Origin of the sequence: Peribacillus sp. NPDC097295 (genome assembly GCF_044761665.1) — a bacterium.
Lineage (GTDB): Bacteria > Bacillota > Bacilli > Bacillales > DSM-1321 > Peribacillus.
Window position 1 is genome coordinate 1 of sequence record NZ_JBIWCW010000009.1, and the last position, 57,671, is coordinate 57,671.

Below are 57,671 nucleotides of genomic sequence, written 5' to 3' on the forward strand. Positions count from 1 at the left end.
ATTCATTTTTTTGATAGTCAATGCGAGTAAAGTACTTTTCTAATAGTGGGTATAATGGAGCAACGTCAAGAAATACTAAGCAATATATTTTAGCGAATTTTTTTAATCAATAAAATTGGTGTTTTATTAATTTAAATACTTAATATTAACCTTAATGCCAAACAGTTGAGACTCAAGCAGCAACTGGTTTAAAAGGGAATAATACTTAGTTATAATATTATTATTTATGGAAAGCGGCTTATAATGATAGTTAAGAAAAAGATATTAGCTTTAAATTATATGTATTTGCTATTCTAAAATAAAGAAATCAAAGTGTTAACCCGTGATTTTTATCATTTTGCTTAAAATTAGATATATTAATATAATAATCAGCGTTAATTCTTCAAATCTAGTCCATTTCTATATATTTGATTGATATGGAGCTAGTTAAATAACTGAAGTATCCTGAAAATGATAACAAGGATAGGAGGGAGGAAGGAGAATCGTGTAATGATTAATGGATTAAGAACCGTTATTAAATGTTGAGCAAGTAAGATAAAGGATAAAAATATAATGTAAAGGAAAATATACTCGGATAAAAAGTGATAATGAGATTGAAAATCGATCTTAATAGAATTCTACGAATGCTACGATTGGTTAGAGTAATTACTGTAAAGAGTCCAATTGCTAAACTGAGATATCAATCATCTTCAATTATTTGGAACCAAATTGTGAAGCTGAGTTAATATAATATAGGTAGTTTAAGCAGTATGATTAATGCATTTTTGTTTTGGAAATTAAATAACAGTAAATTTTCAATTATACTGTGCATGCATATTAATATTAAGTAAAAAACACTGGTAAGTTATATTGATTATTAATTATATAATCTTAAACTTTATATAAATTATTTATTTTAACTTGATTAAGAACTTAGTCTAGATATAAACAACATGGTTATAGTTAAACCTTTGATGAAAAACGAAAAAATTCAATCTCGTCTCACTTAGTTAAGTATTCTTAAGATATGAGATGAAATTAGATAACATTTTATAACTTCCTATAATATATATTATGTAAACTAGGATTATTTCACGCCATTATTGGTGTTATCCCCTTTAGTTCCTATAATATCTATACTAGTGAAGTTTTCTTTTTCCAGTTCCTTATAATGGCTTCTCTTTTTCATTGTCCGATAATCTCTCCTTTTTTCCGGTTAATTGTCTTTTTTGTACGGATAATGTTGTATCGTTTAAACACTATACGTGGAGGTTTTTACATGGAATTAAAAGCTGTAATTGATGAATTCATTTTGTACATTCGAATCGAAAAAACTATTCGGATCATACGATCACCAGCTATGAATACGATTTGGTACAGTTTCTATCCTTTTTACGTAAATCCAATGGTTCTACGGATGTGGCATGCATTACCAAGACCCATGTCCGCCGCTTTATCCAGCATCAAATGGGAATGTGTAAACAAAAGCCACGTTCCATGCATCGTAAGATATCCTGTTTAATGAGTGACTTTATGGCTTCCATAGAATCACCTAAAACGGATAAAAAACTACCAGTTTATATGACGCTTACCGATCTTCAACAGTTATTTCAGATGCTGAGCGAGGAACATTCGTCCTTATCGCTTCGAAATGAAGCCATGTTTAAACTTCTTGCCACTTCGGGAATGAGAAGGAGCGAACTTGTGACGTTAACATGGGAACAAGTAGATTTCTCAAGTTAGACCATCAGGATTTATGGTAAAGGGAATAAGGAACGGTTATTGCCCCTCCACCCGGTTGTCCTGCCTCTGCTTAACCCGTAAGAAACATCAATGCCACCCGTCACAACCCGTGTTTTTAAATAAATTGGGGAAACCATTGGACCCACGTGGATTACATGCAATCTTTAAAAATGCTTTGCGAAAATCAGTTCTTCCCCCCTCCCGCTTTTCGTTGCATCATTTGCGCCATACATTTGCAACCCTTATGCTGCAAGGAAATAAAGAAAATGTGGATTTACGAACCCTTTAGGAACTATTGGGACATGAAAGCATCACGTCGACAGAGGTGTACACCCACGTAGAATTTGAACAAAAAAAGAAAGCCATTGATTCGTTTTTGATATATTCTAAAAAGATAACTACCCAGTCTGGGTAGTTATCTTTTTGGTTGAACAAGCAACTCTGAGGCGATATGAGCAGGAGATATTCCCGTTATATCCTGTTGGTTTCCATAAAAATTCATCTGCATAGGTACTGGTGCGTTTGACTGAAAGTTCATTTGATTTTGAGTTGGAACGAGTTGATTAGATGGTTGGATATAAGTGTTCGGTACAAATTGGTTAGATTGGGTAGTGTGTGGATTAAACTCCTGAAACATGACTTGTTGATTGGGAATCATCATAGGTTGAGAAAGCTTTTGTTCCACTTCTGCCATGGTAAAACGGATCATTTGTTGTTTAAAAGTATGAACAGAATAAATATTGTTCATTTGGGCCTGGAAAGCTGCCTGCAGCACGGTCTCTAGGATGGTTTGAGCCATTCGTAACTCTTTTACTTCTTTCGTATCTCGACGCAGATATCGTTCGAGGGCCCCTTGGGAAGCTTTCTTAGAATGTAGTAATAAAAGCCGGATGGCGTTATCTGATACACCCATTTCATGAAACATGGTAGCAACACTATACCGTAAGCCGTGTGGCGTGAAATATTTACTTGTTTTGTGTTGCATCGTATGTTTACCGGAAGCAGTACCCTTATTCCCATCCTCCACTTCTGAAGGTGTTACGGCTGTTACCCAACCAAGATGTTTACATATTTTATGGACGATATAGTTCATTTGCTTGTTCGCAAATGCCTTTCCCCGTAATCCATATAAGAGAGGATCTTCTGGATTCATATCTTTTGTATATTCCACAAAATAAGCCAATACTCTAGGAGGTAAAGGAATAAAACTTTCTCTATTTTTCGAGTTAGTGGTCTTTTCTCCCTTCTTTCTTTCAACCTCACCATGATTTAAATTAGATAATATAATCCTTATGCCACCCGCTTCTTTATCTACAGACTGAGCCTGTAAGCTAATCAAATTGGTTGAACGAAAACCGGCGAAAATGTCTAATAGAGTTGGAGCTAAGACATTAATTCCTTGAGCTTGTAATTCATGTGCTGCCTTATATACTTGGTAAAGTTCAATAAGGTCCAACTCTTTTGATAAATATTGTTGCTCGGTATAATCCGTAATCTTTACCGTAAGGAAAGGATTTCCTTCTATGATCTTTGCATGATTCAAATGTCTAAACAAGGAAGATAGCGTACTTTTTTGTTGTCTTAATGTACTTGGTTTTACCTTTTCGGCTTGGGCGTTTTTCCATACCTGGCAATATTCATATGTAACGTTGTCAAGAGTAGGCTGCAAACCTACGCTGATCATATGATTCGTAACATCTTTAATATTTTTTTTATAAGCCTTTTTTGAGTTCAAAGACCAATTACTTATTTGTTCTTGGTTTAAATAGGCTTCCTCTAAAGTACTTTGTGGTGTAATCGTATTTTTTGCATAATTATATACTCCCTCTTTTATTACAACAAAAAAACCCCAAGCTTAATACAAATCATCGTCGTATCCCAAATACGCTATGATTGTATGCTTGGGGTTTTCCCTTGTTTAATATTAATTTATTAATATATTAGCATGAATACATTAATGTCAAGAATATTTAAGTTTTTAGTAGTATATTGAAACTTCCTGAGTTATCCATACCTTAGAGATAACTAATTTGCACTATTTGATAAGACCTCAGTGTTCAAATCAGCTAGAAATAATCGAGTTAACCCTCTTTGGCCATCAATCCTTCATTTTTAGGCAGGACTAGCTATTTAATCCATAACTCATCTTTAGGATCCATAGTATTTATTTGGAGTAATAGAGTAATGATAGATCTATATAACACTGTCTATAAATCCTCTTCGTTGAGTGGCTTTTAGCGTATAAAACATATTTTCACGTCCAGCACCATTATCCTTGTGTTGCAAATTTTTTTCAACTTGTATACAACGTCAAAAGAGTGCGGATTTAGACTGATAGAATATTCTATTGATTGTACTCAATTAGTTGAACAAAAAATTTATAAAAATGATGAAATCAGAAAAAGATGTGCAGCCGATCCGGAAGCAACAGCAGTTAGACGATATGAAATAGGGGCTGAAGCACGGAACGGGATAACATCCTCTTCATCCTGAGCTGTAAAACCGGCCTGCGTTCCGCTATATTTATATCGCGAATTGTTTCAAAGAGGTCTAGCAATATGCTAAAAACGTCCATAGTGATTGTTTATTCCTATCTCGTAATTACCCCTACCCAAGGCTTACAGGCAGTTAAATAAGGCTGCAGAGTTTGCTGGCGTGGAACATGTTGGCAATCATACCTTACGAAAGACAATACTAAATCTATAGTGGCATACTAGTTTTTAAGGGAATGACATTAACAAACACGTTTTAATCTTACTGCCAATAATTATAGTAAAATCAATACTTTATTATTTTATAATTGATTTCAACGTTTTAGTGATTCCTTGTGAATACTGCTCTTTTGTTTGCCTGCCATAGGCATTCTTTGCTTCTTGGGTAGCATTCTCTAAAAGATAACCCTGTCCTACTGTTCTCAACATACTTAAATCATTTCCACTATCTCCAAATGCGATAGCATATTTGGAAGTTAAATTGTATTTATCTAGCATAAATCGAACAATTTCATCTTTCCCTGTACCGTTAGGAATAAAATCCACATCATAACTATCCTCAGGATCCCCAGCAAGAGGATTACATCGATTAATATTTACAGATACTCCATACTGTTCACCAATCGTCTTAATTGCTAAAAGATTTTCTTTATCTGCGATATCATTTTGTACTTTATAATAATAATTTCGTTTATACTGTGAGCCACCTAGCTGTGTTTGAGGATTTAAAAAAATATTTATGTTCCATAAATAGTCAACTATTTCTTCAATCTTCTCTTTTGAGAATTCACTATTTTTCAAACGAGAATTCCATTCCAAATCAGGTTCTCCAAGATTACATTCTGAAAAATAGTTAATTTCAGTTCCTAAATCGCTAGCTATAAAATGAGGGAAATATCTTAAGTTGCCCTTTTTCATTTTATTTAAAACCATTTCCATACTACTTCCAGTAACCCACCCAAAAAGAAGTTCACCATCTATGCTTTTTTCTTTCAAATATTCTTCAAGTTCATATAATTCTTTTTGTCTCATATCATTCATATTATGAGGGTAATAAGTTTCATCGAAATCAGAAAATATAATATATTTCGGTCTATCAACCGGTGAAAGTGAAATGAATTCTTCTAATTTATTTAACAACACTTAACAACTCCTCTACTACTTATCCTGTTCATCAAACGTTAAACCAGGTTATACTGGAAAGAACACTAACTGACTATGCACCATTTCTGTGATTGGTAGGACTAGTGTTATGATATTTAGACTTTACCAAATCTATTTCAGCTGTTCAGCCAATGATAATAAATATCAGTATTTAAAATAAATTCCCCTTTAATTCCTAAATGACTATAATCTTATTCTTCACGTTTACTTCAATTCTTGCTTAGCCATAAACTCCAAAATTTTCATATGGATTAAAACTTAATGTAACTTTTTTCAGTTATATACTTTTCAATGCAGTCAGGATAAATACCATATTTAATCGGATTAACCTCAACACATAATGGTATCCCTTTGTATCTCCAACTACAGTGTGACGTGTATTGAATAACCATCCATATGTATCTGAAGAAAAAAGGAAGTACATTTTAAATGTAATTAAAGAACACAATTATGCTCCGTTTCCTCTGGCATATAAGATGCCTTTCATAAGCACACTCCTATTTACGGAATGAAAAATACCCATATTTTAAGATAATAAGTCTCATATATGTATAGAGTAAGTGAATTTAACTTTTTTCGTTTTCAAAATAATATAAAACACTTTTGAAACTAATCGGCTACACGGCTACTTACTGTAAGAGGTGCCATCCTCAATTTCTAATAAGTAATTAATAATAATTAGTGAAAGACACTAAATGTTTTCAAGACGTTATTCCATCTTCTTCCGTAATAGCTATGCACCCCCGCAAACTCTGCTACCCTATTTAGAGCTACCTGTAGATCTGCTCAGGGGTAGTCCGCCCTTAAAATCGTTTATTAATTGTTCAGTTGTTAGTATTGTGGCAAACTCATCGTGCAGTGTAGCTAGAGAAATATTATGTATAGTTGCTGCATCATAGTATGTATCATTTTGATCCGTCATACCAAAGGCTGCTGTTGCATCTGAAATCAGATATGTAACAAAACCTAAATTACTACTCATTCTTGTAGTTGTTGATACACAATGAGGTGTAGTTAAACCAGTTATTACAACTGTTTCTATTTCATTTATTTTTAAAAAGTCTTCTAAATTTGTATCTATAAAACTACTATTTACTTTTTTTGTTATAATAACTTCTTCATTAATAGGTTTAACTATTTCTTTTATATAAACCCCTTCATTCTTCTGATAAAATAAAGAATTCGGATTATCGGATGTGTGTTGTATGTGAATTACTAACCAACCTTTTTCTCTCCATAATTGTAGTATCTTACTAATGTTTTCTTCCGCATTTAAGTTATTTCTTTCTCCCCACTGTTTATCATCAAAAGCTTTCTGGACATCAACTATTATTAAAGCTTTTTTCTTCATCAATACAACCCTCATTTTTTGATTTGAATTTTATGTTAATTTATAATTCAACTGATATTTTACTTTGTTCAAATGTTATTGTTGCTTTACCACACCCAGTTTTTTACAATATTGAGTTCGACGAATGTAAGTGTAACTTATTTATTAGCAGCTTCCAAGTTCAACACTGCACCAAAATATTGAGGTATCCCCATCAATAAAAAAAGATATAATGGGTGTAATAAGTTTATAAAAAAACAGCCTATTAAAAACCTATTAATTCAGAGATTACCCTTTTTTACTGAAGGGCTTGGCCTACATGGAAGGCTATCATCGGTAAGGTAGGAGTAAACTATTTGCTTTAGAGCATTATACTGAATTCCATTTGTGTCCAAAAAGGCTTCTTCACGACTTGAAGGCATATTTAAATATATTATTTTGCTTGTAAATTGAGATTCAGTAAGATCAAAATATTTGTTATTAATCCTATTATAAAAATGCCAGCCTTCCGGAGTCGGAGTTTTGAAAATTTCTCCTCCATAAATATCATTAACCACTAAGGCAGTTACCCCACATTGTCCCTTAGCAGGGTTATTCATTGTCCACTTAGAACTAGAATTTAATGACCAAGATTTTTTGAGAACCTTAAGAAGGTATTCTATTTTTAAAGTTAGATTGTCCAAAAAAAATACCTCCATTATAACTAATGCAAGATTCTTGTAACCTCTGAAAATTTAAACTAATTCAAATAATATTAAATAATATAACATAAATGTAAAAAAATTAAATTAAAATGATGGTATTGACACTAGAATTTATAGATAAAATGACATCCTAGTATTGTTGTATGTAGAAATGATTATGAGGATATTTACTATTCTTAGTTGCAACGATAGAGTTATCATTCATTGCTAGATTGGTATCATGTTTTTGTGAATCATCCAATTGGAGTTGAATTTTTCTATTCAGGTCGGTAAGTTATATCGTTATTGATTATGAGAATATATTCGCTTCTGGAGGATATAAGGTGACCATAGAAACTTGGTTAAGCAAGTTTACATTCAACTTCATAAAATAGTTATTTAATGAAGTGAGATTTCTTATTGAATAACAACACGGCAACTCATCAAAAAAATAAATTTAGTATTTTCTTTTGAAATATAGCCTACTTATCTTATTCCTACTACTTCCCGTTTTTGCTCAATAAGACTTGTGGAACAATATATCCCATCTCATGAATGAAGCTACACCTTCTTATGAAACAGCATAAATAATAAATAATTCAAAAAACGTGGAAGTAATTGTAAATAAAAAGAATATTATGCTACAGTTATTAAAAACAAATTTTATAAAAAACAAGGGAAGGATATTCAAGAAAACGATAATATATGACTATTTAAGGATTAAGTATTCTTTATAAATTTAAGTATCAATTTTATAAAGATCAATGTAAGTAATACTAAAAGAAAGGAGTAACATTAAAATGGCAATCGCAGTTGCGTTATTAATTTCTATTTTGGGTTCAATAGTGGCTCATCACTTATGTAAAGGAAAGTCGAAAAAAAGAAAATTAATTATTTGGGGTATTACAACTATGGTAGCGATAGCACCATTCTCGTCTTTCGCAATTGGTTTAACTTATGCACTTATAGTTAGAAGTGGTTGGGGAATTATAATAATGTGGTACCTATTTCCTATAATCTTCATTACAGGGCTTGTTATGTTAATTCTAGGTATCTTTAAGGTAAAACGAGGAGAAGCCGGAGAAGCTATATAGTTACTTTAATTTAATCTTAAACTGAATCCTCTTCTTATAGGTGTCTTCTATTTTATTAATAATAATAAAGAATACTCCAGCTATAATAAAATTCCAAATAAAAAGAGAGTGCGATAATGGCTATTTTCGCACTCTAATACTAAACAAATAATCGCATATGAATATTGGGGTTGAGGGGATAATGTCTTATTATTGCTATATTGCCTCTTCTTTAACCAATTCTGAAAAATATACTTTTACTATTTCTTCCTCTACTAAACTTCTAAACTCCGAATTACTATCTAATAACTTAATAAATCTTTCTTCAAATTTATTGATTATATATTTATGCGCTAACTCACGAGTTAATACTTTCTTGATGTTTACGTGTTTAATTAAACTTCCATAATTCTTACTACTTAAATCTACATCAATTCTATTTTTCATTTCTTTATAAAATTCTTCGATTTTATTGGTTGAAACAACTCCCTGTACTTCCTTTTTCAATTCTTCAATACTTTTACTTTCTTTAAATAAATTATGCTTTAAAAAGTTATTAATTCTGTTATTAGCATACCAGCTAGCAATATTATCTCTTCCGTTATTAATTTTCTTAAAAAATGCTTCTTTAAACTTCATGAGTATTACTTCCTGATTATGTACTTCAAATTATATTTAGTTAATACTCTTTAATCATTTTATATTATGGTAATTTTAACGCCTAATTGTAATTTCACCATCGCTTTAAAGACTGTTATAGACTATTCTATTCCCTAAACCTTTTAAGTCATATGGTACATATTAACCTCGCACTCTACGAAAGATTTCAAATGCAGTGCCATTCCATTTTCCTCCGCCATCCAGGAAAGTATTTTTCAATCTAAATGATCTCTCCTTAATGTAATAATTTTTTTGTTCAAAAATGACAAAGTATAATTTGGGAAATGTTTTATTCAAACTATTAGAGTATCTCCTTATATTTTCTTTTAGCTCTTATCCGGGTACTCTTAGAAATGCCGGTCATATTTTCTACTTGCTTATAGGAATTAGTTTTTAATAGTTCTAGAGCATGTTCAATCTGTTTCTTGATAAATTTCTTTGGCCTACCTTCTCTAAAATCTTCGCGCAGTTTTGCAATGGCTTTCCCTTCTTGAGTTCTCTCTACTATCATGTCTCTTTCAAATTCGGCAAAAGCACTCATCACACTAAATATCAATTTTCCCGTAGGTGTATTCTCTACCAATCCCATATTCAGAATATGTACCTTCATTTTATGGTCTTAAGAGCATCTACCGTGGATCTTGCAAAACGATCTAGCTTTGTAACGACCAGTGTGTCCCCCACTTGACCCTATATTGTGACACCGTTTAATACCTTGATACTACTACACTCTAAAAATGGGGTCATATCTTTAAGTTATGACACATTATTTTTATTAATCTCCTATAACAAGACTTTATACAATCACTAAGTTACCTTGATTATATTGCAAAAAATAGTATTTATTGTAATATTTATCATGTGGTATAAATATTAAAAGAAGTATTGTACATTGAAGAACGACCAAGTGCACGTGAAGTCATTACTCTTTTTAAAGCTGCTGAGTTAAACAGACCATTGGATGATGAAGAAAGAATAGAACGTATGATTAAAGAAGCTCAATATATATTAACTGCAAGAGTGGATAATCAACTAGTAGGTTTAATAAGAGTTCTTACAGATTTTTCGTATAATGCCTTTATTGCAGACCTAGCAGTATTACCCGAATTCCAAAATAAACGGATTGGTAGTCAATTACTAAATAAGGCTACAGAACCTTTTGAAAAAGTTGAATTTATTATTCATCCTGATCATGACTCTGGAGAATTCTATAAAAAGAATGGGTTTGAGCCAGCACCTATCTGCATGGAACTCCCACGTAAGTATTAATTTTATATTTGAATTACGAATTGAGGAGGAAAATACAAATATGAAACAGATTTTATTTGTTATTGGTAAAGGTGGGCCAGCATTGGAATATGCATTACCTAAGCTTGCTGCTCAAGGAAATATTCATGCGTTAATCATTGCACCAATTTCTGATTTTAACCAAAAAGAAGTTATTAAATATTGCGATTCAATTAAACAAACAACGTTAGAAACCACATTAAGAGGAAATGAGATGGTTGAGCAAATTGTATCGGCAGCAAAAGAAATAAATGCAGATGCAATAATTACTTTTTCAGAGTTTGCAATCTGGGCAGTAGCTGAAAGCTGTAAGCAGTTAGGTCTTCGTGGTCCTGGTTTGAATGTTGCCAATGCAAGGGATAAATTGAAAATGCGAATGCGTTGGTTAGAGACGGGAGTACCAGGACCAAACTTTAGAGGTGTCACTTCTGATGTTGATCTACATAAGGCATTTTTAGAGTTAGAAAAGCCTTTTCTTCTTAAACCAACTCTTAGTGCAGGCTCAGTAGGTCAATATATTATAGATTATGATACAAATCTAGAAGAAGTGTGGGATACATTAGTTAAAGAAGTCAATAACACCGCTTCAACTGGAGCTGTTGAGTATATGGATGATGAGGATATAAATAGATTTATAGCTGAGGAAATAATAAAGTCAAGTACTGAATCTTGGTATGAAGAACCTGGATACGGAGATTATTTAAGTGTTGAAGGAATTGTAGTTGATGGGCAGTACTATCCAATCTGTATTACTTCTAGACTACCGACTATACCACCTTTTATTGAGGTAAGTAATCAAGCACCTTGCGTTTTAGCTGAAGATAAACAAAGAAAAATTGAAGAAATTGCAAGAATAGCTGTAGATACATTAGGACTTGAAACAGCTGGAACGCATACAGAAATTAAACTTATGCCAGATGGAGAACTATGTCTAATTGAAACAGCTGCTAGATTACCTGGCGCAATGGTGATTCGTGAAGTTGAAGAAGCATTTGGTATAGATTTAATTGGTCTTCTTGCACAAGCACTTATGGGAGAAAAAGTTGAACTACCATCACGTATGCACGTTACCGGAGCGAAAAAAGCGGCAGCAACTGTTGCTTTTATAGCTGCAAATAGTCGTGGAGAATCATGGTCATCTTCGCCAGTATTTGATTCGGAAAAAATAGACTGGACAAAACTTGTGTCACCCGGTACAAAAGTCGAAGTGATAGAGGGAGTAACTATAGCTAGTGGTAGCTCAGTACCCAAATTTGATTTAGTAGCCGGTGCTCTAAATTTCTCTGGTTTGTTTTTTGTCACAGCAACCGATCCTTTGACACTTAAACGAGATACATATTCATTACTTGATAATCTCGAGTTAGTATTAGGAGAAAAAATAAAATGAACTCAGAAAAAGTATTAGAACCAGAGGTAAGAAAATCAAAAGCTTTCTTTACCATTGGAATGACTTTCATCTGGTGCATGTCGTGCCATGACACCAGTGGATGTAGTAAGCATAACTGCTAAACTTCCAAGCGGTAAAACCAAAATTGCCACCACATTCCTCCATTAGGACTTATATTATATGGAAATCTTCTTCAACCTCATTTCAGCTTTACAATGATATGCGCTGGTATTTTTGCAGGATTAGCTGGAATTAAATATTGGATTTTTGCAAATATGATAACAAAAAAACAACATGCTTAGTAAAAAAATGAAAATGTAATTAGCCTTATATTTTTTTATGCACATATATGTTCGATGTGAAAGCATATTTAATGAATTACTAAATATGAAAAGTCAGCAAGAAGGGATATCTAATTACGAACTATCTACTTACATATAATAGAGGTAGTTCGTGATTAAAATTCTAATTTTAATCACACTGTACCAGGAAAGGAATCATATTATGCTGAAGAAGTTAGAAAAATTAGGGGCATTAATTGGGAATACCCCTATGATTAAATTAGAGGACAAAAAGATTAATCTGTATGCGAAGTTAGAATATTATAATTTGATGAATAGTATATAGGCTTCTGCCATAGAAACATTTGGAGGATTCATTTGGAGGATTTGACTCGTCTATATAGAAAGGTAGTTAAAAATAAACCTTTTGGAGGTAATATAACTTGAAAAAAACTATTCTTTTGGCAGTTTTCTTAATATCCACTTCTGCAATTCTTTTTGCTTGTCAATCGAATGAAAACACTAATGAACTCTCTGCAAATCCAACTACTAAATCGGAGAATGATAATAAACTATCAATCACCACTGATTTTAAAAGCATTAGCATTTCAAAAACAAAAGGTTCTAATGAAATCACCTTTGATGACAAAGAAACCTTAAAAGCCTTTCAGGACATCTTTTCAAGTGCAGTAAGAGAACCTGGTATAGTTGATATGGCTGCCCCCGAATTTTATATGAATGTCGTTTATGATAAGGATAATCAAAAAAGTTTATATTTATGGATAGGCGAGAAAGGACAAAGAAGCACATTTATGAAAACAGAAGATACAAATACTATCTATTCCGTTACAAATGATATAACCGATAAGTTGATTGAGTTAGTAGAAACTCAATTTAATTAGGACTTCTCAAGAAGTCTTTTTTATGCACTTCTTAGCATTTCAACAGTAGTATTAATAAATTTTTGGCAGGCCGAAAAGAGCATTTGTTCTACTCGTTTTTTAAATTCCGATTTTTATCTATTTCAAGGAAACGAAACCAATAACGGTAGTTATCAAGATAATTAGTAGCCACCCCTTGGAACTTAACCATCCAATCCTCTAAGCATTTATGAAATTTATTGTCGTATTGAACTTGATAGATGCCCTTTTTGACATATTCTTCTTTACTAACATTACTGGTTCGCGTTTTAACCCCTTAATTAAAGCGAACTTCATATTAGACCAAGCTCTTCAGTAAAAGGATACTCTCCGAAGTAGTAAGTTTTAAATAGGCTAGATTTTTTATAATCATTCCACCTTCCTATTATATTCCAAATGAAAATATAGGTTTGTTTCCTTTCTTATAAATAGGGGTACCAATAAGTGACTGTGAGAAATTAATTTATCCAATTTATAAACAACCTCTTATAACTTTAATCGTCATTGGCATGAGGCAACCTCCATAGTGTCTTCCTACCAATATACCATTTATTTCTATAAAATCCCTCGAGATACTAAAGAATATTGTGAAAATGAAGTATACACAGGATCTCCCTTCACTAATTTCAATGTGTGCCAGTAATCATTATCTGAGTGCGTGTCAAAAATCCAATTTGATTACAGTCAATTATTTGCGTGAGGTGTAAAAACAGCCACTTCCAAAAGGAAGCAGCTTTATCGGGTATTAATCTAAAACTACCAGGTAGTTTAGAAATAATCTTCACAATCTTATTAGAGTCAAATATAACTTAATAATCTATCAAGAGAATCAATTTCAGCATATGGTTTTATATCGGTATCATTCTTATTCATATGAGGATTGAACCAAATGCCTTTTATATTAACATTTTGACAACCACCAATATCTCTCACTATGTCATCTCCAACAAATAATGCGGATTCGGGTTTTACATCTAGCTTATTTAGTGCTAATTCAAATATACCTTTGTCAGGTTTACTAAACCCTACTTCTTCAGAAATGATGATTATATCAAAATAATCATCTAAATTAGTATTAAGTATTTTTGCTTTTTGTCGCTGCGTTGAGCCGTTTGTTATAATCGCAACTTTCAATTGCTTTCTTATAGCATTTAAGAGATTTATTGTATTTTGACTTATGGAAAAACAATGTGGAAAATTATTATTCCAAAAATCTTGAATGTTATCACCTATCAATCTATATTTTGGTGGAAATTCTTCGAAAAATGACTCGAAGACTCTTGTTTTATCACTATAGCCATAGTCTCTTTTATCAAACTCTTTAAATTTTTGTAACATTTCGAGTTTAACTGAATGTTTAACATCTTCATAACACTCTTCTAAAATCATTAAAAACATTTTATCAACTGCATTATCTCTATTAAGTAAGGTATCATCTAAGTCAAATAGTATTGCTTCATAATCCTGCATAAAATCCACAGCCTTTCAAACATAAAATTTATACCACTTGAATCTCCACTATTAGCCGCCTCTAAGTTCCATTTAAACGCGTTTGTTAAATCTTTTTCTACACCTATTCCATTTCCATAAAGATAAGCTAAGTTGACCATAGCTGAGGTATTTTCATTTTTAGCACTCTTAAGGTACCATTTTAAACTTTCCTCATAATCAACCTCTACATTTATTCTTCTTGAAAATAGTAAGTAAAATCCCTTGTGCTTCTACATCTTCTTTTTGTGCCAGCTTATGTAACTCTACCATTGAAAGTTTGCTATAATCCTTTTCAATGTCTATGAAAAGATATAATCCGATTACGCTAAGTAATGGTATAAAAATAAAGATAAGTTTGCGATCTTTCATCAAAACGCTCCTTTTTTCCTCTTATTCACCCTAATTGTAAATAAAAATATCATAAATTGTAGCTTATATTACATATTATTAAAATTATTCTAATTTTTTAAAAAGGTTTTGAATATATGATAATGTTAATAACTGTATAGGCAGTTCGATATAATTTTACTCGAACGGAAGAAATCAGCATTTCAAATGCTTCCTGATTACCTTTTTGTGCTTTTCTTGCTAAATAGGCCGTCTCCACTCTTTCGCTCCCTTTACAATATAGTCGAATGGGAAAGTCATTTGGTTGCAAATATTTCTCTAATTTTGAATGTATGGTTATATTAAGAATCATACATTGAAAAGGCCATCAAAAGGCTGCCTTTTGATGGCGCTTATACACCTCTATTTATTATTAGAAGATTAGTGACAGAGCTTAAATCTCGCCAATTTACAACAACCAATCCAATTACAATAATATTTTTAACAATATTCACGAACAACCTGTTATATCTAATATTTATATCTTTATCTTCATTTATAAAAATGGGTAAATTAATATTTTCGTCAGACTTTTCGATGAATGTAAACGCCCCCCAAACTACAACTGCTATTAGAGGTAATGCTATAAAACTCTTTACGTCACCATTTTCCGAAATACTCCATTTATAAAACACTTGTATGAAACCTAAAGTAAGAGTTAATAGGGATAAAATATTCATAATAATTTCTAATGGCATTTTCTTTGAATGTGACATTTTTTTCTTTACCTCCTCTTTTTTCTTAATATTTAATCTGGTACTCCTACTTTTTTTTAAAGCATTTGATAATCCAGATTCAGCAGTACCAGAGAAATCTACTAAAATATCTAAGGCTTCCATTAAGACTTGATAGCTTAAATAATATTTCAAATTCTTTTTAGCGTTAGCAGTTAAAGGTAGTTTAATTTTCCTTCTCAATACTTTCGTTGATTTGCTCCAATTAGCAAACCTTCATTTTTATGAATTAATTGTTTTAACATGACATCTGTATCCGTATAATCAATTTGTTGTGATGTAGCTGTTACATTTTTAAAGAAATGTGGAGCATCGCTTTAACCATACTAATCTGCTCCGATAGTTAATTAACGGTATTTTCTAGGTGTTGTTCACTTGTTCTTGAATGTGTGAGTATACTGAAAACGATGGATTTGTCACTGACAAATCCATCGCCCTTATCATACTAACAATTGTAGATGTAATTCTTTAACGTCCGAATGTGTGTCCACCATTTAAGAAGACAGTCTGGCCAGTCATGAATCTTCCTTCTTCACTGGCTAAGAATACAACGCCTGGAGCTATATCGATGTCTGGGTCACCTAGACGGCCCATTGGAACTGGATCCATTGTTTTCTTATATCCTTCTGGATCAGATTCCATCCAAAGTTTTGCGGCTGGCGTCAGCGCGCCTGGAGAAACGACATTTACCGTAATGCCATGTTTACCAAATTCACGAGCTGCAACACGCGTTAAGCCACGAATGGCTTCTTTTGCAGAACCATAAGCAGAGAAGGTTTCTAGACCATCAATGCCAGTATCTGAACATACATTGATGATACGCCCGTAACCTGATTCTATCATATGCGGGACACATTGCTGCATAAAGAAGAATGTAGCGACTGTACCTGTTTTCCAAGCCAGTTCCATCGATTCATAAGTAGTTTCAAGTATAGGAGCTGTTGGCTTTGTAGCCTGTGCATTATTGACTAATATATTTACGCTTCCTAACGTTTCAACCGTTTCCTTAACAACATTTTTTACTTGTTCTTCGTTAGACACATCGCATTGAACAAATAATGCTTCCGCTCCCATTGCCTTTAGCTCTTCAACCGCTTTTTTTCCTGTTTCAACATTATACTCAGCGATCGTAATCTTTGCCCCTTCTTTTGCAAGCGCTTTCGCGAACGATAGTCCTAAACCTTGGCCTGCACCTGTAACAATTGCAACTTTTCCATCTAATCTGTTCATAATATAATTCCTTTCCGCTTGTTTCTTATATTATTCAGACCATTAGCATAACAATAAAAGATAGATCTTTTCAATAGTTTTTACTATAGTTGAATAAAAATAACCGCTTAGCTGAGAACTTTTATTTATAATATTGTTCTACTATCTTTCCATCCATATACAAGTTCATCGAGTTTCTTCCCAGCAATATTAATTTCAATGGTGTCTATTTTCTTTCCATCAAGAGCCTCGTAAAAAAGACGAGAAGGATTATCTTCAAGTACTAAGACAACCATGGAAAAAAGGTTCTTTTGATGTAGTTTTTTAATGATGGGCTTAACTAATAATTTCCCTAACCCATTCCCTTGATACTCTTTTAAAATATAAATAGCATATAATTCACCAGTGTAACCTGGGTAGTTATTCGATCTTTCTATACCACCAGAAGAAAAGCCAACAATTTTTCCTTCTGCGTTTTCTGCTACAAATACATCGCTATTAGTCATGTTCTTTTCCCATAACCGCTCTCTTTCTTCATAACTCAATTGATTTAAGTATTCTACTGGCATGATATTCGCATATGTAGTTTTCCAACTGTCAACGTGAACTTTTGCTATTCCTTTGGCATCGTTTAACGTTGCTTTTCTTATGATCATATTAGAACCCCTTTTATTTATCTTTTAAATCCACCTTCTGAGTGAATGATTTGGCCTGTTATCCATGCTGCCTCATCACCTACTAGGTATTTAATTGTTTTTGCAACATCACTTGGCTCACCTATCCTCCCAAAAGGAAACATCGGTTTTAATTCTTGTTTTATTTCCTCTGTCATCCATCCTGTATCTGTCGGGCCTGGATTTATTGCATTTACCGTTATTCCTTTCGTAGCTAGTTCAGCCGATAATGTTATGGTCAATGCATCCACAGCCCCCTTTGTCGTGGCATAGGCTATTTCACCAGGCATTGGTCCTTGAAACTGACCTGATGTAATATTGACTATTCTTCCTCCCGTTTTTTTATTAAAGCCTTGAGCAAATTGGCAACTTAATAATGTTGTTGCGCGAACATTTACCATGTAATGCTTATCTAACTCTTCGGCTGTTAAATTAGAGCGATCGTTGTTAGTAGAGTAGGCTGCATTATTGATTAAAATATCAGGATAACCAAGTTGTTTAGAGACTGTATCAAAGAGTTTTGATGGTGCCTCATGAGTAGTTAAATCTAACTCCATACAAGCTACTCTCACACCCTTTTTTATTAATTCATCCTTTAATATCATAGGCTCATCTAATTTTATACCCCAAGGCATTTTCTTGTCATATTCCGTCCAATAGGTAAAAAATATATCATAGCCCGAGTCAGCTAACTCTTTACAAATGGCAGCCCCGATTCCACTCAGGCGGCTAACCCCTGTAATAACTGCAATTTTTTTTTTTTAGTTGCTTCATAAAAGCACTCCCCCTAACAATACTGCGTGATCTTGATACGAAAAAAGGATTTTCTGTTAGAAAACCCTCTTGACTAGTACATTAGATGAGCATGAACGAAAAACTAATCTTGATATATTTTTTGAGCTTCGTATTTAAATCCTTGATACTGATAGCTTTGTTTTTTATACATTTCCCTTGGCGTATCTTCCCCATCGGCAACTAAGATAACGAACTTTTCAGGAAATCTATCCATAACAAATTTTTGTAATGCGCTACCGATTCCTTTATTTCGGTATTTCTGCTCAACAGTTAGGTTGTCTATTTCTACTGTGTCATTGGAGATGATGATATCGACGCATCCAGCTGGCTCCCCTTTATAAAATGCCAGAAGCTGAAGTATATCCTTATTTTTGTATTGGCGCTTGTTCAAATCGATTTTTTGATTGGCAAACTCACTTCCAAAAATTAAATCATATTGATAATTTAGCTGAAGATAGATTTCTAGGTTCGTATCTGTCACGACTTGAATGTATATATCCGGGTTCGTTCTCAACACAGGAAAGCATTCTGGTTGAATAACATATAATTCTATAAAACCTATTTCATATTCTCTATCAGTTAGGTAAGCAATAAGTTCAAGTGTTGGTTTTTCATTAGCGGGAAAATAAAATTTAACATGTTTTTGTCCTTTTTTCAGATGATATTCCCTTAAGTACGTTTCCGCTTCTTTAAATTCAGATAAATGCGGTACATATGTAAACTCAATAAAATTACTATCATACCTAGTCAACATCTGTGGGTAATGAACGTGTCTGTATTGTTCATTTTTAGCCACTACTTGTCCTAGCGTATAAATATCTTCAAATGTTATTTGCTTCATATATTTTTCTCCTAAATTAAAGTAACTTCCGCATTTTATCAGTTTACTATTATTTAAAAAATGTTTCTTACTATCATATTTAACAATATCATAAAATGTAACTAAAATTACATATTATTCTAATTATTTGTGTTTATCAAGAATAGTTAAATGTAATATATAGTTATTGTGTATTCATAAACGACCAAAGTCCTTTTTATTAGGGATTTACTTCCCGCTTACCCATTGACGCTTTACTAGGCACAGGCATGCATTTAAACAAGTAAATACATCGAGTTGACGATATACCTGATTAGACTCTATAATATCGAAATCCAAATAGAATATTACGTAAAGGACTGAAAATTAAATGATAAAATCTTTTTTAATGGTAGGGCAATCAAATATGGCGGGTCGTGGATTCTTGCATGAGGTAGAACCTATCTATAATGAAAAAATAAAAATGCTGCGCAACGGTCAGTGGCAAATGATGACAGAACCGATTAATTATGATCGACCAGTTGCTGGTGTAAGTCTAGCAGCATCTTTTGCAGAGGCATGGTCGAAAAGCCACCCAGATGAAGAAATTGGTTTGATTCCTTGTGCAGAAGGCGGCAGCTCCTTGAACGATTGGCATCCCCAGGGTACTCTTTTTCAACATGCGTTGTCTGAAGCAAGGTTTGCTCTGGAAACTAGTGAAATTTGTGGCATACTGTGGCATCAAGGTGAAAGTGATAGCAATAATTCACTACATGAAACGTATTATGAAAAATTATCTCTTATCATTGAAACTTTACGAAAAGAATTAAACCTTCAAAATATCCCATTAATCATCGGGGGGCTTGGTGATTTTCTTGGTAAAAATGGTTTCGGAAAGTACTCAACAGAATTCCAAGAAATAAACGAACATTTACGTCGATTCACTCATGAGCAGCCAAATTGTTATTTTGTATCAGCAGAAGGTTTAACTGCCAATCCAGATGGTATTCATTTTAACGCCATTTCCCAACGGAAATTCGGTTATCGTTACTACGAAGCATTTTCGAAAAAGTGTCATATTTTAGAGTCTCTCGCGGATGAAGATCAATCACTAAAAATAAAAAATAGCTACTCGAAAACTGAACTAATTTATATTTACAGTATGAATTTAGCTCTTGGTAAAATCACATACGCTGAATTTGAAGCACAAATGGCAAAGTTAATGCAGCCTTGATTCCTTTACTTCACCTTGGTTTACTTATTCAAAAAACTATATTAATTAGTAAGTAATATGTTACGGGAATTTTCAGGTCTCTTATGGAGATCCCTTTCCCGCTTTTCCTTTTCTTATTTGCTATTCATAAGCTAGCTATAGGAAAATAGGAATTTGAACAAAAATGGAAAGGTATTGAATTGATAGGAATAAAAAGGAGCTGTCCCAAAAGTCAGGAAAATGACTTTTAGGGCAGCCCCCTTCATTTATTATCAGGCAGTCGGCTTTGTCGACGGCAGTTTTTTTTATTTACCGTATACTGTATTAAAGGGTAACAATTATCGGGCCATCTTTGGTAAGGATGATCGTATGTTCTAATTGGGCTACATAGCTTTTTTCGGTAGCATAGGTCCATCCGTCATTTTTTTGGAAGACCTCTTCTTCTAAGGTCGAGATGAATGGTTCGAAAGCGATAACCATCCCTTCTTTTAATATATCATTATCCCATGGATCATAATAATTACAAATATGGGCAGGAGCTTCATGTATCTTTCGTCCAACACCGTGTCCGGTGAGATTTTCAATAACGGTGAATCCATGTTGTTTTGCTGTTTCAAATACTGCTTTTCCGAGTTTGCTTTTTTTGGATCCGGGTTTTGCTTTCTTAAGACCTGCTTCAAACGCCAGTTTGGCAACGTCGCATAGTTTGGTTAAGACTTCATTTCCTTCCCCCACTACAAATGAAATTCCAGTATCTGCGAAATATCCATTTTTTGAAGCAGATACATCTATATTGACTAGATCCCCTTCTTGAATAATGCGATCACCAGGGATGCCGTGTGCAACTTCCTCATTAATACTGATGCAAGTATAGCCCGGAAAATCATATTCCCCTTTAGGGGCGGAAACTGCTCCGGCCTCTTTTAAACGCTCTCCCGCGATATCATCAAGTTCTTTGGTCGTTATGCCGGGAATTGATCTTTGTACCAATTCATCTCTAATGGAAGCGATGATTTTACCAATTTCCTTTAGACCATTAAAATCTTCTTCTGTTTTTGCAATCACTTTTCCACACCTCATTTTTCTCTTTGTAGTCTCTTCGATTAATTCCTTCCAATAAGAAATAAGCTTAATTATACATCGAAGGGTATGAAAAGAAAATAAATGAGCAATATTGATTTAGATTCTTTATGTTATTCCCTAATATATTCCACTCTCTGAAAATGGTCATCATCTTTCAATTCCCCATGATTTTACCGAAAAATTTTCGAGGCTTTATGAGGATTTAAATACTATCTAATTATTTATGGTTCACTTGCAGACAGTAAAGAACCCCAAGTTAAAAACTAGGGATTCTTTAAAATCTTCATAATCAAAGTTTAGTCTCCACTGGATGGATTGGCATTTCCTCTATGCTTTCATCGTTAGTGGACTTTTTTGACCAGTAAGTCGCAAGTATGGGTCCGGAGATATTATGCCAAGCAGCTGCGAGGACGCTTGGGAGTGCTGCCATTGGCCCAAAATGGGCTGTGGCCAGAGTAACGCCTAGCCCTGAGTTCTGCATGCCCACTTCAATCGATATCGCTCTTCTATTCACTTCATCAAGTCCTGACATTTTTGCTGCAAAGTAACCTAAAAGAAGTCCGAATCCATTGTGAAGCATCACTGCAGTAAATATTAGGAATCCTGATGTAGCAATTGTAGTTGCGTTGCCTGAGACTACTGCGCTCACAATGGTGATAATGGCTGCAACCGATATAAGTGGTAGTACAGTTAAACTTTTCTCTACAGTAACCGGGAAAAACCGCTTAATGATTAGACCTAAAATAATCGGAAGAATGATGACTTGAATGATGGACATAAACATGGCTGTGAAATTAACTGGCATCCATTGACCAGCAAGCCAAAGCAGAAGCAATGGTGTCATGATTGGAGCCAGTAAGGTTGATACTGATGTCATAGCAATTGACAAGGGAACGTTCCCTTTTGCCAGATATACCATAACGTTAGAGGCTGTTCCGCCTGGCACACAGCCAAGTAAAACCAGACCTGCAGCTAATTCATTTGGCAAATTCATGAGTTTTGCAATAAGGAAAGCAACAAGTGGCATGATAATAAACTGTGCGCAAACGCCAATTATTACGGGCAGAGGTTTTGTTATGATAATTTTAAAATCAACAGCCTTCAAAGTGAGCCCCATTCCAAACATGACAACGCCAAGCAAAATCGTAATATATCCCCCAAGTCCCAAAAATGGTTCTGGAAACATAAAAGCAATGACGGAGATTAAGATTACCCAAACAGCAAAATACTTTCCGGCAATAGCACTGAATGCTTCTAGAACTTTCATATCATCACTCGCCTTCTTGCAAGAATATTTTACTTGGATTTAATAGATTTTCAGGATCAAGCGCTTTTTTTATTTTTTCCATTACCAATAGAGACTCTCCATGTTCCTGTTTCTGATATTTCCGTTTACCGAAACCTACCCCATGTTCTCCGGTGCAGGTCCCGTTACGATCTAGGGCATAAAGAACAATTTGTTCATTTAATTGTTTAGCTCTTTCAACCTCTTCTTGATTTTCGTTATCGATCATTAATAATATATGATAGTTGCCATCCCCTACATGGCCAACGATTCCTCCGGTCAGTCCCAAGGCATCCACAGTCTCCCTTGCATGTAGGATCGCACCTGAAAGCTCTGAAATCGGTAGGCAGACATCCGTGACCATTAGTTGTTTTCCAGGATGGCTATGGATGAAGGAATAGGCAAGATGATGGCGGGCTTCCCATAAACGGTTTCTCGCAGCATTATCCGTCTCAAATTCAATATCGAGGCAATTATGTTCGGCTACGATTTCTTGTGTAAACTCTACGTCCTGCTTCAAACCTGCTTCATTTCCATGAAACTCCAAAAATAACGTCGGTTTCTCGGTAAAGCTTGTTTCATTATGAAGATTAACCTGTTTGATGGATGGTTCATCTACAAGTTCGACCCTTGCGATTGGGACCCCAGCTTGCAATATGGATACAACAGCTTCCACTGCATCATTCAACGTCGGAAAGGAAGCCCTTGCCGCCATAACATGCTCAGGAATTCCATACACTCTTAAGGTCAATTCGGTAAAACATCCAAGTGTTCCTTCAGAACCAACAAAAAGACCGTTAAGATGGTAACCTGATGATGATTTAGCGGCTAAATTGCCAGTATGTATAATTGAACCATCTGCAAGAACCACTTCCAGATCACGGACTTGGTCACGCATTACACCATATTTGACAGATGTCGTTCCACTAGCATTGGTGGCAGCCATTCCACCTAGTGTGGCGTCTGCTCCTGGGTCGACGGAAAAGAATAAACCGAATTTTTTCAATTCTTTGTTCAGTTGCGAACGTGTCACACCTGGTTGAACCTTTACAAGAAAATCATTTTCACGTACTTCCAGGACTTTATTCATTAAGGAAAAATCTATGGTTATTCCATGTTGATAAGGAATGATATGTCCTTCGAGGCTTGAGCCCAAACCAAAAGGGATTATCGGAATTTTATACAAATTCGCCACTTTCACAACTTCACTCACTTGCTGTGTTGTTTCAGGGAATACGACAATATCGGGCAGGCTTACAGCATGATATGATTCATCTCTGCCATGCAATTCTCTTACGGTCTGGTTTTCCGTAACTTGGCTTTCCGAGAGAACTTCTTTTAATGCATTAAATAAATTTACACTAGTTGCTACCATCCAAATCTCCTACTTTCGCAATAAAATATGTTTTTAATATTAAAGCTGGGTTTAGAAATAACTTGTAACCGATTTCATAACAACGTTGGTTCGCTAGACGCCATTGATATTATTAGATAACTGGTCTAACCAATTACATTATACTAAATATTTTGATATTTTCAACAACTATTCTTTTTGCTTATTTTCCTCATGGATTAATCTTTTTTTAGCAACTTAGTATACTTTCCATGTTATTCAGGAGAAAAAACTTCTCTGAAATAGACTGGAATGATTTTCAATATTGGTCTAACCAATATAAATTCGTGACTTTTTTCAATAAAAAGTATATTTTGATTATAATAGCCCGCTTTCTATTCATAAAAGACTTATTAAAATGAGTCACCCTTAGTCGACCCGATGTTGGCTTTTGAGATATTATTGAAGGATGTGTAGGAAGTAATGGATTCTATACCAGTTAAGTCCCCCAAAGTGTACGAAATCATTTTCAATCAAATTAAGGAATCTTTCATTAACGGTGAATTGAAACCTGGAGATAAGTTACCTGCTGAGCGGGAGTTGTCCAATCGTTTCAAGGTGAGTCGAACTTCTATTAGAGAAGCACTTCGTGTATTGGAGAGTAACGGCGTCATTGAGGTTAGACCAGGAGACGGGACATTTATTAGGCAATCTGAAGTTCAGTCATTAATTGCACGCTTATCTAACACGATCATAAATGCTGAGAACCACTTGATTTATGAAATGTTGGAAGTTCGACGGGTAATAGAAACCGAGTGTGCTTTTCTTGCTGCACAGAGAGCAAGCTCTTTAGATTTAAAAAATATCATGAACGCTTTAGAAGATATGGCAAACTCGGAACAAGATGAAGAACTTGGCTTGCAGGCAGATCTGCTGTTTCACAATAGTATTGCACAAGCAGCAAATAACTCTATATTTTCTGGATTGGTTCAGACTCTTAGTGAACAAATGAAAGATACAATCCGTGCCACCCGACGACATCGTTTCGCAAAACCCGGTCATTTTCAAGAAACGCTTCAAGAACATAAAGATATCTACTTTTCTATTGCTTTAAAGGAAGCGGACAAAGCCAAACAACTAATGGATGCCCATATTATTCGCATTAGAAAACAAATGGCAACCGCTACACTTGAAAGCATTGGAGATCCTAGTGGAAAATAGGTTAAACTTGTGTTGTTTTGAAAAAGTCTAATTTGTTTCGTCTGTAATCTTGGCACCGGTTATATCAATTTCATCGTATTTACTTTTGTAATACATTTTGTCGTCTTTATAATATATATTCTTTTTATCAGTCGTCATCACGTTCCCATCTGGCAATTCAATCGTTATCATTTGATTACTATCATTTGAAGTCCCTCCAGCTGGAACGAAGGTATTCTTATTTTTGGCTATTTGATTCCATGTTCCGAGAAAAAGTATAAGAGCAAATATGGTTATGGCTATATATAAAGTCCATCGACGCTTTTTAAATCTATCACTTCTATTCAAAGTAGTTCTCCTTTAGTGAATTTTTCAGAGTCTCAAAATACTGTACCTCTTTAACCGAGCCTAATACAAGAGAAAGTATTTAAAACTTATTACCAATCTATCTTAATTACTAAGAAGCCATTATTCCTTCTAAACGTGATAGTATCAGTAATCAAACCATGTCTATCAAGAATTATCTTCTTTCATTTCCAAAGCTTCTGCCCTTTCTTATATGTATTTTATGACAGTCATTATAATTGCCCTACCATTTTCAGCTAATTCTACATACTTTAATATAGCTAATCCCTCTCAGGAAAGAAGGTAGTATGTTGAATAGAAATAATCGGTTAAATCGAGGTTTTTGTGTACCGGGATATAGGTGGTGCGGACCGGGTTGTTCGGGACCTGGTGCACCTACTAATGGCGTCGATTCGTGCTGTAAATCACATGATATATGTTATGAAAGATATGGACCTTCAGAGCACTGCGATCGAATCTTTCAGAATTGTCTGCGTCCATACATGAATACACGTAATAAAACGGGCAGAGATGCTACCCTTTTTTATGGGATTACGAGGTTGAATAATAGATTTAGGTAAACCTTCCTCTCTATATGTAAAGAAAATCAATGTTGCATGGCATTGATTTTTCTGCTTTTTTGGTAGCGCCTTTCTCTCTACCTGTTATAATTAAGAACGAATGAAAGAGGTGGGCACGCTTGTCATCTAGTAATAACGATCATCCAACTAGGAAAGATTGGTTAAAATTATGTTATATGGGATTATATTTAGTGGGTCTCTTTTGGATAATAGGGTCGGGTATCTATCAATTTATTGATCTATCCCTTGAAGGGTCCAATAAAAATGTTCAAGACGAAAGAATGGACGGAGATGAAACGCAAGTACAGAAGGTATCAAAGGAACCGACCTTGACTTCTCTAATTGTACAACCTCTAGCTGAATCCGAAAAAGCAAAAATCGTGTTTGAACACCTTGGCTATCTGCTTCTCTTGTTAATCTTCTTTTTATTAGCTCCCATCCCTTTAGAACGTATGAAACGGTTTAAATTAATGAACTTTGAGTTTGAGAAAGAATCAGCAGAGCAGGATGTTGCGGAGAGAATTACTATTCAACAGAATAAATTCGCTTTTCTCATTGATTGGTTACGGGAAGAAAACACCGATAAGTTTTTGAGGATTACGAGAGTACATACCAGCTATCGAGCTTTTCTAACAGAAATGCTGAATGAAATGATGGAGTATTATAGGAAGGATGACATTTTCTTTGAATTTGATATCAAGACAGAGACTCAATTCAGGAAGAATCATTCCGATTACCCGAGAATTGTTAGAAACTCTTTAAACGTTGCCGCATCACTGGGATTGGCCATTCCAATAAACAAAGAAAACGACAGGCATATCTATTTTAAAAACTATATGATCCATACAATCAAGGTCAAAGAAAACGTTTATACCGATGAAGAAACAGTCGTTACGTATGTTATTATCTTGCATAGTTATCGAACGACCTTCGATGAGTATGACGGCCAATTGCTAGCAGGAATCGCTTCCTTAACCTATGAATTGTTTCAAAAGTATCATACGCTAGCTGCAATTAACGATATAAATTGAATTCAAGCGGGAAATTCAGTAAAATATAAGTAAGAGGTGATAGCGATGGAAGCAAACACTAAAAAGACGGTGTATAATTTCGCTAAATTGAAAGAACAAGCAAAAAAGATTGGTACGACACCTGCGGATAAAGTTGAAAGGCCAACTTACCATTCAGTCAAACTAACAACAAAAAGTCCTTCAGTAAAAAAAATACTATATGGCATAAAATAACAAATAACCCTATGGATTTCCTAGGGTTATTTTCTTTGGAGATAAGAATCAAGATACCTCTCTAGTAAGGGGCTCCTCCCCATCCAATCACGTCCAGACCTTACATGGTATGGAGACCAACCAGGCATCTTGGGTAAAGGTGTGCCAGCTGGTAAAGAACCTATTTTCGCGGCTTCTTTTAATAGTAATTCCTTATTATACTTTACCGTGTATAGACCTCCTCCCAAAAAACTCATTATTCGCTTTATATGTATGTATCTTGCCCTTTTTTTATTCATTTATTAATAAGAGATTGGGAATGTTCGTATTGATAAGAGGATTCCCTTTAAAGCATATCTCAATATGATTATTCTCCATATAAATTATTTATCCGTTTGCTCGGTTGATTTGTATTGTTTCCTTAGATAGAGGATACTGTTTCCCATATCTTTTTCTTTTGTAGACTCCATTAAAACTTTCATATCGGGTTTTCTCTCTTTCACTAAAGAAAAAATCTTATTATAATCAAGCAACCCTTGACCTACAGGAACCGTTTTTAACTCTCCGTCTTTAATGGTAAAGTCTTTAGCATGAATTATTACGATGCGGTCGCCTAATAAATCAAATGCTTCCTGGATGATCTGTTCTTGATTTATGTACGTTTCAACTGTAAGGAGATTTACAGGATCAAGGATGACTTGTAAATTTTGTGATGAAATGGTATCCAACAGTCTTTTCATGGTTTTTGAGGAGTATATAGGGTGATTGACCCCTGGTTCTATCCCGACTATTACATCGAATTTTTCTGCTTCATTGACTAAATCCCTGACACTGTTGACTACTGCCTGAAATGGTTCTTCGCGAAAATTCTCCTCTGTATACTTGATATCAGCATACACATTTCCTGTTTCTGTTCCGACAATCGTACATCCAAAATTTTTGGCAAAATGGATATGTTCTTTAAAAAAATCCAATCCTTTATTACGTTCATTTAAATTAGGATGAATCATATTAATGTAGCAACCTAATACAGCGATTTCTACTTGATGCTGCTGAAAGGAGTTCCTTATAGAACGAGCCAAACCTGATGAAAGACTGCCAGGATTAATGTTCATGTCTTCAAATGATTTACGCAAGGCCAATTGTATACAGGTAAATCCCTTTGCAGCAATAGCTTCAGAGAGTTCTGCCAATGGTCGTTTTTCCATATCATGTGCACGGACTCCTAGATTTAAGTTCATATATACTTTTCCTCCTTTTAAAAATGACCGTACATATAAAATGTACGGCACAAATAAATGAACGCAATCTATAGCCTATCTTGCCAACCAGCCTCCATCAATTGCTAAAATATGGCCATTCATATAGTCTGAAGCGTTGCTTGAAAGAAAAACTATTGCTCCCATGAGGTCAGATGGATACGCCCATCTACCAGCTGGAATACGTGATAAAATTTCAGCATTTCTTTTTTCGTCCTCACGAATTGGCGCTGTATTGGCAGTAGCGATATAACCTGGAGCTATCGCGTTGATTTGTATATTATGATGAGCTAGTTCATTGGCGAATGCTTTGGTTAGCCCCGCAACGGCATGCTTACTTGCTGTATAAGGAGGAACGAATTTCCCACCTTGAAAAGACAGCATGGAGGCAATGTTAACGATTTTACCCCTTTTTTGTTCTACCATGATTTTAGCGGCTTCCTGGCTTAATAAATAAACTGCATTCAAATTGATATCCATGACAGCGTCCCAATCCTCTTCCTTGTATTCAAGTAATGGAGTCCGACGAATGGTTCCTGCATTGTTAACGAGGATATCTATCTTTCCATAAATAGAGACACATTTACTGATGACTTCTTTGATAGAATCACGGTCGGTCAGATCTGTTTGGAAGAATTCCACTTGTCGTCCAGTTTCTTCAATCAGATTCTTCGTTTCATCGAATCGATTATTGTGTGTAACGAGAAAAAGATCAGCTCCCGCCTTTGCCAAGGCAACCGCATATGCCTGACCTAAACCGGTATTTCCCCCCGTGACTATCGCAACCTTCCCATCTAGTCTAAAATAATCAGTCGAAAAGTTTCGTAAATCATTTAACATGTCAAATCCCCCTATATTTGATTGATTTTAGCGTAATTCTTCCATTTTCACATGGTCCATATCATCGTAAGTAATATTTTCCCCACACATTCCCCAAATGAATGTATAGTTGCTTGTAGCTGTTCCTGTATGAATGGACCAACTTGGTGAAATTACTGCATCCTCATTCTTCAAGATAAGATGTCTTGTTTCATCGGGCTTACCCATAAAGTGAAAGGCACGAGTGTCCTTGTCCATATCAAAATACAGATACACTTCCATCCGTCTTTCGTGAGTATGGCAAGGCATCGTATTCCATACGCTACCGGGAGCAAGCATAGTTAGCCCCATTTGTAGCTGGCAGCTCTCACAAGTATTTGGGTGGACATATTGGTATATTTTGCGTTCGTTTAATGTAGAAGGATCACCTGTAACAATGGGATCAATCTTCTCGATATCAATCTTCACTGTAGGATACGTGTGATGTGCTGGTGTTGAATTAATATAAAATTTTGCGGGATTAGATGGATCCTTGGAGTGAAACCACACTTCTTTTGTTCCTTTCCCTACATAAAGTCCATCTCTTTTGTCCATGAGGTACTCTTCTCCATCAAGCGTAATTGAACCAGCCCCGCCAATATTAATAATGCCTAATTCCCGGCGTTCGAGAAAGTAAGAGACTCCCAATTGTTTATCTAGTTGAATCGTTAATTCTTGCTCTATAGGTGTCACTCCACCAAAAATCATTCGATCCACATGGGTATAGGTCAGATTCACTTTCCCTGGTTCAAATAAACTTTCGACAAGAAATTCTTTTCTTAATTGATTGGTAGTATATGTCTTCATATCTTCGGGATGATGCGCATAACGAGTTTCCATGTATATCTCTCCTTAAAATTAGTGTTTTTTTAAATGGATAACAAAACCCGGCATAATCATTTTGACCCTACGTCTTGTGACCACTATGATAGTTTATTTTCATGTAAGCTTCCTATATTCAGCTGGTGTATGCCCAGTATATTTCTTAAAGCAACTGCTGAAATAGCGTGGATTCGAATACCCTATCTTTTCAGATATCTCATACGTTTTTAAATCTGTTTCTCTAAATAATTGCATCGCCGCTTTCATTCTTGTCTCCATTACACATTCACTAAAATTAAATCCTTTTTTTGCTTTAAAGAGACTGCTCAAATAAGCGGGGCTTACATGCACTTCAGCTGCAACCTTCTGAAGTGATAAATCCTCCAAAAAATATTTTTCTCTAATACAAACAATAGCTTTATCAACAATTGTTTCTTTTAGATTCATATTTTGAAAGCGTACATAATCGGCAAGATTTACTGCTAACTCCTCCATACATTCAAATAACTCTTCGATCGTTTGCAACGTGATTATCTTTTTTTGAGTATCGATGAATTTTTTTTTACCCCACTCGTGTTCCCACTTACTGAAATCTCGAAATAACAAACTATTAATCCGTAACATAAGTAATGATATTTCCTCTAGAGATAGTTTGTTTACTTGTAAAACGAAACTTCGCATTTTATCAAATTGATCTTTGACTTTTCCAGATAGACCTAAATGAATGGTTTGTACGAGCTCATCTTCAAAATGTCGATAATCAATTAATTCTTTAATGGAAGACAACTGAATATCATCAATAGAATAGGTTGTATTCTTCCCCATTCTGAACCGCTGATCCATGGCCAATTGTGCTTCTACTAATGAGTGATTAAGGTCATATATATGCTGAGTTCGCTTACCTATGGTAATGGTTACTGTAGTCTGTCCACTTGCATGAACAAGTGTCACTAACTCCTCCGAAAAAGTCTTAATTAATAGTTCCGCTTCCAAGGAAGAATTTGCTTCCAATCCTGTTAGAAGATAAACATCTTCTTTATCTCCATATAAAGCTTCATGTTTAATTGAAAGCGTGTCTAACAGTTGCCTAGAAAGGTTCATTAGTTCATTTTTTGCAAACATTCTCTTATTTTCCGTATCATATAGACTATCCAAACGAACTAAGAGAGCATAATAATACCCATTGGGCGAAGGTTGAATGAGGTGATTGAATTTTCTATTAATTCCTTCGTCAGATATTTTATTCAAGCACCACTTATCAAGAAATAATTGATGCTGATATGGAATTGTTTTTTCTATGAGCTTTTCTTTTTGATTTTCTTCTTCCCATTCCTTGCGTGCTGCATTCAACTTTTCAAGTAAATGATCCGTTTCCACGGGTTTTAATAGATAATCAAATGCCTTCACTTTAATAGCTTCATGGGCATATTTAAAATCCTCATAACCAGTTAGTAAGATAATCTTAGTATTCCAGTTTTTCTTTTTAACCATATTTGCCATTTCCAAACCATCCATAAATGGCATTTTAATGTCTGATACAACAATATGTGGCCGCTCTCTTTCAATTAAAGCGAGTCCTTCTTCTCCATCATTTGCTTCACCGACAAATAAAAAACCATATTCTTCCCAAGGAATGACACTTTTTAGACCACGTCGGATAATGCGATCATCGTCAACAATAGCTACCTTACACAAAGTTATCCCTCCTTCGTTTTTGGGAAAATAACTGTTATCCGTGTTCCGACATGTTCCGTACTTTCAATCTGAATTCCGTAGGGGTCCCCAAAGTGTAATCGGATTCTTTCGTGAACACTACGTAAGCCAATACCAATGGTTGAATCGTGGGTTCTATTTTTCAGTTCTCTCCGTATTTCCTGCAACCTTTCTTCACTCATGCCGACTCCATTATCTATCACTTCAAGGTAAATTAAATCTCCTTTTTCTTTGGACTTTACAATAATTCGCCCTTTGTCCCTCGTCTGTTTCACTCCGTGATAAATAGCATTTTCTATTAAAGGTTGTAGAGTCAATTTTATAATTTGATAGGAAGTGATTGATTCCTCTATTTGTATCAGATATTCAAAATTGTCTCCATAACGCATTTCTTGGATAAAGAGATAATTTCGAATATGGGTGAATTCCTCTTCTAAACTGATGATTTCTTTTCCTTTACTAATACTAATGCGGAAGAAATTCGAAAGCGCTGTAATCATATCACTAGCATCCTTATTTAAGCCCATGTCGCTTAATCCTTTAATAGAAAAGAGCGTGTTATATAAAAAGTGCGGGTTAATTTGAGAATGAAGGACAGCAAATTCAAGTTGTCTCCTATCTTCTTGTTCAAGTCTAATCTGTTCAAGGAGGGAGTGAATACGAATCATCATTTCTTCCATTGCTTTATTCAACATGGTAATCTCTTTTGGTCCACCTTGATTATATGTAAGAGATAGGTTATTTTCATTGATAAGTTTACTTTGTCTCACTAAATCCGAGACCGGGTTTGATATATATCTTGCTAAGAAGTTAGCAATGATAATAGAAAGGATGGCCAAGATCAAAATGACGGCAATGGTGACATATTTAATGTAAGTAGCTTTTTTAACAATTTCATCTGTTGCGACGATAGCAGCTATTCTCCATTTGTTGGTCCCAATCGTGTCGTATATAACCATCATTTTCTTTCCGTTCGGATTTACAAACTCATACATTCCCTTCGCTGGCTTTAAGTGTTGCAGGTGGGCCAATTGCTCTTCATTCAGTTTGTATCCATCTGGAGCATCCTTTGAATTGAGTTCTCCGTCAGGACTTACAAGGGCAATATAGCCATGCCCGCCTATCAGTGATGAATCAATTACCTTTTCGAAAAAATCATTCCGGAGGTTAAAAATCAGTACGCCATTAGCTTTAGAATCATCATGACCAATAACCTTCAACACACTGATAACCTGTGATTTACTTTTGAATATAGAATCTTCGTGGGAGTTAAGCCAATAGAAGCCTTCATTGCTTCGCATTGGTTGTTTCATGTAAGCCTGATAAGGGAATTCACCTGGTTTCAAAGAATATTCGCTTTGATACATCACAAAATTACCATCGTTAATATTTACGAATATAGAATCTATATTGGAATTATAATTCATATAGATTGCCTTTAATAATTGGCTTATATTAATATAATCCTCAGCGTCCGCTTCGTTCTCTTCCATTCTTACTATCGAAAGGAGCCGAGGATCATTGGATAAGGCAACCAATTGTTCGAAGGAGTTGGATAGGACGTTTTCAATATAGCCCTTTGTTTGAAATAGCGTATCATTAATATTATTATGTGCATTTTCTTCCAACTGACTAATAGCCAACCGATAGGATAGGAAACCGGTCAAAGCAATCATAATAATCATGACAGGTAGAAATAAAGATAGGATGGTCGCTTTTAAAGAAAATAGGAAATAGGTTTTAATAATAATATTTATACTTCTTTTAATTTTCTCCCACATATAAGTACCAGGATTTATTTAACTTTTTTATCCTTACCTTCCATAAAATGATGAATTTAATCATTTTAAAGATATCGAATTCATTACCTATAATATATAGTGCTATATGCTCATTTCCTCATTTCTTATTTCCTGAATTTATGAATACTTAAGATCCTACTTGCCGGCTCCAGCTTTTAATTGGACTTGGATCGGAACAGATAGTACTGGATGAATCTTTGTGTGATAGAGGGGTTTCCAATTGACGTCTTCATCTAATTGAACCGAATTGACCTTGTTGAAGGCTTTTACTAAATCAACTTTTTGAATCAAATGCTTTCTTTGTACAATGGAACCATTTTCATAAATGGAAGTACCCTTCCAGTCCTTGAGAATCTTTGCTGGATCAATCATGGCATCAAATTTGAAATAATTATTTTCAGCATAGATTTTCGACTCTTTTCCAAGACCAAGTGCATACTCGAATGGATATTCAGAAAGATTGTCAAATTCATAAAGGTTGTTATATACATGCACCTCTCCATATCGAACCCTAGGTAATCTTTGAGTCACGTTTTTATAATGGTTATGGTGAATTGTGACCTTCAATGCATCACGATCTGATGTTTTGCTATCACTAGAACCAATTAAGGACACCTTATCATGATCTTCAAATCGATTATAGGAGGCGGTAATATAATTCGCTCCATTAGTGACATCGAGTAACCCATCATGCTGTTGGAATGTTCTCCCGAAATACTTTCCTGAGTCCGTATCAAGATATCTTCCATCATGAAAAGTGTTTTGGTTTATCCAGATATGATGCGCGCCATTTGTTATTGCAATATTGTCATATTCCGAATTCCATTCCCCATATTCTCCGTCAGTTGGATCCCATTGTGGAAAAAAATCGATAGGTGCTTCGAACGTAATATTTTGAATGATAATATTTTTTACAGAATCCAATAATAAGCTACCGCCCCTGATTTCAGCTTTTTTCCCCATTCCGATAATAGAGGTGTTAGAGCCAATATTAATGACGATTTCTTTCTGTTGATTTTTTTGAGAACGTGCTCTTGCTTCTTCAACAGGGCCGCTGACTTCATTTTCATATCCCCAACGGTCTGGATTATAAGTATCTAAATAGGTTTCAAAATCATAATGTGGTTCAGCATAATATTCAGCTTCAACAGGTTGATTATTATCATCTACATTTAAGTCAATGAGACCTTTTACGTATATGATTTTTGGTCTATCATTTGTTCCGTTTTGTACATTATCACCACCAAGAGCGCCAATTAGTTCTTTTTTGCTCTTCACAACATAGATATCGTCAGGTGTAGCCAAAGACCCGCCATTTGTACCTTCACCCTGGGAAGCCCATCCATCATTAGTGGGAAGTACTTTCTTTCCTGTAGTGGCTTCTGCGTCAATAGTGGACCAACTGAATATAAGTAAAAACATTATGAAACTAGCGAAATCCCTTCTTTTCACGACAACACCTCTTGTCTAAAAAATGGATACTACCTTCCTAACATGTCCGATAAAGCTACACTAGCTAGAATAAACGCTCCCACTCCATGAAGGTCATTTTCTGAAACGGGTCGAGATACATAATAATCATAAACACCTGCGGAGGTTCCGATACAGATTCCTTTCATAATCAGTGAATCGTCAGGGAGTTCAATCATATGTTTGAGCAAACCTTGATAGCCTTTTTTTGCAATATCTTGATAGTTAGAATCCACATAGTTTTTTTCCACTGCTCGAGCAATTGTATAAATGAAAAGGCTTGAACAGGAGGATTCCAGCCAGTTGTCTTCCCGATCACCTTTATCTACAATTTGATACCACAGGCCCGTTTCTTTATCTTGAAAGTCCGTATATGCTTGGATGACACTCTGTAGTGAAGTGAGCAACTCATCTCTGGATGAATGGTTTTTCGGAAGAATATCTAGTAAATCAATAAGTGCAGTCCCATACCACCCGACAGACCGGCCCCATATCTCTGGTGAACAACCCGTTTCTTTATTTGCCCATAACATGGTACGAGTTTCATCCCAGGCATGATAAAGGAGTCCAGTGACTTCATCCTTCATATATTCCCTCATCAACTTTTCTTGGTACACGACCATATCCACCAGATCCGGCTGGTTGAATGCTTGGTCATACATTAAAGCGAAAGGGCCGCCCATAAATAAACCATCCAACCACATTTGATAAGGATACTTATCCTTGTGCCAAAAGCCTCCTTGCTTCGTCTTATTCAATGTGGAATACAAATTCTTCAGTTTCATAGCGGCCGTTTTATACCGCTCATCCCCAGTTTCTTTATATAACGGAAATAGTAATATCCCTGCCTGAATGGAGTCTAATTCATCTCTTGCAAATAGAAAATTCCCTTGTTCATCTACTAAAAGGTCAACATACGCTTTCATATAATCATAATATTCTTGTTTCCCCGACCACTCCCAGACACGCAGAACACCGTATAGAAAAACCCCTTGATGGTAATGCCATTCATTTGCTGGCGGTAATTGATCTGGTGTATATGTTTTCATAAGCGTTTTACAAGCTTTTTCCGCGATCTCAAGAATTGCTTGGGAAGATAAAGATTCTATTTGATTCATAATGTTCTCCTCTTCTAATTATTTAGAAAATCTTCACGTTGTGGTGTGAAAATATCTAGAATGATTGATTGATCTTCTAGTGCAACGACTCCATGAGGAATATCAGGAGGAATATACACGCTATCACCTATATGGATCACTTGTTTTATGCCATTCAGATTAAATTCAAAACTGCCTGAAACGATATAGCTTACCTGTTCATGCGGATGGGAATGGACTTCCCCAACAGCCCCTTTTTGAAAACAAACTTCCGTCATCATCAGGGAACCCCCAGCTGCAAGTAATTTTCTATTTATTCCATTTCCAGCTTGAACCGGTAGAACAAATTGGTTCTTCACAAACATTTACGGCTTCCTCCCATCTTCTTTGTCCAATTTCACCAAATATAAGTTACAAGGACCATTACGATCGGATGTAAACAATATTTGTGTACCATCCCAGCTAAAGGTCGGGTGACAGTGTGTCTGTTGAGTATTCCAGCTAGTTTTATGAGTGCAAAGGGTTTCAACGGATACTTTGTCTTCCTGTAAATGAATCAGTACGAGATCTTCCACTTCATCGCCCACTAATAGGGTGTTGTTTGGGTTACTATGATAATGATTGCAATAAGAAGGCAAATCATACTGCTTTAAGATTGTCCCTTTTGGGTTTGATAACCCCACGAAAGGAATATCTTTTGTAGACTTCTCTAAAATGGTAGCTTGAGTTTTGTGAACCGTAATGGTTCCGTCATGACCTTTACGTCGATTATCAAAAAATATTAATCCATTGAATGTCCAAAATTCATGCCCGATGCAATCGTGTTCACCTTGCCGATAAATCGGCGTTACGCTTTGCTTTTCGATATCAAGCACCCATATACGTTGTTGCACCAGATTCCAAGGTCCTTCATGACAAAACATCGCCAAATTACTATCTGTCGGAGAAAATTGGAAATGACCAAGCCAATGCGTATCTTCGAATATATTCTTTACATCCGTTCCATCTAAACGGATGAGTGTTATCCAACTTTTTTTGGTAGCGAACATCGTTTCTTTAAAACCTGTATAATTCGCACCTCGAGCAATTGAAACATTTTCTGTCCGGATCAGCCCTATATTTTTCCTATCAGGTGAGATATGGGGATGTCCTAATAAAACATCGTTTTTTTCTTCATAAAGTACGGTAATCTTACATGTTTGGTTATCCAACTTTTTTACTTGGTTTCCGGTAATATAAACGATGATATCGCTTTCTGGGGTTTTTGTATGATAGCTTGGTTCAATTCCGTTTGGTTCATCTGTTAATTGAATGATTCTTCCGGATTCAAGATTCATTTTAAAGAGATTATAAATGTAATTTTTTTTTGAGGAACGATCGGATAAAAAATAAATATACTCATCTTGTAAGGAAAAAGAATTATCCGTAAAATAGAAATGAAAATTATTGGATCCATCTCCAGTTAACTGAGAAACTTCCCTTCCAGTCTTTTCATCAGTGTATTGTTTAATTTCAGAGGGGAATTCACTTCCAATCACCGGGGCATTACCTCCTTTGAATTGTAAGGTAAAGCCGTCAAAACGTATTATTTCTTGACGGCTTCAATATTGTATTATTTCTTGAAATGTTCATCATACTTCGCTTGAGCATCTTCAATCGCCTTAGCCCATTCATTCAAAAAATCTTCTATGGATATCTTATTGCTCATAACGGATTGCGTACCAGAATCGACTACGGAATCCAAAATAGAGCGATATTCCGGGAGATAAAACGGCGGTTTATACAAAATGGTATCAGGATCATCATATACTTTGAATGCTGTTTGTATATGAGTTGAATTCTTAACCCATTCTTCATTTAAAACATCAGAATTTGTTGGGATTTGTCCGACTTTCTGGTTCCAATAGCTTTGACTTTCTTTTGTATTCAGGAAACTGGCAAACTTCCAGGCAGCGTCAGGATGTTTTGTATCTTTAAAAATACTAACAGCTATTGTATTGCCACCTTCAGCAACATATTTACCATCTGCAGTTTTCGGTAAAGGAATTGCTTGAAATTGATCAGGCTTTAAAGCTTCACTATGCTCACCGTAAGAGCCGATATTGTGCTGAACCATGGCGACTGCTCCTGTATCAAATCCTGCAATCATTTCTTTGTAGCTATTTGTGATATCACTCTTAGGTGTAAATTCCTTGTAGACAGCAAAATATTTTTTCAAGAACTCAACATGCTCTTTGCTATTTATCGTACTCTTTCCATCCTTAATGTATTGTTCTTCTCCTGAATAGGCATACATTAAACGCTGTAATTGTAACGATCCTCCTGCGCCACCTCGGATTGTATACCCATAGCGGCCATTTTTCTTATCCGTTTGGTCTTTTATCGCTGTAAAGAATTCATCCCATGTTTCAGGGATTTTCGTTTTCTTTTCTGCAAACCAATCTGGTCGAACCCATAGAATATCTAAATTTTGTGTGTAAGGGATTCCATATAATTTGTGATCGTTGACCATTTCCTTATTAAAATCAATGGCACTTTTATTGATTTTGTCTTTTTGGTCCCATTTGCTGAAATCCTCGTCTAATGGTAACAATGCTTCCCGCAATGCAAATTCAGGGAGCCAACTGGTTTGAACACTTCCGACATCTGGAGTGTCATTCGCTGCGATAGCTGCATCGTATTTTGTTTTCGCTGAATCTTTTGGGAGACCGACATATTCTACGGTAATATTAGGATTTTCTTTTTGAAAACGCTTAATCAATTCTTCCCAAATAGGCGTCCGTTGAGGGCCAGCGTTCTCGTCCCAAAAACTTATGGTCACTTTCTCATTTGTATCATTTTTAGTATCATTAGAAGTTTTCTCACTTGTATCACCGCTACAGCCAGCCAGTAATAAGGTTGCCGCGATTGAAGAAGCTAGCGCCAATTTCCCAAACTTTCTTTTCATAGAATTTCCCCCTATCTCTTTTTTGTAAATTCATCCTTTAACGGCTCCGCCCATTCCATTCACTAAGTATTTTTGAGCTATAGAGAAAAGAATGACGGCTGGAATTAACGCAATAACACTACCCGCTGCCAATGCACCATAATTTATATTGAATTCACCCATCATATAACTTAAACCTACAGGAAGAGTAAAGCGGTCCTGCTGGTTGGTTAACATGAGCGCCAATAAGAACTCATTCCACGTATAAATGAAGGTGAAGACACTCGTTGCAACAATGCCCGGAATTAAAAGTGGAAAGACGACATGCCTAATCGTCTGTAATCTGTTACAGCCATCAATCATGGCTGCTTCTTCCAATTCTTTTGGAACATTAGAAATGAATCCTGTCATCAGAACCGTTGTAAAGGGTATTTCAACCGCTGCATAGGTAATGATTAACGAGAGTGGATTACTTATTAGACCCATATGCTTAAAGATGATAAATAAAGGAATGATCAACATGGACCTCGGAATGAATTGTGTACATAATAACATTAGAAGGAAACCGCGCTTTCCTTTAAAACGATACCTACTTAAGGCATATCCGGAGATCGTCGAAATCAATAAAACGACGACTACGGTACTTATGCCAACTATCAAGCTATTTTTAAAATAAGTAGCAAAACCCACGTTCGTCCATGCTGATACAAAATTTTCTATCGTTGGAGAAGCCGGTATATAGTGCAGCGGGCGTTTTATTATATCTCCTTCCTTTTTAAAAGCCGTATTGATGGTCCAATAGAGAGGAAAGAGCGTAAAAACAAGTAGAGTAATGACTGGTAAATAAAATGTTAATAAACGATCAACCTTTTTTTGCTTCATCTTAACTATCCTCTCTTTCAAATCTTGTGATTCGCAGATATATCGCTGCAAAGACAAGTAAGATGACGAAGGAAACAACAGTCAACGCAGAGCCATAACCGAAATTACTTCCGTGTACAGCCTGTTCTGCTATGTACATAGTTAGTGTGGTCGTTGAATGGGCTGGTCCTCCACCTGTTAGGTTGAATATCAAATCAACATTATTAAATTCCCAAATGACCCGAAGAAGAGTAGTTAATATGATTGCTGTTTTTAACTGTGGAAGTGTTACATGCAAGAATGACTTCCAACGCCCAGCACCATCGACCTTCACGGCTTCATATAGCTCATCCGGTATGCTTTGCAAAGCAGCTAATAGGGTTATCGCAAAAAACGGAATACCTCTCCATAGTTCCGCAATAATAACTGATATGAAGGCTGTGCTCTTATCAGAAAGCCATGCCCTGTTTTCGTTGATCAATCCTATTCGCATCAATATATCATTGAATACCCCCATATGCTCATTGTACATAAGGGACCACATAACGGAGGCCAACACCCCTGAAATAGCCCAAGGGATAAATGCGGCTGCTCGTACCGCTCCTCTAAAACGGAACTTTTGATTTAGGAGCAATGCTATACCAAGTCCAAATATTAATTGCAAGATAACTTGACTACCAACCCATTTCAACGAATTCCATAAACTTGGGATGAAGAGGGGATCTGCAGTAAAGATTTTTTTAAAGTTGTCAAACCCTGCAAAACTATTATAAAACGGTGCGGAAATATCATAGTTTTGCAGACTGTAATAAAACACAGTGGCAATTGGATAAAAGAGAAAAATACTAATCATCAAGGTGGCAGGAAGTAAAAATAAATACGGTAGCCATTTATCTAGTTTGAATTTTTGAGTTCGCTTTTTACTCTTTGTTACTGTCTTAAGATTAACCTCTTGTGAAACACTCATAAAACATCCTCCTTTCTTGAATATAATTATAAAAGAAAACGCTTACATATATAATTCAAAATATTTAGGTAAATGTTTAATATTTTACTCTCTTATATAAAAACTAAAATGAACGTATGATATCAAGAGATCTTTCCTTTACTGTCAAGGGTACTACAATTTAATCTAGTTCAATCTTATAACCAGGAGTATAGGAACCTATCTCCCGAAACTAAAAGATAGAAGAACGTTAAGAGAACTTATAAGTGTTTTCGTCCAGTTAGAAAGAAAAAAGTGACCTGGAACTTAATCCTGCACTATGACCTTTTCGTTTTTTGTAGAAATCACCTGACACTTTAGTCCATGAAGTTTATAAAATACGAAAGGTAAAGCCAGTTGAATATGCTTTACCTCTGAATTTCTATAAAATGATGATAAACCCTTTATGCGCTTTAATGATCCGTGGTTTTTTGTTGAGTGAAGAAAAATATGAAAAAAATTATAGGCAGGGCTATTATAAATGCATTGTACCTCGAACTTTTTACGGTAGGTATATCTGTTAAAGACATTTTACTCATTCCCTCTTAAAGTAGTTACCATTTCTGGTGGAACGATGTAATACTTACTTACGACTTTATTGAAAAACTCATAATCTTCAATGGGCAATGCGGGTACAACTTCAGGGTAACCAAAAATGGGGCCTGAAACATTAATGGAAAATTCACCAGATGTAATAAATGTGCCCGTAACATGTATGACGTTGTTAATCAGTAATATAGCCAAAATGATATCAAGTATATCGATAAAAAGATTTCCCGCCTCCACAGGATCCTTCCCTTCTAAACGATGTCCCCCAAAAAGGGGACCACCTAATGAAAGGCTAAATCTGGCTGGTCTAACAAATATACCAATAATTGTGATTTGTCCGGTCAATAATAGGATGGCTGTTGTAATTTCAATACTACGCTGAAAGGAGTGAATAACTGTTAAATTGGTATCCCTCTCACAGGAATTATTCAAAATCATCACTCCCCATGTAGGCATTTTATTCAGGTAAACAGAAATATGTCACTTCATTTATTGATTTTTATAGTGTCTATGGCGGAACGTATCGCTTCTTCAATTTCCTTATAACCAGTGCAACGACAAATATTCGAAGAAAGCCATGTTTTGATTTTCTCAGGACTGGGGTCGTTGTCATTAAGGAGTAAAGCCGTCCCATTCATTATAAATCCAGGTGTACAGTACCCGCATTGAAAAGCAAAATGTTCAACAAAAGCCCTTTGAATCGGGGTATTGTTAAGACCTTCAATTGTAATAATTTCAGTATCAATCGCTTCAATAGCTAACAGTAGACATGATTTCATTGGTTGTTTGTTCATAATTACCGTACAAGCCCCACAATCGCCGTTTAAACATCCTGGCTTGGCTCCAGTAAAGCCGATTTTTCGTAGTACATCTAATAATAGATCTGAAGTCAGTATATCCCGCTCATACCTTTCTTGATTTATTTCTAAGGTAATTGTCTTTTTTTGATTCATAAGCTTCCTATTCATGTTCTTCACCCCCTAAACGTGACAAAATAGCGGAGATTGTATTTTCTAATACAAATAGTCGATAGTCATTAGATCCTTCAATGTCGTTTAAAATTGGATTAGGCAAGTGCTCAAAAGAAGCTAAAACTCGATCTTTATAAGATAATTTCTGGTCATTAAGAATCTCTTCCATTGAAATTGAGCGGAAGGGATATGGACATACTCCACTGAAGGCAAACCGTAAATATCCGTCTTTTTTTAAGGAGGTCACAGTTAAAAGTGGATATCCTGTATCCCATTGTTTCCGTTTCTTTATACTAAGGTGTGGTGCATGGAGATACTCTTTTTCAATAATAATTTGAACTAGAAATTCCCCTTCTTCCAGTTGTAATTCTTTATGAAAGGTTTCACTGAGTAATAATTTTCTTATCCCTTTAGGTCCTGCGGTAATTATAGTACTATCTGCTAATAAAAATGGAAGTACGGCCTCCCTATAAAAAATTCTTCCACAGATGTTTCCGCCGATTGTAATTTTATTTCTTGAAGTACAGTCTGCAACCTCATTAGTAGTATCCGTTAATAAGGGAAAAAGCTTCTTTGCTTCAAAAACACTCAAGCCCACAGTTGAACCAATAATGAGCTCATCGTTTCGAACTTCGAATATCTTACATTCATTAATTCCTTTTAAATCAATGATCGCGTCGGCATATATTAGATTCAGTCGACCCAATGTTATGATCTCTGTTCCTCCACCATAATACAAAGGAGTCTTCCCTTGTACTTTTAATGTTTGATATAGCTCTAATGCTTCTTGTATCGATTCTGGTTTATAATAAGCAAAGTTAAAGGGTAGCATCCGCCTTGCCCCCCTTTTTCCCTTTCCAAATGAGTTCAGGAAGTAAGGGCAATTGATTCAAAGGTATGCCCGCAGCAAGAGATAGACAGTTACCTAAAGCAGCTGGCATCCCTAACAGGCCATGTTCACCAAGGCCTCTTGCTCCGTATGGGGCCTCTAGATGAGGGGTTTCTAAAAATTCACATATATATTCAGGGTTTTCACCATATCTTAAAGGTCGATACGTCCTGAATTGCGGGTTAAGGACTCTGCCAACGTGATTAAAATAAAAAGTTTCACGACCAGCAAAGGCTAGCCCCATACTCATAGCACCCATTATTTGACCTTCTGCCGTTTTCTGGTTCAGTACTTTTCCTGCATCGATGACAGAAATTGCTCTTACTATTTTGTAGGTATATTCATGGGTATCATATTCAACTTCAATCCCTTGTACGCCTACGGTCCATTCAGGTCCTGGGTTACCTGCACCGGTTTCGGGATCTAATTTGGATATATGAGGAGTTATATAATGTCCTCTACCGATGATTTGTCCTCCAATGGCATTTCCATTAGGATAGGTGTATCCATAAACTAGCTGTTTGTAAGGAATCCGAATTGTTGGATCACCCCTGAGATATACCATTTCTTTACCTATTTCAATGTCTTCTATGGGAACTCCTAATACAATCGCAGCAAGTTTCTTTATTTGAAAGATTGCATCTTCGGCAGCTTGGATCGCTGCTCTTCCAGCCATAAACGTTCCACGACTAGCGACCGTCTTCCAATGTTCAGGCGTACTTTGTGTATGGACTTCCATCTGAACTTTCACACGATCGACTTCAATCTTCAATTTCTCAGATACAATCTGTGCCAACACCGTTTTCGTTCCAGTACCGATTTCTACTACTCCCGATATAAGGTTAACGCTCCCATCAGGATTAAATGTTAAAATCACACCCGATCCTGCGTTTGTATCAATCGTGGAATTTTTCCATACGCAAGCAATTCCCTTCGCCGTTATTATTCTGTCATTTTTTCTAATGAACTGTCCTTCTCCCCAATTCATTTTTTCCTTCAGCACATTTATACATTCAGGAAGATTTCCTACCGTACTTGAATTCAACGTAACTTGAGTTGGAGTAGAATGTCCAGGGAGTATCGCATTCTTTTCACGGAGTTCAAGTGGATCCATGCCAAGTTTTTTAGAGAGAGAATCCATGGTCCGTTCAAAAGCAAACAAAACTTCTGCATGGGCAAAGCCTCGATAGGGAGAGGCATATGGGTGATTTGTATACATACAGAGAGAATCACACCAAACATTTTCAATATGGTAGGGACCTGTGCAATCCACTGCTCCAGCACGACTAAGGTCTGTAGCTTTGTCAGCATACGCTCCACCATCCCAGAGATAAGTCAATTCCGCGACTTTAAGCAAACCGGATTGTGTGCATCCTAATTTCACTGTCGCGTCTAACCCTATATGACAAGGTGATGTCATCATGTCCTCTTCACGACTGTTTTCCACCTTTACCAACTTTCCACCGACGGATTTAGAAGCGATATAAGCTAATAGCTCAAGTTGTACCGAGGCTTTACCACCGAATGCTCCACCAACCAAAGGAGTATGTACGACGACGTTTCCGACTTCAACCCCAAAGTAATCACTTATCAACCGCTTGATCATGAATGGAGCTTGTGAAGAAGAAGTGATGGTGACTTTCTGATTTGCATGAATTTCTGCCAATGAACATCTTGTTTCCATAGCAGCGTGATCAGAAGGGGAAAAAGAGAACTTCTCTTCTATAATAATATCGCTCTCACGCCACCCACTCTCTTTATCTCCTTTTCTAATTTTTGTACGATTGGCTATATTAGTTCCTGGTTCAGGATATACTTCGGATATTTTGGTATATGTACCTAAATGTGTGTGGAGGAGAGGAGATGAAGGATTTAAACTTTCTGTTGGAGAATTGACAACAGGTAATGGTTCATAAACCACTTTTATTTGATCAGCGGCCATCCTTGCTTGCTTAGGTGTGTTTGCAACTACAAGTGCGACAACTTCCCCGTGATAGCGAACCTTATCTTGAGCTATGGGATAACGATCTCTAATCTCTTCTCCTGTTAGCGGTAGATTTCCGCCGGTAATGATTGCACGTACGCCTACACACTTTTCAGCCTTCGTAATGTCAATCTTTCTAATAAGTGCATGAGCATAAGGACTAATTACCTTTTTAACGGAAAGGATGTTTGCCTCATGATGATCTCCTGTATACATGGCTTTACCGGTCACCTTATCCCAAGCATCTTTACGAATCACACCATTGCCTATGATATCCATGAAAATCCCCTCATTATCTTTTTGATTCTAAGTGCTTTTTCCAAAATAAATACTCTTCCATATAATCAATGTCAATAAACAGTTGCTCGTCGCAAAAAGGTACAAGTATTCCCTGCTCCATTTGCTCTTTTAAGACCTGCTTTGCACCTTGGTCTCCTTTTAAGTGAAGGATATTAGGGAAAAGATGGTTAGCTATAAGAACAGGTGGCTGTACAATTTCATGAAAAGTAGAGGCAACAAAGGAGGTAGTAGGGTTATTTTTATATATTTGAATGAGTTGATTTATCATATCTGTTGTAATAAAGGGCTGATCAGCAAGGAAAATCACGACTGCATCAGAGTTTAAAGAGTATGCTTGTTTTATACCAGCCTTGATTGAGTGTGATTGCCCTTTCCTACATTCTGTTATTTCAATTGTGGTTACGTGTTTAGTGGATAATCCAGATAAATCCCATGCACTTTGGTTTTGAGCTACGATGATAATCTCATCCAGGTTAGAATATACGGCCTTTTCCAAACCCCATTTCCCCATTTCTTTATTTCCCAATTTCAACGTTAATTTATTCGTTCCCATACGTACACTATTTCCTGCAGCCAAGTAGATTCCGGTAATTTTCATGAGACTCTCTTTTGTCTTTTTGCTTGAATTAATTCAGCTACAATACTGACTGCAATTTCAAATGGTCCTTCCGCTCCAATAGTTAACCCGATGGGAGCGTGGATATTTTTAGGGATTTCCGTTTCAAAAAGTCTGACTGTACGTGTTCTAGAACCTAAAATGCCTAAATAGTATACGGATTGGTTCTTAATCAACGAAAGAATCTCCTTATCTCTCTGAAAGTTATGAGTCATGATAATGACGTAATCATCTTCCTTGAAGGTGATTTGATTGAAGATTTCGTTCGGAAAACCAATGATATAGGTATCGGCTTCAGGTATGTTACTGTCGTTACAAAGTGTTTCTCTCCAATCACAAACCGTCACGAAAAACCCTGCTGAGGCAGCCATGGTTACTACCGGATGTGTATCTAAACCTGCACCGAAAATAATCAAGCGTGGTTTGGGTGTGAATGATTGATTATAAATATAAATAGCATGTGAATTTTCGGTAAGTAGGAAATTCTCAGGTAATTGATCTGTATCTGAAGGAGGTGAAGCAAAATGAGATGATAATAATAACCAATCCTTACTGAGTATTCTTTGATAATTAATTTCCTTCCCCTGTTTCAGGATATCTCTTATCAAGCTAACGTTCTTCTTTAAATTTTGGTCAACATATTCAAGTAAAATATATAAGATTCCCTTACACCCTGTAGATACCCCCCAATCTAAGCCTTCATTACTTTCCAAGTTATAGACGATGGTTTCCGGTTTTTTACTTTCAAATACTCTTTGAGAATGGTGCACTATATCTTTTTCTACACAACCAGCACTAATTATACCCGTGTAAGTCCCATCTTTTTTTATGAGTATCGAGGTACCTTCACGTAAATATGCCGAACCGTTTACATGAACAATTGTAGCTAGTACACAATCCATCGAAGTGTTGTGTACTTCTTCCAGAATTTTATATATTTGATTCATTTTCTTTTTCCCCCGGTCATGTTTGAATACAAATATGGTATTACTATTATTATGTTGAGGGATAAAGAAAATGAGTCTTAGGGAAACATTACAGTAACTACTTTTATGATTCGATGTACAAAATGGATCTTTTCAATAGTTTATGACTGTTTTGTGCTGATAAGGAAGAGAGTGTTACTCGTCCCGGCAAAATAGTTAAGCATAAGAAAAAGGAGCAAAATGATTGCTCCTTTTTCTTATGCTATGAAATTAGATCTTATTTCTTTTTCGATAACCCTTCCCAGGTAGATTGAAGCCACTTATCAAAATCTGCTCCCTTTTCGCCTTCGTAGGCATCATAAATATCGATTCTCATCTTTTTAAATTTCTCTTTGAACTCACTATAAGTATGGCCTTCAGGCAAGCTTTTTTTAATTCTTACCAAAATCTTTGTTACACCTTTAAATAACTCACCTTTTTTCTTTGCAGGTAACTGGACATCTTCACCTAAGCCTTTTAATTGACGGTAAGCGGCCTCTTGTACTTTATATACCGCATCTTTATTCATAATATGTGTAAGAATATCAATGACTTGTTGGTTTTTCAGGTGCCCTAACTCTTCAATAGCATCTAAACGCTCTCTCCAGTTTGCTGTACGGTGGGCTGATTTTTTTAATTCCTCATAATTTGCTGGTAACTCGATTGCTTTTGCTTCTTTGTTATTCAAGCGTATCAATTCTCCTTCTGTCTGTATGTAAGATTCGGGTCAAGACTAAATCACCCCGATATTACATGTGTTCCTAAGAATATATTCTTATCTATCTAGTATACCCTTTTCTTTATGTTAATATAGGAAAACTTTTGTAGCCTTTTTAAAGATAACCCCATTTATTCAACCATCATACTCACTTACAGCATGACAATACGGCATTTGTTTTATTAAAGTCGCTCGATAAAAAAACAGTACGCTTGAGTACTGTTTTAGAGAAGTTCATGATTTTAATTTTTTTTAAGTTCTCACTAATATGTTTTGAAATTCTACTTCTTCTTCGTCCGTAAACCCTTCAAAAATGACTTCTGCTATATTGGCATGGTTAAAAACATATGTATATTCAGGAGAAATATAACCTTCTGGATACGGTACAGCTAAGTAGTCATACATTTTTCCATTATCATCATCTTCCGTAACTAAAATTTGTTTTCTTCCATAGATCATTAACTTGATGTTCCCACCTTCTAACAAAATAATGGAACCATTCGGTAGTAATTTGTTATCCATTTATCGACACATCCTTAAATTTTTTTTGAATATAAACCACATCTTATGATTTTTTTCTTTTTTTTGCTTTAAGTCCTCTTGCTTCACGCAGCACATCATTATTTTCAAAATTCGCCACATGCATGTTTTTCTTAATAAAAAGGTACTTATGAAATGATCTAGAAAATAGATAAATAAAAAAGTAAGCTAGAAACAAAAACATGGCCATCATAAACGATAAAACAATCGTATCGGATAATCCCATTACTAGATTTGCTACGATATAACCAGCTGGAACCACTATTGCAACTATAGTAGTTTGCCAGTCAGCCGTTTTTTTCTCAGGTTTATTAACTAAACTGATATATTTCCTCGCCTGATTTCTCCAAGAAATAAATAATAGAAAAATATAGGCAAGGACCATGGAGATATAATATAAAGGCGATTCTATCTCCAATAAGATGGCATATTTAATAGTGAGCATAAAGTAACAAAATGAACCAACTAAACCGAGGCATCCCAAGAATAAGATTGATTCCAATTCCGTATATATTTTATTTCTAATAAGCAGCCAAATCGCCCATAGATTAATCAATCCTATTAACGGTAAAGTTACATACGATATGGGTTTGATAATTGGAAATAATAAGGGGATTATTATCAAGAAATCAAGCATCAAAAAAGTAAAAACTGAAATAAACATTTTAATATGAAAGCTCGAGAATGTTTCTAATTCTTCTTGAATATGTCTGGGTAAATCTCTTCGTTTTATTTCATTGCTGATTTTTAACATAGATCTAACCACCTATAATGTTTTCTTTCTTTTACTTGAACCAACCTGCTACAGTTTTAACACCTTTTTGAACCCCATCTTTAATTCCTGTAGATAATGTTTTTTCATTTTTGCCTTTTTTAATTTTGAGACCTCTAACTTTTCAAATGAAATAATATTTGTTGTTAACAAAACTAAATTTATTAAAGGATATAAAGAGGGGGCAAATAAAAACACCGTTAATCCTCACACAATCCCTGAATATTTTAGTTAATAAATACTAATTACATTAAACCATAGAAAATCATTATCTTTGTACCATAATTGAGAAAATACCACCTATCTAAATAATAGAGTTATAAGTCATGATAATAATGGAAAAAGGATTCCCGGTTAGAGAATCCTTTTCCTTACTTATTTAATTCTTCAATAGAGTCGATATCCATATATGTCGGTACCACTAACCCAAGTTTAGTTCCTTTCAGGTTTGGTCCAAGATCTACAATATCTTCTTTGTATTCTTCGTAGTACTCAGCTGAAGTGGTTGGCAGCCAAGCGGCAACCATGGCATCTGCGCTTCCATTTGCAATCCCTGCGAACATAGGCCCTATTTCTACCTGCTTCAGGGTAACGTGGTATCCTTGCTGTTCCAATACTTTTCCGATTACATGGGTACTGGCAATTTCGGATTCCCATGCAACATAGACAAGACTGATACTTTCTCCATTTCCTTTTTGCGCCCCGTCTGTCCATTTTGTCACTTTATCACGATGAGCTGCTATCCATTTTTCCGCAGCTTCTTCAGGGTCCATACCAGTTGCCGTATCGGCCATCACTTCTTCCATGTCGCTCGATTCCCAGAAGAATTGGTCAAGCGTGGTAAAGGCTCCTTTGGCATCCTGTTCAAGCCCCTTTCTTGTAATGGTATGAATGTCTTCATTCTCCCCAAAGGAATTTTTTGGATCTTTGAGATATTTCAAGTCGAATGATTGGAACATCCAGTGCGGTGTCCAACCTGTAACAATGATCGGTTCTTTATTGCTATACGCTTTTTTCAATTCAGCGGTCATTGCTGCTGAAGATCCTTCGACGAGAGTCCAGTCATCGAGTTTGTAATCTTCTATTGCCTTTTTGGTTGATTTCATGATTCCTGCACCTGGGTCTATCCCAATAATTTCATGATTGGTCAGGCTACCAACACTATTTGGATCCTGCTCGGACGTATCCTGTCCTTGAAAAGCGGCAAAAATACAGGCGAGGAGAAACAAGGTACCGAAAAATGAGAAGGCAATTTTTTTGTTCAATACTTGCTTATATGCCGGATTGCGTAGAGTCTGTGTGATTCGATCCAAGATGATCGCGATAATGACAATTGAAAGACCAGCCTCAAATCCCTGCCCCACCTTGATTTGAGATACAGCACGATAGACTTCTGCGCCAAGTCCTGGAGCTCCCACCAAGGAAGCGATAACTACCATGGATAAAGCTAACATGATACTTTGATTTATACCGGCAAAAATGGTTGGTGCAGCTAAAGGCAATTGAACCTTGAATAATTTTTGATTGCTAGTTGAACCGAAAGCGTCGGAAGCCTCGATTAAATCCTTAGGCACTTCCTGTATCCCGAGATTAGTCAAGCGGATCGTCGGTGCAACGGCAAATATAATCGAAGCGAAAATACCTGGGACAACACCAATTCCAAAAAACAAAATAGCTGGAATCAAATAAACAAAAGCGGGCATTGTCTGCATAAAATCCAAAGTTGGAATGATGATTTTTCTCGCAGAAGCGCTTTGAGCAGCCCAAATCCCTATCGGAATGCCAATCGCTATCGTTAAGAGCGCCGATGAGAGAACGAGGGCCAAAGTTTGAACACTAGCTTCCCAATAGCCAAGATTATCGATTAACAGTAAGGCTATTAATGTAAATAACCCTAATTTCCATCGACTTGTATATACGACCAAAAGTGTCAAAAATACGATTAAAATCAGTGGAGGCCCAATACTCAAAGCATCAACTAAGATGTTTAATATTCCCTCAATTAATCGTGTTAGAAAGGAAAATAAACCGGCGAACGTGATTGTTATCCAATCAACTAATTTATCGACCCATGTACCTAAAGGAATTCTTGCGATATTCATGTATTCACTTCCATCTCGTTTAAGGAATCTTTATTACCGGCCAAAGCACCAATTACGGCTCCCCGGATTATGATTCCTTTCAATCTCTTCTGATCATCTACAACAGATATCGGAATTGATGACGTAGACATAACATCCAGGATCTCTATAAGTAACTGATCTTCCTTGGCCAGTGGGATATCTATCGTCATGACATCTGATATGGATTGATGATTGTCTATTGCTTTACGGGCCTGCTCAGCTGTTAAAACACCCAATAACTTTAGTCTTCGATCAACAACAAAGATACTTGAATATCCTTGTTTTCGCATGATTTCCAAGGCGACCCTTGGACCACGATCCATACTGATTTTCTCTGCTCTTTTCATAACGTGAGAGGCTGTTAATACCTTGGAAAGGTCCACATCTTCGACAAACTTCTCAACATATTCATTCGCAGGTTTCATCATAATTTGTTCAGGGGTCCCGAGTTGAATCACGCTACCATCCTTCATTAGGGCAATTCTATCCCCGATTCGCAAAGCCTCATCCAAATCATGTGTAATGAAAATGATGGTTTTCTTAAATTGGTCTTGAATCTCAAGCAATTCATCCTGCATATCTTTTCGAATGAGAGGATCCAGGGCACTGAAAGCTTCATCCATTAAAATGATATCCGTATGGCTAGCAAGTGCCCGGGCTAAGCCAACACGTTGCTGCATACCCCCGCTCAGCTGGGAAGGAAGTTGATTTTCATACCCCTTCAACCCAACGACCTCAAGGGATTGCATCGCCCTTTTTTCCCGTTCTTCCACAGGGATCTTTTGAATTTCAAGACCAAACTCCGTGTTTTCCAAGATTGTTTTATGAGGGAATAAAGCGAAATTTTGAAACACCATACTTATCTTTTTTCGCCTAACTTCCCTCAATCGGGAAGCATTCATTTTAACGATATCTTCATTATTGATTAGGATTTCTCCCCTTGTAGGTGAAATTAAGCGGTTGAACATCCGGATCAAGGTCGATTTTCCGCTTCCTGATAAGCCCATAATCACGAATATTTCACCCGGATAAATTTCAAAGTTCACTTTATTGACTCCGACTGTCTGACCTGTTTCTTTTAAAATATCCTTCTTTGATTTACCTTTTTCCAATAATTCGAGCGCAGTTTTTGGAGATTTCCCGAAAACTTTTGATACATTCCTTACCGTCACAATTGGTTCTTCCATCAACTCACCTCTTTTTTTATGTATAGGACTATGTGAATTCAAAAATAAAGCCATACGAGTTATGTATAGAATGTGCTTTTGTGTCGAATGCATACGTATAATAACGATTTATGCTCAACCCTTTTGTAAAACAAATGGACTAAATAATTTATTGTATAAAAAAAAGGCCCATTAATTGAGCCAATTATACATTCGATTGAAAATACCATATACCATCTTTTTTATATTTTCGGCATTGTCCCTTAAAGTACAGGTACTGTAGATGTGCCAGTGTTTCTCCAATAGCAAACCGGGATTCGTGAACCGACAGTTTTCTAAAAAGGATATTACAGGCATCTTGTATCGTAGTCGGCTCCTTCATATTTTCATAGGCTACATGTAACCGTTCTTGATGATGATCCAATAATTCTCTAATCCTTTTATTGGCATTCCTAAACGGTTTTCCATGGGAAGGAATAACATAATCAACATTCAATTTCTCTATTTTCTTTAAGGAAGTAAAAAATGACTCCAACGGATTGCTGATTCCTTGAAACCAATACGATATATTAGGAGAAATCCTCGGCAATATATGATCTGTAGAGAAAAGAACGCTATTTTCTTTATTGTACAGCGTGATTAATCCATCTGAATGACCTGGTGTAAAAATCACTTCATATTCATGCTTGCCGAAAAGTAGCTTCATTCCTTCCTCAAGATGATGGTTGACCGTAGGATAGGGCTTTACCTTGGGAACAAAGCTGCCTTCATCATTGGATAAAGCAAGAGCTAAGTCATTTTGTATACCACATGATTCATATTGATTTGCGAGCAAGTCGAGTGTTGTTGGCTCCCAGAAAGTAGTGCCCGCTATTTCATCGACTTTCGTCATCCAAACTTCTGCACCTGTAGATTGCTGTAAATTCCCGGCATATCCAAAGTGATCCGGGTGATAATGGGTGAGGATGATATCGCCAATTTCGTGTCTTTCAATGATGGGCTGCCATATATCACGTGAAGTTTGATTATTTAATCCTGCATCGATAATTGTCCATCCATGCGTCCCTTCGGCTAAAAAACAATGAACGTGATCCAACCTAAATGGCAAGGGAATGGTCACTTGAGTAACTCCTAGTTCATTCAACAAATATACCTTCTCCTTCCAATTCCAAACTATTTATAAAAAGATCCACCAAATATAATGCTACTTACTAAATTCGGCACTTTTTTAAAAGTTCCTTTTATTGGAATTTGAGAAATAGGAATAAAAGTATGACGATGCTCTTTTAAACTAAAGGAAAGACCCCCATCATTTTTGATGAGGGCCGTTCACGTATGTTACTGTTCTTCTTCCATGGTTTCATTGAGACTAAATAGAAAATGGTAAATTAGATTAAACGCTTCATTAAATGAAATCTCTTCCTTAAATCCTTTTACACCATTCAATGCAAAATTGACGTCCCATAGCCCATCACCTTGATTGAACATCATGCTGAACGTGCCGATATCCCCTTGTACTTCTTTAGTGAAATACGCTTTAAGAGCATCTCCCATTTTCTTCTGGAATCTCAACCCGAACATTGCATTATATGTTCCAAATACATCATCGACTTCTAAAGAAAGTGCTTCCACTCCGATTATATTGAACCAAGAAGATTCAAAGTAAAGGAATTCATCCTTATTTGTTTTCAAATATTCTATTGGCTGCAAAAGGAATGCAGCCGATTCTTCCTTAATCAACTCTTCGCTTTCTTTATTACTAAGCTCGGTATAAGCATCAGTAAAGCGGGTAGTATTGTCTTTGTCTACTATAGTAATATCATCAGTCAGCAACTGATGTTTTTTGGCATATTCCTTTTCTTCTGTATGTAATTCAATCGAATTACCTTTTAAAGTCTTCGATATGTATGTTTCCATTTGCTTTTTTAACATGCATTCGTCCTCCTAGTATCTTTACAAGCCTATTCCTCTTCATCATAGCACATTTTACCCAGATAAAATAACTGTGTGAATAAATCAAATACCATTCCGGTATGGCATTCGGGTAATCTCTTCGATATAGTAGTAGAAGAACCTTTATACATATGAAGAAATGAGATGTTTATATGGAAAAAATCATTATAATAGGCGCTGGGATTTTAGGCGCGTCTACGGCCTACCAGCTCGTGAAAAAAGGCGCTGAAGTAGTCATAATAGATCGTCAGGATAAAGGACAAGCCACAGCTGCCGCTGCAGGTATCGTCTGTCCATGGATCTCACAAAGACGTAACAAAGCGTGGTATCACCTTGCTAAAAATGGAGCCCGCTTTTATCCAAGTCTAATTAAAGAGCTTGAAATTGATGGGGAAACAGAGACGGGATACGCTAAAGTCGGGGCAATCAGCTTACATACTGATGAAGAAAAGCTGATTGGAATGCAAAAAAGAGCGACAAAACGTAAAGAAGAGGCCCCTGAAATTGGTGATATTACTATGCTCTCTCCGGAAGCAACGAGTGCCCTCTTCCCTCCGCTTTCAGAGGAATATGCAGCAGTCCATATAAGCGGTGCAGCAAGGGTGGATGGCCTCGCTCTACGCGATAGCTTATTGCGTGCGGCGCAGAAAAATGGCGCCACACTGATTTATGGAGATGCTTCACTGAAATACAGTGGAAACACTGTAACCGGTGTAACGGTTGAAGGTAAGAGTATACTTGCAGATAAAGTAATTGTCTGTGCAGGTGCCTGGGCATCTCAATTACTTGAACCACTAGGGATCAACTTTCAAGTTAGCTTTCAAAAAGCGCAGATTATCCATTTAGAATTACCAAATAAAAACACGAATAACTGGCCTGTTGTCATGCCGCCTAGCGATCAATACATATTGGCTTTCGACTCAAATAAAATTGTCGCTGGGGCCACTCATGAAAATATAGAAGTATTCGATTACCGAATGACGGCTGGAGGTATGCAGGAGGTTTTCGAAAAAGCTTTAACCACGGCACCTGGTTTGGCAAACGGTACGTTTATTGAAGCAAGAGTTGGTTTCCGACCCTTTACCCCTGGTTTTCTTCCTATTATTGGACCCCTTCCTGAATGGGAAGGCATTATTGTCGCTAACGGGCTTGGTGCTTCCGGATTAACGATGGGGCCATATATTGGCTCTCAATTGGCAAATCTGGCTCTAGGCAGAGAATTAGACATTAATTTAGAAAACTATGATGTATTGGGAGCAATACTTTAAAATTTTTATGGTTCTTATTGTAAGCGATAGAATAAATGACAGAAAGCCCTCGGACTCATTCCCTGGGTTTTTTTATCGTTTAAAATTTTAATAAACCATAACAACATTATGTAAACTGATAAATATTCATTGCTCCTTAAAATTGATTGGTTTAGTTAAATCCTTTTAAAAATCAATTTTTCCTGATTCTTCTCTCCCGTGAATCTTAACTTTGTTAATCCAACTTTACTTATGAGTAACATAAAAAGTGCCTTTTCAGAACCGAATAAATCAGATTTTAACTACCTTTCTGTAGCGGCGCACATCTAAAAATCTTAATAATTTGGCTTTTCCCTCCACTCTTGCACTAAAAATCACTATTTTACATATGATGAGTTACGGCCTAAAAATATAGGATTTATTATCGATAGACGGAGAAAGGTTGGGTAAGAATGAACCAAAATCATGAGTCTAACATTCTATTTCAAAATCTCCAGAATAAAAACATGTCATTTGAAGAAGTATTCGTTTATATTGTGAATTTCATGAAATTAAATCCATCTGGTAACTATAGATTAATGGTTGGTACCGATTCCCAAGTACATAAAAAGCATACAGTTTTTATTACAGGTATTGTCATACAACAGGTAGGGAGTGGAGTATGGGCCTGTATAAGAAAAGAGATGATCCCAAGAAGAATGATGCATATACATGAACGCATTTCCTATGAACTATCATTAACTGAGGAAATCGTGTCAATGTTTACGGAAGAAAGAAAAAATCAGTTGATCAATATTGTTCTACCGACAGTATATGAAGGGGCCACATTCACAATGGAAGGTCATATTGATATTGGGACTGGTAAACGAAATAAAACAAGGGAATTTGTAATAGAAATGGTGGCTAGAATGGAATCCATGGGAGTGGAACCAAAAATCAAGCCCAACGCTTTTGTTGCTTCAAGTTATGCTAACCGGTATACAAAAAAAGAATAATTGCAAACGAAAATTCAATAACCCATATCCTTTTAATAACAAATGCAAATTTATTTGATTAAACCAAAACATATTCAGTAAATTTCAAGGTTACCAGCTCAAGCATATAAGGGTCATGGAAATTAAAAGTTTTTGAAGACAATAAAAAACAGGGAAACAAATTTCGTCTCCCTGCAATCTTTATTACATTTAAACAAGAATGACCCATAATATCATGGTAATTACTATCGTAACCAAACCTTGTATCAACGTTGCCATTATTTGAGCTTTATATTCATCCGTTACCTTCATTCCACTAAACTGGGTGACTAACCAAAAGAAGCTATCATTTACATGGCTAACCGTCATCGCTCCTACTCCTACAGCCATAACAACGAGTTAATAGAGGGACAGCTCTTTCAATACCTAATGTTGGTAGCATGTGTGCAATTAGCGAGGACGTTATGACATGGAGCTAACGGTTCCATAAACAATGACAAGCCCAATACTCGTCATCAACCCGCCAAATCCGCCATTTATGTTCTCTAAATTTTAGTTAACGGCATTCCCGAAGCGAATCCGACAAACCGTGTACCTAAAATTAGTGATAAGAATGGATGTAACTTGAACTTAGTCGTTGTAATAACAATCAGCATTACTCCAATGAGTAAAAAATAACATATGATAATCTCCTATTTTATCTATTAAAAGAAGCTAAAAAAGTGCGCATAACCTGCTCGGCTGAAAACTCTAAAAGTTC

The 57,671-nt window shown here is 35.8% G+C and carries 57 protein-coding genes and 5 pseudogenes (1 of these 62 running past the window's edge); 15 read left to right on the forward strand and 47 right to left on the reverse strand.

Annotated features, from left to right (window positions below):
* Positions 1-1,350: 1,350 nt before the first annotated feature.
* The 3 genes and pseudogenes from ACIQXN_RS14930 to ACIQXN_RS14940 all read left to right on the forward strand — a co-directional run.
* Positions 1,351-1,443: pseudogene (locus tag ACIQXN_RS14930) on the forward strand (hypothetical protein); the annotation flags it as partial.
* 69 nt (positions 1,444-1,512) lie between these two features.
* Positions 1,513-1,722, forward strand: coding sequence for a tyrosine-type recombinase/integrase (locus tag ACIQXN_RS14935; protein ID WP_402968275.1), 210 nt, complete (start codon positions 1,513-1,515; stop codon positions 1,720-1,722).
* 13 nt (positions 1,723-1,735) lie between these two features.
* Entirely contained in the window at positions 1,736-2,011 is a 276-nt protein-coding gene (locus tag ACIQXN_RS14940; protein ID WP_402967998.1) for a tyrosine-type recombinase/integrase, read from the forward strand.
* 126 nt (positions 2,012-2,137) lie between these two features.
* Here ACIQXN_RS14940 and ACIQXN_RS14945 read toward each other — a convergent pair whose 3' ends face one another.
* Entirely contained in the window at positions 2,138-3,457 is a 1,320-nt protein-coding gene (locus ACIQXN_RS14945; protein WP_402968001.1) for a tyrosine-type recombinase/integrase, read from the reverse strand.
* Positions 3,458-4,511: 1,054 nt separating this feature from the next.
* Positions 4,512-5,357 (reverse strand): HAD-IIB family hydrolase, encoded by an 846-nt coding sequence (locus ACIQXN_RS14950; RefSeq protein WP_402968004.1) that lies wholly within the window; start codon positions 5,355-5,357, stop codon positions 4,512-4,514.
* 401 nt (positions 5,358-5,758) lie between these two features.
* Between ACIQXN_RS14950 and ACIQXN_RS14955 the strand changes: the two are divergent.
* Positions 5,759-5,836 (forward strand): annotated as a pseudogene (locus ACIQXN_RS14955) (LacI family DNA-binding transcriptional regulator); the annotation flags it as partial.
* 302 nt (positions 5,837-6,138) lie between these two features.
* Here the strand turns inward: ACIQXN_RS14955 and ACIQXN_RS14960 are convergent.
* Both ACIQXN_RS14960 and ACIQXN_RS14965 read right to left on the reverse strand, forming a co-directional pair.
* The gene (locus tag ACIQXN_RS14960; protein WP_402968007.1) at positions 6,139-6,732 is read right to left on the reverse strand and encodes a cysteine hydrolase family protein; all 594 of its coding nucleotides are present in this window, start codon (positions 6,730-6,732) and stop codon (positions 6,139-6,141) included.
* A gap of 257 nt (positions 6,733-6,989) precedes the next feature.
* Positions 6,990-7,391, reverse strand: coding sequence for a YunG family protein (locus ACIQXN_RS14965; protein WP_402968009.1), 402 nt, complete (start codon positions 7,389-7,391; stop codon positions 6,990-6,992).
* Positions 7,392-8,191: 800 nt separating this feature from the next.
* Here ACIQXN_RS14965 and ACIQXN_RS14970 point away from each other — a divergent pair.
* Positions 8,192-8,485: a hypothetical protein gene (locus ACIQXN_RS14970; RefSeq protein ID WP_402968012.1), complete on the forward strand. Its 294-nt coding sequence runs from the start codon at positions 8,192-8,194 to the stop codon at positions 8,483-8,485.
* 195 nt (positions 8,486-8,680) lie between these two features.
* Here the strand turns inward: ACIQXN_RS14970 and ACIQXN_RS14975 are convergent, their stop codons facing one another.
* Together ACIQXN_RS14975 and ACIQXN_RS14980 are read right to left on the reverse strand one after the other, a co-directional pair.
* Complete coding sequence (locus ACIQXN_RS14975; RefSeq protein WP_402968015.1) at positions 8,681-9,103, reverse strand: hypothetical protein; 423 nt, start codon at positions 9,101-9,103, stop codon at positions 8,681-8,683.
* Between the two features lie 322 nt (positions 9,104-9,425).
* A pseudogene (locus ACIQXN_RS14980) lies at positions 9,426-9,805 on the reverse strand (recombinase family protein); the annotation flags it as partial.
* A 204-nt stretch (positions 9,806-10,009) separates the two neighbouring features.
* On the opposite strand from ACIQXN_RS14980, the gene ACIQXN_RS14985 reads away from it, so the two are divergent.
* The 3 genes from ACIQXN_RS14985 to ACIQXN_RS14995 all read left to right on the forward strand — a co-directional run bounded on the left by ACIQXN_RS14985 (position 10,010) and on the right by ACIQXN_RS14995 (position 12,981).
* Complete coding sequence (locus ACIQXN_RS14985; protein WP_402968018.1) at positions 10,010-10,393, forward strand: GNAT family N-acetyltransferase; 384 nt, start codon at positions 10,010-10,012, stop codon at positions 10,391-10,393.
* Positions 10,394-10,433: 40 nt separating this feature from the next.
* Positions 10,434-11,798, forward strand: coding sequence for an ATP-grasp domain-containing protein (locus ACIQXN_RS14990; protein ID WP_402968021.1), 1,365 nt, complete (start codon positions 10,434-10,436; stop codon positions 11,796-11,798).
* Between the two features lie 724 nt (positions 11,799-12,522).
* Complete coding sequence (locus ACIQXN_RS14995; protein ID WP_402968024.1) at positions 12,523-12,981, forward strand: YhfM domain-containing protein; 459 nt, start codon at positions 12,523-12,525, stop codon at positions 12,979-12,981.
* 20 nt (positions 12,982-13,001) lie between these two features.
* Here ACIQXN_RS14995 and ACIQXN_RS15000 read toward each other — a convergent pair.
* The 9 genes and pseudogenes from ACIQXN_RS15000 to ACIQXN_RS15040 form a co-directional block, all read right to left on the reverse strand.
* Positions 13,002-13,293, reverse strand: a pseudogene (locus tag ACIQXN_RS15000) (IS1595 family transposase); the annotation flags it as partial.
* Positions 13,294-13,797: 504 nt separating this feature from the next.
* Positions 13,798-14,469: an HAD family hydrolase gene (locus ACIQXN_RS15005; protein ID WP_402968026.1), complete on the reverse strand. Its 672-nt coding sequence runs from the start codon at positions 14,467-14,469 to the stop codon at positions 13,798-13,800.
* On the reverse strand, positions 14,436-14,684 hold the full coding sequence (locus ACIQXN_RS15010; RefSeq protein ID WP_402968278.1) for a tetratricopeptide repeat protein: 249 nt from the start codon (positions 14,682-14,684) through the stop codon (positions 14,436-14,438). The genes ACIQXN_RS15005 and ACIQXN_RS15010 overlap by 34 nt, the downstream gene beginning before the upstream one ends.
* On the reverse strand, positions 14,668-14,859 hold the full coding sequence (locus ACIQXN_RS15015; protein ID WP_402968029.1) for a hypothetical protein: 192 nt from the start codon (positions 14,857-14,859) through the stop codon (positions 14,668-14,670). The genes ACIQXN_RS15010 and ACIQXN_RS15015 overlap by 17 nt, the downstream gene beginning before the upstream one ends.
* A gap of 371 nt (positions 14,860-15,230) precedes the next feature.
* The gene (locus tag ACIQXN_RS15020; protein ID WP_402968032.1) at positions 15,231-15,794 is read right to left on the reverse strand and encodes a hypothetical protein; all 564 of its coding nucleotides are present in this window, start codon (positions 15,792-15,794) and stop codon (positions 15,231-15,233) included.
* A 285-nt stretch (positions 15,795-16,079) separates the two neighbouring features.
* Complete coding sequence (locus ACIQXN_RS15025; RefSeq protein ID WP_402968035.1) at positions 16,080-16,841, reverse strand: SDR family NAD(P)-dependent oxidoreductase; 762 nt, start codon at positions 16,839-16,841, stop codon at positions 16,080-16,082.
* A 125-nt stretch (positions 16,842-16,966) separates the two neighbouring features.
* The gene (locus ACIQXN_RS15030; RefSeq protein ID WP_402968038.1) at positions 16,967-17,476 is read right to left on the reverse strand and encodes a GNAT family N-acetyltransferase; all 510 of its coding nucleotides are present in this window, start codon (positions 17,474-17,476) and stop codon (positions 16,967-16,969) included.
* A gap of 17 nt (positions 17,477-17,493) precedes the next feature.
* Positions 17,494-18,246: an SDR family oxidoreductase gene (locus ACIQXN_RS15035; protein ID WP_402968281.1), complete on the reverse strand. Its 753-nt coding sequence runs from the start codon at positions 18,244-18,246 to the stop codon at positions 17,494-17,496.
* A gap of 125 nt (positions 18,247-18,371) precedes the next feature.
* Positions 18,372-19,130, reverse strand: a complete 759-nt coding sequence (locus ACIQXN_RS15040; RefSeq protein WP_402968041.1) for a GNAT family N-acetyltransferase — start codon at positions 19,128-19,130, stop codon at positions 18,372-18,374.
* A 349-nt stretch (positions 19,131-19,479) separates the two neighbouring features.
* Here ACIQXN_RS15040 and ACIQXN_RS15045 point away from each other — a divergent pair, with 349 nt between their 5' ends.
* Complete coding sequence (locus ACIQXN_RS15045; protein WP_402968044.1) at positions 19,480-20,322, forward strand: sialate O-acetylesterase; 843 nt, start codon at positions 19,480-19,482, stop codon at positions 20,320-20,322.
* Between the two features lie 303 nt (positions 20,323-20,625).
* Here ACIQXN_RS15045 and map read toward each other — a convergent pair whose 3' ends face one another.
* The 3 genes from map to ACIQXN_RS15060 form a co-directional block, all read right to left on the reverse strand.
* Complete coding sequence (map, locus tag ACIQXN_RS15050) at positions 20,626-21,366, reverse strand: type I methionyl aminopeptidase (protein ID WP_402968047.1); 741 nt, start codon at positions 21,364-21,366, stop codon at positions 20,626-20,628.
* Positions 21,367-21,673: 307 nt separating this feature from the next.
* Positions 21,674-22,651: a bile acid:sodium symporter family protein gene (locus ACIQXN_RS15055; RefSeq protein WP_402968050.1), complete on the reverse strand. Its 978-nt coding sequence runs from the start codon at positions 22,649-22,651 to the stop codon at positions 21,674-21,676.
* Between the two features lie 4 nt (positions 22,652-22,655).
* Positions 22,656-24,044 carry an FAD-binding oxidoreductase gene (locus tag ACIQXN_RS15060; protein WP_402968053.1) on the reverse strand — a complete coding sequence of 463 codons (1,389 nt, stop codon included), beginning with the start codon at positions 24,042-24,044 and terminating at the stop codon, positions 22,656-22,658.
* Between the two features lie 441 nt (positions 24,045-24,485).
* Between ACIQXN_RS15060 and ACIQXN_RS15065 the strand changes: the two genes are divergently transcribed.
* Complete coding sequence (locus ACIQXN_RS15065; RefSeq protein WP_402968056.1) at positions 24,486-25,223, forward strand: FadR/GntR family transcriptional regulator; 738 nt, start codon at positions 24,486-24,488, stop codon at positions 25,221-25,223.
* 27 nt (positions 25,224-25,250) lie between these two features.
* Here the strand turns inward: ACIQXN_RS15065 and ACIQXN_RS15070 are convergent, their stop codons facing one another.
* Positions 25,251-25,550, reverse strand: a complete 300-nt coding sequence (locus tag ACIQXN_RS15070; protein WP_402968059.1) for a hypothetical protein — start codon at positions 25,548-25,550, stop codon at positions 25,251-25,253.
* Positions 25,551-25,855: 305 nt separating this feature from the next.
* On the opposite strand from ACIQXN_RS15070, the gene ACIQXN_RS15075 reads away from it, so the two are divergent.
* The 3 genes from ACIQXN_RS15075 to ACIQXN_RS15085 all read left to right on the forward strand — a co-directional run bounded on the left by ACIQXN_RS15075 (position 25,856) and on the right by ACIQXN_RS15085 (position 27,372).
* Positions 25,856-26,128 (forward strand): Parvovirus coat protein VP1-like protein, encoded by a 273-nt coding sequence (locus tag ACIQXN_RS15075; RefSeq protein WP_402968062.1) that lies wholly within the window; start codon positions 25,856-25,858, stop codon positions 26,126-26,128.
* 119 nt (positions 26,129-26,247) lie between these two features.
* The gene (locus tag ACIQXN_RS15080) at positions 26,248-27,159 is read left to right on the forward strand and encodes a hypothetical protein (protein ID WP_402968065.1); all 912 of its coding nucleotides are present in this window, start codon (positions 26,248-26,250) and stop codon (positions 27,157-27,159) included.
* A 45-nt stretch (positions 27,160-27,204) separates the two neighbouring features.
* Positions 27,205-27,372, forward strand: coding sequence for a hypothetical protein (locus tag ACIQXN_RS15085; RefSeq protein WP_402968068.1), 168 nt, complete (start codon positions 27,205-27,207; stop codon positions 27,370-27,372).
* Between the two features lie 362 nt (positions 27,373-27,734).
* Here ACIQXN_RS15085 and ACIQXN_RS15090 read toward each other — a convergent pair whose 3' ends face one another.
* From ACIQXN_RS15090 to ACIQXN_RS15210, 25 genes are all read right to left on the reverse strand, one after another.
* Positions 27,735-28,592, reverse strand: coding sequence for a sugar phosphate isomerase/epimerase family protein (locus ACIQXN_RS15090; protein WP_402968071.1), 858 nt, complete (start codon positions 28,590-28,592; stop codon positions 27,735-27,737).
* A 75-nt stretch (positions 28,593-28,667) separates the two neighbouring features.
* Positions 28,668-29,450: a 2-dehydro-3-deoxy-D-gluconate 5-dehydrogenase KduD gene (gene kduD, locus ACIQXN_RS15095; protein WP_402968074.1), complete on the reverse strand. Its 783-nt coding sequence runs from the start codon at positions 29,448-29,450 to the stop codon at positions 28,668-28,670.
* Positions 29,451-29,477: 27 nt separating this feature from the next.
* Positions 29,478-30,308, reverse strand: coding sequence for a 5-dehydro-4-deoxy-D-glucuronate isomerase (gene kduI / locus ACIQXN_RS15100; protein ID WP_402968077.1), 831 nt, complete (start codon positions 30,306-30,308; stop codon positions 29,478-29,480).
* Between the two features lie 99 nt (positions 30,309-30,407).
* Positions 30,408-31,985, reverse strand: coding sequence for a response regulator transcription factor (locus tag ACIQXN_RS15105; RefSeq protein WP_402968080.1), 1,578 nt, complete (start codon positions 31,983-31,985; stop codon positions 30,408-30,410).
* Between the two features lie 2 nt (positions 31,986-31,987).
* A complete protein-coding gene (locus ACIQXN_RS15110; RefSeq protein ID WP_402968083.1) occupies positions 31,988-33,784 on the reverse strand; it encodes a sensor histidine kinase in 1,797 nt (598 codons plus the stop codon).
* Between the two features lie 156 nt (positions 33,785-33,940).
* Positions 33,941-35,257 carry a pectate lyase family protein gene (locus ACIQXN_RS15115; RefSeq protein ID WP_402968085.1) on the reverse strand — a complete coding sequence of 439 codons (1,317 nt, stop codon included), beginning with the start codon at positions 35,255-35,257 and terminating at the stop codon, positions 33,941-33,943.
* Positions 35,258-35,286: 29 nt separating this feature from the next.
* Entirely contained in the window at positions 35,287-36,393 is a 1,107-nt protein-coding gene (locus tag ACIQXN_RS15120) for a glycoside hydrolase family 88/105 protein (RefSeq protein ID WP_402968088.1), read from the reverse strand.
* Between the two features lie 14 nt (positions 36,394-36,407).
* Positions 36,408-36,737, reverse strand: a complete 330-nt coding sequence (locus tag ACIQXN_RS15125; RefSeq protein WP_402968091.1) for a cupin domain-containing protein — start codon at positions 36,735-36,737, stop codon at positions 36,408-36,410.
* Positions 36,738-37,910: an oligogalacturonate lyase family protein gene (locus ACIQXN_RS15130; RefSeq protein ID WP_402968094.1), complete on the reverse strand. Its 1,173-nt coding sequence runs from the start codon at positions 37,908-37,910 to the stop codon at positions 36,738-36,740. It abuts the gene before it with no gap.
* Between the two features lie 74 nt (positions 37,911-37,984).
* A complete protein-coding gene (locus ACIQXN_RS15135) occupies positions 37,985-39,319 on the reverse strand; it encodes an extracellular solute-binding protein (RefSeq protein ID WP_402968096.1) in 1,335 nt (444 codons plus the stop codon).
* Positions 39,320-39,349: 30 nt separating this feature from the next.
* Positions 39,350-40,180, reverse strand: coding sequence for a carbohydrate ABC transporter permease (locus ACIQXN_RS15140; RefSeq protein WP_402968099.1), 831 nt, complete (start codon positions 40,178-40,180; stop codon positions 39,350-39,352).
* A gap of 1 nt (position 40,181) precedes the next feature.
* Positions 40,182-41,126, reverse strand: a complete 945-nt coding sequence (locus ACIQXN_RS15145) for a carbohydrate ABC transporter permease (protein WP_402968102.1) — start codon at positions 41,124-41,126, stop codon at positions 40,182-40,184.
* 549 nt (positions 41,127-41,675) lie between these two features.
* Positions 41,676-42,131: a hypothetical protein gene (locus tag ACIQXN_RS15150; protein WP_402968105.1), complete on the reverse strand. Its 456-nt coding sequence runs from the start codon at positions 42,129-42,131 to the stop codon at positions 41,676-41,678.
* A gap of 47 nt (positions 42,132-42,178) precedes the next feature.
* The gene (locus ACIQXN_RS15155) at positions 42,179-42,661 is read right to left on the reverse strand and encodes a (2Fe-2S)-binding protein (protein WP_402968108.1); all 483 of its coding nucleotides are present in this window, start codon (positions 42,659-42,661) and stop codon (positions 42,179-42,181) included.
* Positions 42,654-43,496: an FAD binding domain-containing protein gene (locus ACIQXN_RS15160; RefSeq protein ID WP_402968111.1), complete on the reverse strand. Its 843-nt coding sequence runs from the start codon at positions 43,494-43,496 to the stop codon at positions 42,654-42,656. Before ACIQXN_RS15160 ends, ACIQXN_RS15155 begins: the two co-directional genes overlap by 8 nt.
* A complete protein-coding gene (locus ACIQXN_RS15165) occupies positions 43,483-45,816 on the reverse strand; it encodes a xanthine dehydrogenase family protein molybdopterin-binding subunit (RefSeq protein WP_402968114.1) in 2,334 nt (777 codons plus the stop codon). The genes ACIQXN_RS15160 and ACIQXN_RS15165 overlap by 14 nt, the downstream gene beginning before the upstream one ends.
* Before the next feature lie 13 nt (positions 45,817-45,829).
* Positions 45,830-46,435, reverse strand: coding sequence for a nucleotidyltransferase family protein (locus ACIQXN_RS15170; protein WP_402968117.1), 606 nt, complete (start codon positions 46,433-46,435; stop codon positions 45,830-45,832).
* Entirely contained in the window at positions 46,432-47,400 is a 969-nt protein-coding gene (locus ACIQXN_RS15175) for an XdhC family protein (protein WP_402968120.1), read from the reverse strand. The genes ACIQXN_RS15170 and ACIQXN_RS15175 overlap by 4 nt, the downstream gene beginning before the upstream one ends.
* 256 nt (positions 47,401-47,656) lie before the next feature.
* Positions 47,657-48,106, reverse strand: coding sequence for a HEAT repeat domain-containing protein (locus ACIQXN_RS15180; protein WP_402968123.1), 450 nt, complete (start codon positions 48,104-48,106; stop codon positions 47,657-47,659).
* 282 nt (positions 48,107-48,388) lie between these two features.
* Entirely contained in the window at positions 48,389-48,658 is a 270-nt protein-coding gene (locus tag ACIQXN_RS15185) for a DUF4176 domain-containing protein (RefSeq protein ID WP_402968126.1), read from the reverse strand.
* A 43-nt stretch (positions 48,659-48,701) separates the two neighbouring features.
* Positions 48,702-49,430 (reverse strand): hypothetical protein, encoded by a 729-nt coding sequence (locus ACIQXN_RS15190; protein ID WP_402968128.1) that lies wholly within the window; start codon positions 49,428-49,430, stop codon positions 48,702-48,704.
* 389 nt (positions 49,431-49,819) lie between these two features.
* Positions 49,820-51,550, reverse strand: coding sequence for a glycine betaine ABC transporter substrate-binding protein (locus tag ACIQXN_RS15195; protein WP_402968130.1), 1,731 nt, complete (start codon positions 51,548-51,550; stop codon positions 49,820-49,822).
* Positions 51,547-52,758, reverse strand: a complete 1,212-nt coding sequence (locus ACIQXN_RS15200; RefSeq protein WP_402968133.1) for a quaternary amine ABC transporter ATP-binding protein — start codon at positions 52,756-52,758, stop codon at positions 51,547-51,549. Before ACIQXN_RS15200 ends, ACIQXN_RS15195 begins: the two co-directional genes overlap by 4 nt.
* A gap of 184 nt (positions 52,759-52,942) precedes the next feature.
* A complete protein-coding gene (locus ACIQXN_RS15205) occupies positions 52,943-53,884 on the reverse strand; it encodes an MBL fold metallo-hydrolase (RefSeq protein WP_402968135.1) in 942 nt (313 codons plus the stop codon).
* Positions 53,885-54,075: 191 nt separating this feature from the next.
* Positions 54,076-54,669: a branched-chain amino acid aminotransferase gene (locus ACIQXN_RS15210; RefSeq protein ID WP_402968138.1), complete on the reverse strand. Its 594-nt coding sequence runs from the start codon at positions 54,667-54,669 to the stop codon at positions 54,076-54,078.
* 173 nt (positions 54,670-54,842) lie between these two features.
* Between ACIQXN_RS15210 and ACIQXN_RS15215 the strand changes: the two genes are divergently transcribed.
* A complete protein-coding gene (locus tag ACIQXN_RS15215) occupies positions 54,843-55,958 on the forward strand; it encodes an NAD(P)/FAD-dependent oxidoreductase (protein WP_402968141.1) in 1,116 nt (371 codons plus the stop codon).
* Between the two features lie 431 nt (positions 55,959-56,389).
* On the forward strand, positions 56,390-56,932 hold the full coding sequence (locus ACIQXN_RS15220) for a ribonuclease H-like YkuK family protein (RefSeq protein ID WP_402968143.1): 543 nt from the start codon (positions 56,390-56,392) through the stop codon (positions 56,930-56,932).
* Positions 56,933-57,121: 189 nt separating this feature from the next.
* Here ACIQXN_RS15220 and ACIQXN_RS15225 read toward each other — a convergent pair.
* From ACIQXN_RS15225 to ACIQXN_RS15235, 3 genes and pseudogenes are all read right to left on the reverse strand, one after another.
* Positions 57,122-57,380 (reverse strand): annotated as a pseudogene (locus ACIQXN_RS15225) (GntT/GntP/DsdX family permease); the annotation flags it as partial.
* A gap of 76 nt (positions 57,381-57,456) precedes the next feature.
* The gene (locus ACIQXN_RS15230; protein WP_402968146.1) at positions 57,457-57,567 is read right to left on the reverse strand and encodes a GntT/GntP/DsdX family permease; all 111 of its coding nucleotides are present in this window, start codon (positions 57,565-57,567) and stop codon (positions 57,457-57,459) included.
* 41 nt (positions 57,568-57,608) lie between these two features.
* Positions 57,609-57,671, reverse strand: the 3' end of a protein-coding gene (locus ACIQXN_RS15235; protein WP_402968149.1) for a glycerate kinase. It continues 1,077 nt past the right edge of the window; 63 of the gene's 1,140 nt are visible here — the last part of the coding sequence; its start codon lies off the right edge, out of view; it ends in the stop codon at positions 57,609-57,611.

Excerpts from the sequence above, each read along its gene's own strand:
- ACIQXN_RS15030 (WP_402968038.1), bottom strand. The coding sequence starts at position 17,476 with ATGATCATAAGAAAAGCAACGTTAAACGATGCCAAAGGAATAGCAAAA.
- ACIQXN_RS15005 (WP_402968026.1), bottom strand. The coding sequence starts at position 14,469 with ATGCAGGATTATGAAGCAATACTATTTGACTTAGATGATACCTTACTT.
- ACIQXN_RS15175 (WP_402968120.1), bottom strand. The coding sequence starts at position 47,400 with ATGAATCAAATATATAAAATTCTGGAAGAAGTACACAACACTTCGATG.
- ACIQXN_RS15125 (WP_402968091.1), bottom strand. The coding sequence starts at position 36,737 with ATGTTTGTGAAGAACCAATTTGTTCTACCGGTTCAAGCTGGAAATGGA.
- ACIQXN_RS15160 (WP_402968111.1), bottom strand. The coding sequence starts at position 43,496 with ATGCTACCCTTTAACTTTGCTTATTATAAACCAGAATCGATACAAGAA.
- ACIQXN_RS15230 (WP_402968146.1), bottom strand. The coding sequence starts at position 57,567 with ATGCTGATTGTTATTACAACGACTAAGTTCAAGTTACATCCATTCTTA.
- ACIQXN_RS15135 (WP_402968096.1), bottom strand. The coding sequence starts at position 39,319 with ATGAAAAGAAAGTTTGGGAAATTGGCGCTAGCTTCTTCAATCGCGGCA.
- ACIQXN_RS15015 (WP_402968029.1), bottom strand. The coding sequence starts at position 14,859 with ATGAAAGATCGCAAACTTATCTTTATTTTTATACCATTACTTAGCGTA.
- ACIQXN_RS15165 (WP_402968114.1), bottom strand. The coding sequence starts at position 45,816 with ATGGATATCATAGGCAATGGTGTGATTCGTAAAGATGCTTGGGATAAG.
- ACIQXN_RS14990 (WP_402968021.1), top strand. The coding sequence starts at position 10,434 with ATGAAACAGATTTTATTTGTTATTGGTAAAGGTGGGCCAGCATTGGAA.
- ACIQXN_RS15140 (WP_402968099.1), bottom strand. The coding sequence starts at position 40,180 with ATGAAGCAAAAAAAGGTTGATCGTTTATTAACATTTTATTTACCAGTC.
- kduI (WP_402968077.1), bottom strand. The coding sequence starts at position 30,308 with ATGGAAACTCGTTATGCGCATCATCCCGAAGATATGAAGACATATACT.
- ACIQXN_RS15200 (WP_402968133.1), bottom strand. The coding sequence starts at position 52,758 with ATGGAAGAACCAATTGTGACGGTAAGGAATGTATCAAAAGTTTTCGGG.
- ACIQXN_RS15155 (WP_402968108.1), bottom strand. The coding sequence starts at position 42,661 with ATGAATAGGAAGCTTATGAATCAAAAAAAGACAATTACCTTAGAAATA.
- ACIQXN_RS15065 (WP_402968056.1), top strand. The coding sequence starts at position 24,486 with ATGGATTCTATACCAGTTAAGTCCCCCAAAGTGTACGAAATCATTTTC.
- ACIQXN_RS15060 (WP_402968053.1), bottom strand. The coding sequence starts at position 24,044 with ATGGTAGCAACTAGTGTAAATTTATTTAATGCATTAAAAGAAGTTCTC.
- ACIQXN_RS15195 (WP_402968130.1), bottom strand. The coding sequence starts at position 51,550 with ATGAATATCGCAAGAATTCCTTTAGGTACATGGGTCGATAAATTAGTT.
- ACIQXN_RS15150 (WP_402968105.1), bottom strand. The coding sequence starts at position 42,131 with ATGATTTTGAATAATTCCTGTGAGAGGGATACCAATTTAACAGTTATT.
- ACIQXN_RS15220 (WP_402968143.1), top strand. The coding sequence starts at position 56,390 with ATGAACCAAAATCATGAGTCTAACATTCTATTTCAAAATCTCCAGAAT.
- ACIQXN_RS15215 (WP_402968141.1), top strand. The coding sequence starts at position 54,843 with ATGGAAAAAATCATTATAATAGGCGCTGGGATTTTAGGCGCGTCTACG.
- ACIQXN_RS15040 (WP_402968041.1), bottom strand. The coding sequence starts at position 19,130 with ATGAAGCAAATAACATTTGAAGATATTTATACGCTAGGACAAGTAGTG.
- ACIQXN_RS14940 (WP_402967998.1), top strand. The coding sequence starts at position 1,736 with ATGGTAAAGGGAATAAGGAACGGTTATTGCCCCTCCACCCGGTTGTCC.
- ACIQXN_RS15025 (WP_402968035.1), bottom strand. The coding sequence starts at position 16,841 with ATGAACAGATTAGATGGAAAAGTTGCAATTGTTACAGGTGCAGGCCAA.
- ACIQXN_RS15190 (WP_402968128.1), bottom strand. The coding sequence starts at position 49,430 with ATGTTAAAAATCAGCAATGAAATAAAACGAAGAGATTTACCCAGACAT.
- ACIQXN_RS15085 (WP_402968068.1), top strand. The coding sequence starts at position 27,205 with ATGGAAGCAAACACTAAAAAGACGGTGTATAATTTCGCTAAATTGAAA.
- kduD (WP_402968074.1), bottom strand. The coding sequence starts at position 29,450 with ATGTTAAATGATTTACGAAACTTTTCGACTGATTATTTTAGACTAGAT.
- ACIQXN_RS15120 (WP_402968088.1), bottom strand. The coding sequence starts at position 36,393 with ATGAATCAAATAGAATCTTTATCTTCCCAAGCAATTCTTGAGATCGCG.
- ACIQXN_RS15210 (WP_402968138.1), bottom strand. The coding sequence starts at position 54,669 with ATGTTAAAAAAGCAAATGGAAACATACATATCGAAGACTTTAAAAGGT.
- ACIQXN_RS14935 (WP_402968275.1), top strand. The coding sequence starts at position 1,513 with ATGGCTTCCATAGAATCACCTAAAACGGATAAAAAACTACCAGTTTAT.
- ACIQXN_RS14975 (WP_402968015.1), bottom strand. The coding sequence starts at position 9,103 with ATGAAGTTTAAAGAAGCATTTTTTAAGAAAATTAATAACGGAAGAGAT.
- ACIQXN_RS15145 (WP_402968102.1), bottom strand. The coding sequence starts at position 41,126 with ATGAGTGTTTCACAAGAGGTTAATCTTAAGACAGTAACAAAGAGTAAA.
- ACIQXN_RS15055 (WP_402968050.1), bottom strand. The coding sequence starts at position 22,651 with ATGAAAGTTCTAGAAGCATTCAGTGCTATTGCCGGAAAGTATTTTGCT.
- ACIQXN_RS15090 (WP_402968071.1), bottom strand. The coding sequence starts at position 28,592 with ATGAACTTAAATCTAGGAGTCCGTGCACATGATATGGAAAAACGACCA.
- ACIQXN_RS15170 (WP_402968117.1), bottom strand. The coding sequence starts at position 46,435 with ATGAAAATTACCGGAATCTACTTGGCTGCAGGAAATAGTGTACGTATG.
- ACIQXN_RS15045 (WP_402968044.1), top strand. The coding sequence starts at position 19,480 with ATGATAAAATCTTTTTTAATGGTAGGGCAATCAAATATGGCGGGTCGT.
- ACIQXN_RS15075 (WP_402968062.1), top strand. The coding sequence starts at position 25,856 with ATGTTGAATAGAAATAATCGGTTAAATCGAGGTTTTTGTGTACCGGGA.
- ACIQXN_RS15185 (WP_402968126.1), bottom strand. The coding sequence starts at position 48,658 with ATGGATAACAAATTACTACCGAATGGTTCCATTATTTTGTTAGAAGGT.
- ACIQXN_RS14970 (WP_402968012.1), top strand. The coding sequence starts at position 8,192 with ATGGCAATCGCAGTTGCGTTATTAATTTCTATTTTGGGTTCAATAGTG.
- ACIQXN_RS15110 (WP_402968083.1), bottom strand. The coding sequence starts at position 33,784 with ATGTGGGAGAAAATTAAAAGAAGTATAAATATTATTATTAAAACCTAT.